The following is a 57,671-nucleotide window of genomic DNA, read 5'->3' as shown; positions in this document are numbered from 1 at the left end:
CACCAGCAGCCAGGAGCGGTAGTGGCCGGTGGTGCGCGCCGGGGACCAGCGGTCCAGCAACGGGGCCCACAGGAACTTCAGGGGCCACACGAGGGCCAGCAGCTGCAGCATCCCCAGGGTCCCGAGGTCCGTCCCGCCGTCCCGCAGGATGCCCACGAGCCCGGTCGAGAGGAACGAGGCCCCGATGAACTGCGTGGTGTACAGCGCCCACAGCAGCACCCAGAACGGGCGGGTGGCGCGGGCGGGGACCTCCGTGGGTTCCACCGCGGTGACGGTGCTCATGCGTTCCTCCAGTACGCCGTGGCGTCGATGTTCGTGCGCGGGACGCCGTAGCGGGTCCGCAGGGTGGAGCTGAGCCGACGGTTCTCCTGCGCCTCCACGGCGATCCAGAACCGGTCCGACTCGGTGGGCCGGCGGGAGTCCCAGTCCGCGAGCACGGCGTCCGCCATGCTGGCGTGCTCGCCGCGGTGGGGCACGCGGCGCACGGTGTGGTGAGCGCACGCCGCGACCGGCAGGGACTCGTCCGCCGCGTTGCGGTAGCCGAACCAGACCTCCACGTCCTGGGAGCTCAGCTCGGGCAGCATCGCATTCATCGCGGGCAGGCTCGCGGGGTCGGCCACGATTACGGTGCGCCCCGGGAAGTCCGAGCCCAGCACCGGCGCGGGAGCGTCCCCGGAGGCGTGGCGAGGGCTGCGCTTGGGCTGCCACGGCGGGGTGCTGCCCAGCAGGGACGCCCGGATGCTGTCACCGGGCTCGCACGTGCGCGCCCAGTCGGACGCCGCTCCCTCGTGCAGGGCGAACTCGAGGTCGAACAGACCCTGCTCGGGGCGCGGGTTGGTCACCGTGAACGCCCGCTGGTGGTCCTTGCCCCCGGACGTGAACCACAGCCGCAGCCACAGGGTGGGGAACGGCGTGTGCCGGGCCAGGAAGCCCTCGTCACGCACGGTGATCCGGGTGTAGGTCTCGCTCACCGGCTCGCGGCCCACCACGGTGAGCACCGTCTCGGATGCTCCCAGGGCGCGGACGGCCAGTCGTTCCCAGTGGGGCATGGGAGTCTCTCCTCGGTGGTCTGCTGGATCGCGGGGTGCATCACACGTGGTTCCGCGATGTCAGGTGCTTAGGTTAGCCTAACCTCTCGGCCAATAAGATACCGATTCGTATCCTATTGCCTTCTCCGCGTGTCTCCAACGGAAAGCGATCACCGCTCCATGAGCTCTTCCCTGCTGCACCAGGACACCGTGACCGACCTCGTGAGGGACGTCACCGCGGCGTCCGCCGCCGGGGCGGCCCGTATGGCCGCCGCACGTCAGCCCCACGAGCCCTCGGTCCACGAGGACCTCACGGGCGCCGTGTCCCGTATCGACCTCGACGCGCCACTGGGCGACTTCGACGCGACGCTCGACGAGCTGGACTCCACCTGGCTGCGCCACGCCGTGTGGTTCCACCACCCGCGCACGCTCGCCCACCTCAACTGCCCCGTGGCCGTGCCCGCGGTGGCCGCCGAGACCCTGGCCGCGGCGGTCAACGTGTCCCTGGACACGTGGGACCAGTCCACGGCGGCCACCGCGATGGAGCGCTCGCTGCTCGCGTGGACCGCCGGGCGCATCGGCTTCCCGGACGCCGCAGACGGGATGTTCACCCCGGGCGGCACCACCTCCAACCTGCAGGCCCTGATGCTGGCCCGGGACGAGTGCCTCGAACGCTCCGCCCAGACCCCGGGCGCCCCACCCCGGCCTGTGCGGGCCGCCCGGCTGCGCATCCTGGCCGGCGCGGAGGGCCACTTCTCCGTGGTCACCGCCGCCCGCATCCTGGGCCTCGACGACGACTGCGTGATCCCCGTGCCGGTGGACTCCCGGGGTGCCCTGTCCGTGCCCGCCCTGGAACGGGTGCTCGCGGACCTGGACTCCCAGTCCCTGGAGCCCATGGCCGTGGTGGCGACCGCCGGGACCACGGACCGAGGGGTGGTGGACCCCCTGGAGCAGATCGGACGGGTGTGCGGTGAGCGCGGGATCTGGCTGCACGTGGACGCCGCCTACGGGGGTGGCCTGCTGGTCTCCCCCGCCCACCGGTCCATGCTGGACGGCATCGAGCGGGCCGACTCCGTGACCGTGGACTTCCACAAGACGTGGTTCCAGCCGGTCGCGTGCTCCGCCGTGGTGGTGCGCGACGGGCGCACGCTGCGCCACTGCACGCACCACGCGGCGTACCTCAATCCCGCGGACACCCCCGAGCCCAACCAGGTGGACCGCTCCCTGCAGACCACCCGCCGCTTCGACGCCCTCAAGCTCTGGGTCACCCTGCGCACCCTCGGCCCGGACGCGATCGGTGAGATGTTCGACACGGTGATCGACCTCGCGGCCCGTGTGGCGGAGGAGCTGCGCGAGGACCCGCGCTTCGAGCTCGTGTGCGATCCGAGCCTGAGCACGGTGCTGTTCCGCTGGCTGCCCCCGCAGGACTGCGCCGATCCCCGCCCGGACCCGTGGGTGCGGGCGGTCCGCCGCGCCGTGTGGGACTCCGGGCAGGCCACCGTGGCCGAGACGGAGATCGCCGGGCGCCCGTGCCTCAAGCTCACGCTGCTCAACCCGCAGACCACCGTGGAGGACGTCCGCGAGGTCCTGGGCCTGGTCCACACCACCGCCCTGCACCTGACCACCCGCGAGCACACCGGAAAGGCTGTCGCATGACCCCCCGTGAATCCGCCCCGTTCCCGACCGACGACGCCGCGCCATCCCGCGCGGCCCACGCCGCTCCGGACCGCAGCACCCTGGACCGCGGCACGCCGGAGGACCCCCTGGACCTGCTGTGCGTGGGTGTGGGCCCCTTCGGCCTGGGTCTGGCGTGTCTCGCCGACCCCCTGACGGACGTGCGCGCCGCCTTCCTGGACGCCGCGGACGGCTTCGACTGGCACCCCGGGCTACTCTTCGAGGACGCCACCCTGCAGGTGCCGTTCCTGGCGGACCTCGTGACCATGGCGGACCCCACGTCCCGGTTCTCGTTCCTGCAGTGGCTCAAGGAGACGGGCCAGCTCTACCCGTTCTACGTGCGGGAATCCTTCTACCCGTTGCGGCGGGACTACAACGCGTACTGCCGCTGGGCCGCCGAGCGCGTGCGCGGGGTGCACTGGGGCCACCGGGTCGTGGGGGTCACCCGGCCCGCCGGTGAGGGCCCGTGGTGCGTGGAGGTCGACGCGCACGGCGAGCGCCACGTGTGGTGGGCCCGCCACCTGGTGGTGGGCACCGGCACCGTCGCGCAGCTGCCCGCGCAGCTCTCGGAGGTCTCCGGGGCCACGGTGCACGCGGGTGAGTACCTCACGCGGCGCGAGGACCTCGTGAGCCGGGAGCACGTGAGCGTGGTGGGCTCGGGGCAGTCCGCGGCCGAGGTGTTCCTGGACCTGGTCACTGCCCCGGACGGTCCCGCGGTGGACTGGATCACACGCTCGCCGCGCTTCTACCCCATGGAGTACTCCAAGCTCTCCCTGGAGCTGACCTCCCCGGACTACCTGGACCACTTCCGGTCCCTGCCGGAGGCGGAGCGGGACCGGCTCAACGCGTCCCAGCCGCAGCTGCACCGCGGGATCTCGGACGACACGGTGGACGCGATCCACGAGGCGCTCTACGTGCGCCGCGGGGACGCCCACGCGGCTCCGGTCCGTCTCGTGGCGGCCACCGAGCTGACCGGTGCGTGGCACGAGGCCGGGCGCACGGTGCTGCAGTGGCGCCACACGGAGAACCACCGGGTGCGCGAGACGGTCACGGACGCCGTGGTCGCCGCCACCGGCTATCGCCCGGCGGCCCTGGACTGGCTCGAGCCGGTCCGCGAGCAGCTCACCCTGGACTCGGCGGGGCGGCTGAGCCCCGAGCGCCACCACCGGGCGAGTGCGGACGGCACCGTGCACGTGCTCAACCACGGGGAGCACACCCATGCCCTCACCGCACCGGATCTGGGCATGGGCGCGCTGCGCAACGCCCACGTCCTGGCGCACGTCACCGGACGCACCCCCTACGCCACCGAGGCGCACACCACGTTCCAGAGCTTCGGGATGATCCCGCAGGCCGCCTCCGTGCCCCGGGTGGACCCCTCCCAGTGGCACGACGGCGCTGTAAGCCTCCGAGCGCAGGGCCGCTCGTTCTCGCTGCGGCCCGTGGACGTGGACGCCGATCTGCCGCTGCTCCACGCGTGGCTCAGCGCCCCGCGCGCCCACGCGTGGGAGCTCGTGGGCGCGTCCCCGGAAGACGTTGCGCGCGAGTACCGCCGGATGGCCGAGGCCCCCGGTGAGGACGCGTGGCTCGTGAGCGAGAACGGTGAACCCCTGGCCCTGCTCGAGACCTACGACCCCGCCCGCAGCCCGCTCGCCGCGGTGTGGCCCGTGCGCGACGGGGACGCCGGTCTGCACCTGTTCGTGGCTCCGTCCACCCGTCCCGTGCCCGGCACCACGCGCGCGGTGATGGCCGCGTCCCTTCGGTTCCTGTTCGCGGACCCGGCGGTGCGGCGGGTGCTCGTGGAACCGGACGTGCGCAACGAGAAGATCCGCGCGATCAACCGGTGGGCCGGGTTCCGCGAGGTCGGCGAGTGCCGGCTGCCGGGCAAGACTGCGTGCGTGAGCGTGGTCGACCGCGCGGACCCCGCCCCCTGGAAGGACGGGGAGGACGACGCCGCCCCCGAGCGCCGCAGTGTCCCCTCCTCCCCGGGCGACGACGTCAGGAACTCGCCCGCTCCCGGCGGCCCGCGCCCCGCGGCCGCAGACAGCCGCGAGCGACGCCCTGCACCGCACTCCCCGGGCGTCGGAAGCCATGGCGCCGAGGATGCGCCCGCACCCAGCGGTCCCCGTCCCCCGGCCGCCACCGCCCGGGACGGTTCGGCACCAAGCCCGCAGGAGCGGACCGCGCCCTCCACGGCAACCACCCGGCTGGCCGCCGGGCACGGCAGCACGGAGGTGACCCGATGACGGACCTCGGTCAGCGGCAGCACCCGACCGACGGCGCCCGGCGCACCGCACCGCACCCCACGCGGGCGCCCGGCCTGAACCGGCAGGCGGCGCGTGCACTGCAGCGGGACGTGCTGGCCAAGATGTTCTCCGAGTTCAGCCACGAGCGGCTGCTCAGCCCCGTGCGGCACGGCGCCGGGTGGACGGTGGCGGACGCCTCCGGTGCCCCGCGCTGGTACTTCGAGGCCACCCGGCACCCGCTCGAGCACTGGGAGGTGGACCCGGACTCGGTGCGCCGCATCGACCCCGAGCACGCACCGGACGGCTGCCCCGGCGACAGCGATGCTGCGTCATCGGCCGCGCCGGGACCGGGCGTCGTCGTGCCCGCGAGCACGGACGGCCGGGAGACGGGCGGCACCGCGCCGGACGCCCAGCAGGCCGTGCTGGATCTCAGGGACGTGCTGGGGCTCAGTGACGAGATGCTGCCGCTGTACCTGGAGGACCTCTCCGCCACCATGTACTCGATGGCGCGGCGGCGTGCGGCTCCCGCGCCCACCGCGGCGGAGCTGGCCCACAGCGAGCTGCCCGAGGTGGAGCGTTTCCTGGACCGCGGACACCCCGGGTTCGTCGCGAGCTCTGGGCGCGTGGGCCTGGGCGCCGCGGAGGCCGAGGCCTGGGCGCCGGAGGCCGCCGAGCCCACCCCGCTGACGTGGCTGGCCGCGCGCCGGTCCCTGTGCACCGTGTCCCTGGGCGTGGAGCTGGACAACGAGGAGCACGTGCGGCGTCACCTCACGATCGGCGAGCGCGAGCGCTTCCGCGAGGTGCTCCGCGACGCCGGTGAGAACCCGGACGACTACACCGTGATCCCCGTGCACCCGTGGCAGTGGGAGCACCGCATCCTGCCGGGGATGCTCCCGGACGTGCTGCGCCGGGACCTGGTCCTGCTGGGAGAGGGTGACCACCTCTGGCGGGCCCAGCAGTCCCTGCGCACGTTCCTGGACGTCACCGACCCGCACCGGGACTACGCCAAGACCGCCATGGGCGTGCACAGCATGGGTTTCCTGCGGGGACTCTCCCCCGCGTACATGCGCGCGATGCCCGCCATCAGCGACTGGCTGCACACGATTACCGAGCAGGACGAGTTCCTCCGTGAGCGCGGCATCCGGGTGCTGCGGGAGCACGCCTCGGTGGGCTACACCGGGGACGCGCACCACCGCAGCGGGGTGCGCTCGGACCACACGAAGCAGCTGGCCGCCCTGTGGCGCGAGTCCCCGCTGCCCCTGCTGGCACCGGGTGAGCACGCCGCGAGCCTCGCCGGCGTGCTGCACACGGACCGGGCCGGGCGCCCGCTGGCCGGGGCGTGGATCGAGCGCTCGGGAGTCCCTGCGGAAGACTGGGTCCGGGCGCTGCTGGACGTGTACCTCGTGCCGGTGGCCCACCTGCTGCTGTCCCAGGACACGACGATGATGCCCCACAGCGAGAACGTGATCCTGCGGCTGCGCGACGGCTTCCCCGTGGGGGCGTTCTGGAAAGACCTCGGCGAGGAGGTCGCCGTGCTCAGCAACCGTCCGCTGCCCGCAGAGATCGAGCGCCTCCGGGCCGTCACGGACCCGGAGGAGCGCGAACTCGCGGTCCACACGGACGTGCTCGACGGCGTGCTGCGCCACCTGGCCGTGCTGCTGCACACCACCGGGATCCTGGACGAGACGCGGTTCTGGCGGATCGCCGCCCAGTCCCTGGACGAGCACCGCGAGCGGTTCCCCGAGCACTGGCGGGAGCTAAACCTATTCCGGGAGAGCTTCGCGCACTCGTGCCTGAACCGGCTGCAGCTGCGCAACCCCCAGCGCATGGTGGACCTCGCGAACCAGTCGGAGTCCCTGACCTACGCGGGCCGGCTGGAGAATCCGCTCGCCGCGTTCCGCGACCACACCCGAGGAGGAGTTCGATGATCGAGGGACAGGGATGGCGGGTCTTTCGTGATCCCGCCAGCGTGCCGCACGTCCAGGCCGAGGACCTCACCGCGCTGGCCCACGGCCACGGGTACGTCACCGGTCTGGACCGCGCGTGGTACGCGGAGGTGCTGCGCCGCCGGGCCGAGTCCCGGTCCGCCGAGCTGCTGGGCCCGGACGCGTTCGAGGCGGACGCGCTGAGTCTCGCCGCGGACGTCGTGGGCACCGCGCGGCGCTGGTGGGAGGCGGCGTCGTGGCCGGACCGGGAGTTCTTCGCGGCGTACGCCCGGGGGATCTCGGAGGCGCTCGCGCGGGTCTGGGCCGAGACCCCCGATGTGCGCGAGGCGGGCCTCGCGCAGGAGCCCCCGCGCCCGTGGGACCCGTGGACCCCGATCGCGGTGCACCTGGACGCCCACCTGCTCACCGGCAGCCTCCCCGAGCAGCTCTGGCGACGCCGCGTGCGCCGCGTGCTCGGTGAGGCGTGGGTTCCCGTGCTGGACGCGGAGTCCCCCGCGGGCGCCGGCTCCAACGCGTGGCTCGTCCCCGGGGAGCTCTCCGTGAGCGGCGCGCCGCTGCTCGCGGCGGACCCGCACCGGATCGTCGAGGAGTCCGGGCCCTACCAGCCCGTGTGCCTCTCCGCTCCGGGGCTCCGCGTGCGCGGTCTGGCCCTCGTGGGCCTGCCCGGCGTGGCGCACTTCGGGCGCACCGAGACCGCGGCGTGGGCCATCACCGCGGCCATGACCGCGACCGAAACGCTCACCGAGCTGCCCGTCGAGGCGCGGGATGGAACGTGGCACGTCACGGGCACGGGCGAGCCGCTCGCGGTCCGCCACGCCGTGCTGCGGGCCCGCGACGGTGTGGAGCGGCCCGTCACCGTCCGTTGCTGCGGGGCCGGCTTCGTGCTGCCCGGCACCGAGGCGGAGCAGGCCCTGCTCGACGACGCCGCCCCCGGTGCCACCGCGACCGTCACCGTGGTCTCCCCCGCCCCCGTGCCGGAGCCCTCCCGAGCGCTCGCCGCGTGCCGGGAGCTGCTCGGTGCCCGGACGGCGGAGGACGTGGTGGCCGCGCAGTCCGGGTGGGCCGTGCCGTGCAACGACGTGCTCGCCGCGGACTCCGAGGGGCGGTGCCGCCACACGGTGGCCGGGGCGTTCCACGGGACCGCCGAACCACCCCGTGAACCGCGCGGGATCACGGTGCGGGCCAACCAGCGCCCCTCGGACGCCGAGGGCTCCGCGGCGCGACTCGCGTGTGCCTCCCCGCACCGGGCGCACCGGGCGGCCGCCCTGCTCGACGCCGCCGTGGCCGAGCACGGGGTCGTGCGCCACGAGGACCTGCTGGCCGCGCAGCTCGACACCGCGGCACCCCACTGGCCCCGGCTGCTGCGGAGTCTCTTCGCCGAGCCGGTACGCGCCGCCGGGGGCGCGTCCGCCGAGGGCGCGCCCGAGGACGACGCACCCGTGGCGGGTCGCCCCGCCGCGCCCGGGCGACGGCTCTCCCACACCGCCTCCTGGGTGCGGGCCCGGCTGCTCGCGTGGGACGGGGACATGGCCACCGGGTCCACCGTGGCGTCCTGGTTCGCGGTGTGGCGCGACGCGTTCGTGCGCGAACTCGTGGACCGCACCGAGCTGCGCGCGCTGGTCGGACCCACGGGCATGCCCGCACTGTGGGACCCGTTCCTGGACGGCACCGGACGGGTGGGTCTCGCGGTGGAGAACATCGTCCGCCGCGGACCGGGCCTGGGAGTGGACGTCACCGGGTGCGCCCTGGAGGCCCTGGAACGGGTGGCTGAGCAGCACCTGGGACCGTCCGGGTCCTTGCTGCCCCCGTGGGGGACCCTGCACGCGTTCGCCCCGTGGCGCGCGGACCCCGCCATGACACCTGCCACGCCGGTGGCCGTGGGCGGGGACACCGACTGCCTGCTCGCCGCAGGCACCCTGCCCGGCTCGGGGCCCGCGTGCCTGCGGGTGCCCGCGGCCCGGGTGCTGTGGGACCTCGCCGACCCCGCGGCGTCGTGGTGGATCACCCCCGATCCCGTGGACCGCGGCGGGCTAGACGAGGCCCCCGTGCACCGCTGGGCGCGCGGCGAGATGGACCAGGCGCTGCCGTTCGTGCCCGCGGGAGCGGTGGGCACCCCGGGCAGCGTGATCGACCTCGGCACGATCCCGGCAGACGCGGCGGACGCCGGAGCGCACGCTCGGCTGCGCGCCGTGGATCCCGCGCACGACGCCGCCGTGATCCACGAGTGGGTCAGTGCACCCCGCGCGCGCTTCTGGGGCATGACCGGGCTCACCCGCGAGCAGGTCGCGGAGGTCTACGGGTATCTGGCCGACTCCCCCACCCACCACGCGTGGCTGCTGGAGCTCGACGGGACCCCCGCCGGAATCTTCCAGACCTACGAGCCGCACGCCGATCCCGTGGGTGCCGCGTACCGGGTGGAGCCCGGGGACCTGGGGGTCCACGTGCTGCTCGCGCCCACGCGGCAACGCGCGCCGGGATTCACCGGAGCGTTCGGGCGCGCGGTGCTCAAGCAGATCGCCCGCCACGGCACCGCGCGGCGCATCGTGGCCGAACCGGACGTGTCCAACGACCGCGCCCTCGCCCGGCTGGAGGCCATCGGCTTCGAGCTCGGCCCCGCCATCGAGCTGCCGGGCAAGACCGGGCGGCTCGCGTTCCTGCGCCTCGACGGATCAGCCGCCCACGCCCAGGGCTGACGACGCCCGCTGCCCACAGGCGCTGGAGGGTGTGAGCCCACCCCGGTCATCGTTTGTCGAAGGGTGACCGGGGTGGTGCTGCCGCGGTGGCCGCCCACGCCCCGGGAGCACCGGGCATCGTCGCGACCGGGGACAATGTCGCGATGACCGGACCGTCGTCGTGACGGGGACCAGCCTCGTGCTGGCCGGCCGGGCTGCCCCGGGGCACGAATCCTGGGAGAGGCTCTTTCCGTGCCGCGCCGAGGCTGCCGCTCGCCCGATCGACGTCCGGGGCCGGCCCCCGGACTCACTCCCCGGTGGCCGCCGACCGTGCACGGAACCTCGCAGCCCACCGGGCCCGACATGAACGCCACGTGCATCTCATCCGACGACACGATCCCCGCAGCTCCTTGACATTCAAGGGTGCCGCGGGGATCGCTGGAACCTGCCCTGGTGCGGGCGGTGACCGGGGCGTCGTCGTGCGGCGGACCGGGCAGAGCCGTCAGTCGCGCGTGAGACGACGGTGCGTGAGGCGCTTGGGCCGAGCGGCGTCGGCGCCGAGTCGCTCCACCTTGTTCTCCTCGTACGCGTCGAAGTTGCCCTCGAACCAGTACCAGGTGTCCGGGTTCTCCTCGGTGCCCTCCCACGCGAGGATGTGGGTGGCCACGCGGTCCAGGAACCACCGGTCGTGGGAGACCACCACGGCGCAGCCCGGGAACTCGAGCAGCGCGTTCTCGAGCGAGCCGAGGGTCTCCACGTCGAGGTCGTTGGTGGGCTCGTCCAGCAGCAGCAGGTTGCCGCCCTGCTTCAGCGTCAGCGCCAGGTTCAGGCGGTTGCGCTCACCACCGGAGAGCACGCCGGCCTTCTTCTGCTGGTCCGGGCCCTTGAAGCCGAACGCGGAGACGTAGGCGCGGGACGGCATCTCCACCTTGCCCACGTTGATGTAGTCCAGCCCGTCCGAGACGACCTCCCACAGGGTCTTCTCCGGGTCCAGGTTCTCGCGGTTCTGGTCCACGTAGGAGATCTGCACGGAATCGCCGATCTTCAGCTCGCCGCCGTCGAGCGGTTCGAGACCCACGATGGTCTTGAACAGGGTGGACTTGCCCACGCCGTTGGGACCGATCACGCCCACGATGCCGTTGCGCGGCAGCGAGAACGAGAGCCCGTCGATCAGGGAGCGGTCCCCGAAGCCCTTCTTGAGGTCGCTGGCCTCGATGACCTGGTTGCCCAGGCGGGGCCCCGGTGGGATCTGGATCTCCTCGAAGTCCAGCTTCCGGGTCTTTTCGGCCTCGGCCGCCATCTCCTCGTAACGCGCCAGACGGGACTTGGACTTGGTCTGGCGGCCCTTGGCGTTGGAACGGACCCATTCGAGTTCGTCCTTGAGACGCTTGGCCTGCTTGGCGTCCTTCTTGCCCTGGATCTCCATGCGCTTGGCCTTGGTGTCCAGGTAGGTGGAGTAGTTGCCCTCGTACGGGTAGAGGCGACCGCGGTCCACCTCACAGATCCACTCCGCCACGTGGTCCAGGAAGTACCGGTCGTGGGTCACGGCCAGCACCGCACCGGGGTAGCTCGCGAGGTGCTGCTCGAGCCACAGCACGGACTCGGCGTCCAGGTGGTTGGTGGGCTCGTCCAGCAGCAGCAGGTCTGGCTTCTCCAGCAGCAGCTTGCACAGTGCCACGCGGCGGCGCTCACCACCGGAGAGGACCTTCACGTCCGCGTCCGGCGGGGGGCAGCGCAGGGCGTCCATCGCCTGCTCGAGCTGGGAGTCGAGATCCCACGCGTTGGCGGAGTCGATCTCCTCCTGCAGCTTGCCCATCTCCTCCATGAGGGCGTCGAAGTCGGCGTCCGGCTCGGCCATCTCCGCGGAGATCTCGTTGAAGCGGTCGAGCTTGGCCTTGATCTCGCCCACGCCCTCCTCCACGTTGCCGAGGACCGTCTTGTCCTCGTTCAACGGGGGTTCCTGCAGCAGGATGCCCACGGAGTAGCCGGGGCTCAGCCGGGCCTCACCGTTGGAGGGCTGGTCCAGCCCCGCCATGATCTTCAGGATGGTCGACTTGCCCGCGCCGTTCGGGCCCACGACGCCGATCTTGGCGCCCGGGAAGAACGACATGGTGACGTCGTCCAGGATGACCTTGTCGCCCACTTTCTTGCGGGCCTTGTTCATGGTGTAGATAAATTCCGCCATGCCCTCCAGGCTACCGCGCCGCCGTGCCCCCGCGAGCCACGATCCCGGTGGGCACCGCGGTGGTGTGGCCGGTGCCACCGTGGGCGGGGAGGCATTCCGGCCGGACCCGGAACACCCCCGTGTGTGCGGCGGCCCCGCAGGCTCGCACGCGCCCCGCGAACGGTGCACCCGCTAAAGCCCCCGCCCACCCGGAACGCGTCTGGGCGCTCGGCCGCGGGCCACTCACGAGGCGGCCGCTGCCGGCTCCCTGTCCTCGGACGTGGAGCTCTCCCCCGCGGTGTCCTCGTCGTCCCCACCGGCGTCCCGGGTCCCACCGGTCTCGTCAGTGCCATCGCCGTGGGCTCCCAGACCGTCGAACGTGTGGTCGTCCGCGTCCACGGCGATCACCGCGCCAGAGGTCACGTCCACGTACCCGTCCTCGCCCAGGCCCAGGGACTGCGCGTCCCGGTACCGGGCTCCGGTTCCCGCCTCGTCCTCGCCCCGGACGACGCCGCTCGCGCCGTCCGCGGAACCGTCACCGGTGTCCTCCCGGGCCTGTGCGCCCTCGGCGTTGCCGGAGCGCTGGGCCCGCCCACCCGAACGGGAGAAGTTGGCCGTGCCGAAGCTGAGGTCGTGGCCCACGGCGGCGGCGTCCACCTGGACCACCGTGCGGGGTCCGGTCTCCGACTGCCACTCGTTGATGCCCAGCTTGCCGGTGACCACCACGGGGTGCCCGCAGCGCACGCTGGCCATCACGTGCATCGCCAGGGTGCGGAAGCAGCGCACCGTGTACCAGTTGGTGGACCCGTCCTGCCACGTGTTGCTGGCGGCGTCGAAGCGCCGGGTGGTGGTGGCCAGGCGGAACCTGGCCACCATGGTGCCGTCCTCGAACAGCCGTGACTCCGGGTCCTTGCCCACGAATCCGCGCAGGGTGACGTGCTCGCTCATGAGGTGCTCCTCGTCTCGTGACCTCCCGGGGCGTCCCGGTGCGGTCGGTGAACCCCGGTACGGGGTGCTCCCACTGTCCGGCGCACCGGGGCCGCCGCGAGCGCCGCGCACCGGATCTGGGGAGACCGCCCGGCCGGGCGGCGGCGTCGTCGGGGCTGTGCAGGACGCTCCGCACGGGCACGCGCGGCGGGCAGTCGACGCGTTGCTAAACTGGGTGATTGCTGCGCGCCACGCCCCAGTAGCTCAGTGGATAGAGCAGGAGCCTTCTAATCTCTTGGTCGGGGGTTCGACTCCCTCCTGGGGCACCACCACGTGCTCGGCGAGCTGGCCTGGAGAACGGCCTCGTCCGTGCGGGACCGTTCTCCCACGGCTCCCGCGCCGTGGCCATGGCTGGATGACGCCGGGGCGGGAGCCACGACAAGTGATGAAGGATCCGCACCGCATCTGCAGGGGTGTTCGCCGAGCCGCGACGGTGCGAAAATGACCTCACACTGTCAGCGACGAGAGGCACCCACCATGACCACGTCCCAGCACGTCCACACCTCCACCACCCCCGAGAGTTTGCTGACCCCGCCTATGCGGGCGCTCGAGAATGCGGGTGCCCTGGATCCCGCGGTCACCGCGGCCAACGCGCTCTCCTCCGTGATCACCGGCAACGAGAGCATTCGCGATCTGCTGCGCGGCAAGCGGCTGGGGCACGCCCTGCACCCCCTGATCATCGAGGTCCCCATGGGTACCTGGATGAGCGCCCTCGTGCTGGACACCCTGGGCGGCAGTGACGGCCGCCGGGCCGCGCGTTTGCTCACGGGCGTCGGTGTGCTCTCGGCCGTGCCCTCCGCTCTCACCGGCTGGGCCGAGTACTCGGGGCTGCAGCAGCGCGACAAGCGCGTGACCGTGGTGCACGCGGGGGCGAACGGTGCGGCCGCCGCACTGCAGGCTGGTTCGTGGTTCGCCCGCCGTGCGGGCCGCCACGGTCTGGGCCGCGTGCTGGCACTGGGCGGCATGTCCGCGGCCGGTCTCGGCGGGTACCTCGGCGGACACCTGTCGGTGTCCCGTCAGGTGGGTTCGCGCGACGCCGCCTACGACGACGGCACCAACGGGCGCGAGCACTGAGGCCGCGGGGGGGGGGGGGCTTCCGCGGCCGGCGGTGCACCACCGAACTGCCCGTCCATGGTGACCGAGCGGCGAACGAAGCCCACGCGGACGGGAGGCGCGACGGCGCCGTCGCACCCGTGCGCCCCGTGGGGGCGGCTCAGCGGCCGTAGAACAGCCGCTCAAAGACTGAGCGCGACTGCCGCGTGATCCGCAGGTAGTCCTCTTCGAGCTGGGTCGCGGAACCGGGTTCGTACCCGATCCACCGTGCGACGGCCTCGAGATCCGCCCGCCGGGACGGCACAGAGTCGGAGGCGCGCCCGGAGCGCAGCACGTTGCCGTTGCGGATGTCGGTGGCGAGCTTCCACGCGTGCTCCAGGACGGAGGCGTCTTCAGGCCCCACGAGCTCCGCGGCCACCGCCGCGTGCAGCGCCGGCAGCGTGGACGTGGTGCGCAGCTCGGGAACCTCATGGGCATGCTGCAGCTGCAGCAGCTGCACGAGCCACTCGACGTCCGAGAGACCGCCACGCCCCAGCTTGACCTGCCGCAGCGGATCCGCCCCGCGCGGCATGCGTTCGTTCTCCACGCGCGCCTTCATGCGGCGGATGTCCACGAGCTGACGGTCCGTGAACTCGGCCGGGTACCGGTGGCGGTCCGCCACGCGGAAGAACGCGTGGGCGACCTCCTCCGAGCCAGCCATGTAGCGGGCCCGGGTCAGGGCCTGGGCCTCCCACGTCTCCGCCCAGCGCTCGTAGTACTCCGCGTAGGACGCCACGGAGCGCACCTTCGCACCCGAGCGGCCCTCGGGCCGCAGGTCGTTGTCGATCTCCAGCACGCGCTCGGCCACGATCGGCGGGGTGCACGGCTGCTTGAGCAGCTTGACCATCCGGGCCAGCACGCTCTCGGCGGCAGCCTGGGCGGCCCCCGGCTCCGCGCCCTCCGCGGGTTCGTAGGCGTACATGACGTCCGCGTCCGAGCCGAAGCCGATCTCCCGACCGCCCTGCCTGCCCATGGCGATCACCAGCACGTGCGCCGGCGCCGGCTCGCCGTTCTCGGTCTCCCACTCCTTCTGGGCCAGGTGCAGCGCGGCCATCACGGTGGCCTGGTCCACGTCCGACAGGCCCCGGACGGTGGCCTCGACGTCGGCGACGCCGCTCGTGTCTGCGAGCGCGATGCGCAGCTGCTCGCGGCGTCGGATCTGGCGGACGGCGCGGATCGCGTCCGCGGGCTCCCGGTGCCGGGAGAGCTGGGAGCGCATCTCCGTCCCGAGGTCCTCGAGGCTGCGCGTGGCCAGGGTCGAGTCGTCCCCCAGCCACGCGGTGGCCTCGGGCGAGACCTCCAGCAGGTCCGAGACGTAGCGGGAGCTGGAGAGAATGTGGCACAGCCGCTCGGCCGCCGCGTTGGAGTCCCGCAGCAGCCGCAGGAACCACGGTGTGGTGCCCAGGGACTCGCACACGCGCCGCAGGTTGAGCAGCCCGGCGTCCGGGTCCACACCCTCCGCGAGCCAGTCCAGCAGCACGGGGAGCAGCGTGCGCAGGATCTCCGCACGGCGGCTGACGCCGCGGGAGAGCGCTTCGATGTGGCGCATTGCCGCCCTGGTGTCCTGGTAGCCGAGGGCCGCCAGGCGGTCCCGTGCCGAGTCCGTGGTGAGGGTGGTGTCCGCCGGGGCGTTGGCCAGGGCGGCGAGCATGGGCCGGTAGAAGATCCGTTCGTGCATCGAGCGCACGCTGCGCTTGAGCGCGCTCCACTGCTCCACGAGCCGTGCGGCGGTGGGGTGGGAGCCCTCCCGGGCGCCGTCCACCGAGCGGGCGATCACCGCCAGCTCGCGTTCGTCGCGCGGCATCAGGTGCGTGCGGCGCAGCCGGAACAGCTGGATCCGGTGCTCCAGCAGCCGCAGCCACCGGTAGTTGCGTCCGAACTCCTCGGCGTCCTTGCGGCCGATGTAGCCGCCCGAGGACAGCGCGGTGAGTGAATCCGTGGTGGCGCGGGTCCGCACGGTCTCGTCCCCGCGCCCGTGGACCAGCTGCAGCAGCTGCACGGTGAACTCGACGTCCCGCAGCCCGCCCGGGCCGAGCTTGATCTGACGGTCCCGGTCCGCCTCCGGGATGTTCTCGGTGACACGACGGCGCATGGCCTGGACCGACTCCACGAACCCCTCGCGCTCGGCGGAGGACCAGATGAACGGGGCGATGGCGTCCTCGTAGCGCTCCCCCAGCTCGCGGTCCCCCGCCACGCAGCGGGCCTTGAGCAGCGCCTGGAACTCCCAGGACTTCGCCCAGCGCTTGTAGTAGCGCACGTGCGAGTCCAGGGTGCGCACCAGGGGCCCATCCTTGCCCTCGGGGCGCAGGTTCGCGTCCACCTCCCACAGGGCCGGTTCGGGGCCCGTGGCCATCACGGTGTGGGCGAGCACGTGGGCCAGCTCCGTGGCGATCTCGGTGGCCGTGCTCACGTCCGGGACCTCCCCGGACTCCGCCGGGCGGGTCTCCACGACGTACACGACGTCCACGTCCGAGATGTAGTTCAGCTCGCGCGCGCCGCACTTGCCCATGCCGATCACGGCAAGGCGCACCTGCTCCACCAGCGCCTCGTCCCAGCGCTCGTGCGCCTGGGCCCGGGCGACGGCGAGCGCCGCCTCGAGTGCCGCTCCCGCGAGGTCGGCGAGCTGGCGGCCCACCGCAGGCATGTGCTCCACGGGGTCCAGGGCGCCGACGTCGCGCACGGCCACACGCGTGAGCCCGCGCCGGTAGGCGGTGCGCAGGGCCTTCTGAGCCTCCGCGCCCGTGAGCCGTGCCACGGGGGTGTCGGCCTCGGGGTCCGCCCCCACGGACTCCAGCAGCGCGCGCCGCAAGGCCTCGGGCTGCTCCGCGCCCGGGCGGTCCTGCGGGCGGATGTCCAGCAGGTCGAGGTTCTCCGGTGCCCGCAGCAGGAACTCCCCGAGGGCCTCCGAGGCACCGAGCAGCCGGTACATGGTCTCGGCATCCGCGGGATCGCCGTTGATGCGCTCCGCGATCTGCGGGTGCTGCTCGATGAGCCGCACGATCAGCTGCAGCGCGACGTCCGGCGACGCCGCGTGGCTCAGTCCCGTGAGCAGCGCGGCGAGGTCCACGGCGTCGAGCTCTCCGAAGCCCAGCCAGCGGCGCGCGTTGGTGACGTCCGCGAACCCGATGGCGATCAGGTCCTTCGCGGAGATCCTCTCGGCCCGCTCCCGCGCGGTGCCCGCCGTGTCGCTCACCGGGCGCCTACAGGATGCCCAGGTTGGTGCGCAGCTCGTACGGGGAGACCTCCTGGCGGTACTGGTCCCAGTCGCGTCGCTTGTTCCGCAGGAAGTACTCGAAGACCTGCTCCCCGAGCAGCTCCGCCATGAACTCCGACTCCTCGGTGAGCCCGATGGCGTCGTGCAGGCTCGACGGCAGGGGCTTGTGTCCCACAGCGCGGCGTTCAGCGCTGCTCATGGAGAAGACGTCGTCCATCTCCACGGGCGGCAGCTCGTACTCGTTCTCGATGCCCTTGAGCCCCGCTCCCAGCAGCGCCGCGTAGGACAGGTAGGGGTTGGTTGCGGAGTCGATGCCGCGGTACTCGATGCGCGAGGACTGCACCTTGTCCGGCTTGTAGAGGGGCACGCGCACGAGCGCGGAACGGTTGTTGTGCCCCCAGGACATGTAGGAGGGGGCCTCGTCCCCGGCCCACAGCCGCTTGTACGAGTTCACGAACTGGTTGGTCACGGACGTGAACTCCGGGGCGTGGCGCAGCAGCCCGGCAATGAAGTGCCGTCCGGTGTCCGAGAGCCGGAACTCCGCCCCGGCCTCGTAGAACGCGTTGGTGTCCCCCTCGAACAGGGAGAAGTGGGTGTGCATCCCGGAACCGGGGTGGCGGGAGAACGGCTTGGGCATGAACGTGGCGTAGATGCCCTGGGACAGTGCCACCTCACGGATCACGGTGCGGAACGTCATGATGTTGTCCGCGGTCTGCAGCGCGTCCGCGTAGCGCAGGTCGATCTCGTTCTGCCCCGGCCCGGCCTCGTGGTGGGAGAACTCCACGGAGATCCCCACGGCCTCGAGCATGCTCACCGCGCGGCGCCGGAAGTCCTGGACCACCCCGCCCGGGACATGGTCGAAGTAGCCCTCGTAGTCCACCGGCACGGGTTCACCGGTGCCCGGGTCCAGCTCCGGGGAGCGCAGCAGGTAGAACTCGATCTCGGGCGCCGTGTAGCACGTGAACCCCATGTCCGAGGCCTTGGCGAGCACGCGCTTGAGCACACCGCGCGGATCCGCCGCAGAGGGCTCACCGTCCGGGGTCTTGAGGTCGCAGAACATGCGCGAGGTGGGCTCGTCCTCACCGCGCCACGGCAGCAACTGGAAGGTCGAGGGGTCCGGCTGCAGCAGCATGTCCGACTCGAACACGCGGGACAGGCCCTCGATCGAGGAGCCGTCGAAGCCGAGCCCCTCCTCGAACGCGGCCTCCACCTCCGCCGGGGCCAGCGCGATGGACTTGAGGGTCCCCACCACGTCCGTGAACCACAGCCGCACGAAGCGCACGTCCCGGTCCTCGATGGTGCGGAGGACGAATTCCTGCTGACGGTCCATGGGTCCACCTCGGATGGGGTCGGGGGTGCTGCACAGCGTTACTCGGCTCCGGCCCGGACGCGACGCCCGGGTGGAACCACCAGGCCACTGTATCCGGCCGCGCCGTCATGCTGGAGGCGCGTGCGCGGGGCGACCGTGCGGCGTCGTCCCCGGCGGCGAGGGCCGTGCGGCGGCCGGTACGCTGGGACGATGAGCGACACCCAGCCCGCAGCCCCCTCCCTCCCGGACGTGAAGCGCGTGCGGACCGTGCACCTGCAGCGCGCCAAGGACACCGGGGAGAAGTTCTCGATGCTCACGAGCTACGACGTGCTCACCGCCGGGATCTTCGACCGCGCGGGCGTGGACGTGCTGCTGGTCGGGGACTCGCTGGGCAACACGGTGCTCGGCCACGCGTCCACGCTGCCGGTCACGGTGGACGACATGGTCACGTTCGCCGCGGCGGTGGTGCGCGGAGTGCGGCGCGCGCTCGTGGTCGTGGACCTGCCCTTCGGCAGCTACGAGGAGTCCCCGGCGCAGGCGGTGCGCAGCGCCGCGCGGATCATGAAGGACACCGGCGCCCACGCCGTGAAGATCGAGGCCGGCCAGGACCTGGCCGAGCACATGGCCGCGGTCGTGCGCGCGGGCATCCCCGTGATGGGCCACGTGGGCTTCACCCCGCAGTCCGAGCACGCGCTCGGCGGCTTCCGGATCCAGGGCCGGGGTGCGGCGGCGGAGCAGCTGCTGCGCGATGCCCGGTCCGCGCAGGACGCCGGATGCTTCGCCGTGGTGCTGGAGATGGTCTCCGCGGACGCCGCCGGGCAGGTGGAGTCCGCCCTGCACATCCCCACCGTGGGCATCGGCGCGGGCGGCGTGACCACGGGCCAGGTGCTCGTGTGGCAGGACATGCTGGGGCTGCGCACGGGCACCATGCCGCGCTTCGTCAAGCAGTACGCGGACCTCGCGGGCACCGCGCAGGACGCCGTGGCCCGCTACGTCGCGGATGTGCGCTCCGGCGCCTTCCCCGCGGAGGAGCACACCTACCGGGGCTGAGCCCGTGCGCGGGCGCCTCCCCCGGCGAGCGGGCGCCCGGGCGAACCAGCGCTGCCGCGGGCCCGGGCGCCGTCGTGGACGGCCAGCGCCCGCAGGACCCTGCGCGGGCCGCACGCCCCGGGCCACGACGCCGCCCGCGGGCTCCCCGCGTCAGTCGCCGTTGAAGGCGGCGTCCTCGTCGTCCCACCGCTTGGTGTTCTCCGCGGCGTGCTCCAGTGCCCGCGCGGCCTCCTCACGGGTGCCGTAGGGCCCCATCAGCTGGCGGTAGTCGTCCTTGGGGCCTTCCTCGACCTGCTTGGTGTAGAGGTTGTACCAGTACTCGGCCATGTCCGTCCTCTCTCTCCGCCGCGCCGCGGCGTCTGCCCGCCGGAAGCGGCGGGTGGTGGTCCGCCCGGGCGGAACGAGCCCGGGACCCAAGGTTTAGGCTAGTTGGTGGACCAGGTGTTCGGCGCGCCGCCGCGCAGCCGCAGCACGTCATCGCGTGACCGCCCCAGGAGGCATCGACCCATCGTGACCAGCCACAACCTCGCTCCCGCCCCCGGTTCCACCGCCCCGATCGGTGCACTGAGCGCCGGTTCCCTCTCGCCCCTGCGGCCCGTGCCGCGCGGCATCGAGCGACCGGAGTACGTGGGGCGCACCGAGCCGGACGAGGGCAGCGCGTCCAACGTGTACTCCCCCGAGGAGATCGAGCTGGTGCGCGAGGCCGGCCGGATCGCCGCGCGCGCGCTGCAGGCCGCCGGTGCGGAGGCGAAGCCGGGCGTCACCACGGACGAGCTGGACCGGATCGCCCACGAGTACATGTGCGACCACGGGGCCTACCCCTCGTGCCTCGACTACCGAGGGTTCCCCAAGTCCATCTGCACGTCCCTCAATGAGGTCATCTGCCACGGCATCCCGGACTCCACGGTGCTCGAGGACGGGGACATCATCAACCTGGACGTCACCGCCTACAAGAACGGCATGCACGGGGACACCAACGCCATGTTCCTCGTGGGGGACGTGGACGAGGACTCCCGGCTGCTCGTGGAGCGCACGCTGGAGGCCACCAACCGCGCCATCAAGGCCGTGCGCCCGGGCCGGCAGATCAACGTGATCGGCCGGGTCATCGAGAAGTACGCCCAGCGCTTCGGCTACGGCGTGGTGCGGGACTTCACCGGCCACGGCGTGGGCCGCGAGTTCCACACCGGGCTGATCGTCCCGCACTACGACGCCGCCCCGTCCTACAGCACCGAGATGGTCCCCGGCATGATCTTCACCATCGAGCCCATGCTGACCCTGGGCTCCATCGCGTGGGACCAGTGGGAGGACGACTGGACCATCACCACCCACGACCGCATGCGCACCGCCCAGTACGAGCACACCATGGTGGTCACCGACGACGGCGTGGAGATCCTCACCCTCCCGTGATCGGGCACCCGCTCCCCGTAAACTCGGACGCAGGGGGTCTGCGGGGCGATCTCGCGGACCCGGCACAGCGTCAGACCGTGAACCGAAGGGACTGTCCATGAGCTCAGGTACTCCGCAGGGTGTCGTCTCGCAGTACGGCATTGGAATCGACATTGGTGGTACCGGCACCAAGGGCGGGATCGTGGATCTCACCACCGGCCAGCTCGTGGGCGAGCGCTTCCGCATCCCCACCCCGCAGCCCGCCACCCCGCAGGCCGTGGCCGGTGTGGTGCGCCAGATCGTGGACGAGCTGCAGTCCCGCCCGGAGGCCCCGGCCCCGGACAGCCACGTGGGCATCGTGTTCCCCGCCATCATCAAGAACGGTGTGGCACTGTCCGCGGCGAACGTGGACAAGTCCTGGATCAACACGGACGTGGACGCCCTGATGACCGAGACCCTGGGGCGCGAGGTCGAGGCCCTCAACGACGCCGACGGCGCCGGGCTCGCCGAGGCGCACTACGGTGCCGGTCGGGGCAAGGAGGGCCTGGTCATGGTGATCACGCTCGGCACCGGCATCGGCTCCGCGATGATCCTCAACGGCCAGCTCGTGCCCAACGCGGAGCTCGGCCACCTGGAGGTCGACGGCCACGACGCCGAGACCAGGGCGTCGGCCGCGGCCCGCGAGCGGGAGCAGCTGCCGTGGAAGAAGTGGGCCACCAAGCGGCTGCAGCGCTACTTCTCCCACGTGGAGTTCCTGTTCTCGCCGTCCCTGTTCGTGATCGGTGGCGGCGTGTCCAAGAACTCGGAGAAGTTCCTGCCGTACCTCGAGCTGCGCACCCCCGTGGAGATCGCCGCCCTGCGCAACAACGCCGGGATCGTGGGTGCCGCCCTGTGGGCACAGCAGTGCCGGGACGCACAGGCCGCCAAGCCCGTGATCGACCCCGTCGACTGAACCGAGCTGCCACGGCCCGATGCACGAGGCCCCGCATTCCGTGGAATGCGGGGCCTCGTGCATGGCGGGGCGCAGGCAGGGGATCCGAGATCCGGTGGGCACCCCGTGGGGAGTGTGACGGGGTGCAACGCCCCGGAATGACGCAAGACCCCGGTGGTGTCCGCGGCTTCCCCTCCGCAGACCCCCGGGGTCTCGCACTTGGAGTCTATGCGCTCGCCCTCCCCCGGGCAAGCACCTGATCACGCACGGGTCGGACCCCGCCGCATGGTCCTCACGCGCGGCGTCCGAGGGCCTGACGTCCCGCGTGCCGCGGGGCCCGGGGCGCCCCTCAGGGGCACAGCAGGGCGGCCAGCTCCGTGAGGAACTGCCCCACGGGCGCGTCGATCTTGAGCGCGGCGAGGTCGTCGGCACCGGTGACCCCGTGGTTGACGATCACCACGGGTGTGGCGTCCCGCGCCGCCTGCCGCACGAAGCGGCGTCCCGAATTCACGGTCAGGGAGCTGCCCGCCACGAGCAGCGCGTCCGCCCGCCCCACCATGCGCCGGGCGAGGGCCACGTTCAGGGCCGTGGCGTTCTCCCCGAAGAACACGACGTCCGGTTTCAGCACCCCCTGGCACACGGGACAGTCCCACACGCGGAACCCGCCCGTGTCCTCGATCGTGGCGTCCGCGTCCGGGGCGTACTCGATGTCGTCCGCGGAGGAGATGCCGTCGTAGAAGCCCGGGTTGAGCTCGTCCAGGTAGCGCGAGACCTGCTCGCGAGGGAACCGCGACCCGCAGGACGTGCACACGACCCACGCGTAGGTCCCGTGCAGGTCCACCACGGCCAGGGAACCCGCCTTCTGGTGCAGCCGGTCGATGTTCTGGGTGATGATCCCGTCCACCACCCCGGCGGCCTCCATGCCCGCCAGCGCCGTGTGCGCGGCGGAGGGGCGGGCCTGGGCCACAAAGTGCCAGCCGTACTGGTTGCGCGCCCAGTAGTGCCGCCGGTTGGCCACGCTGCCCATGAACTCCTGGTACGTCATGGGTGTGCGCGGCTTGGCCCCGGGGCCCCGGTAGTCGGGGATGCCGGACGGGGTGCTGACCCCGGCGCCCGTGAGCACCGCGATCCGCCGGCCCACCAGCAGCTCGTGCGCGGGCTGCAGACCGGCGCGGGCGTCCAGGGCGTGAGGGTCCGGAAAGAGGCTCTCGTCCACCGGCGCCCCGTAGCCGGCACGGATCACGCGCAGGGGCATCTCAGGACCGGGTGAGGTCCGCGAGGACGTCGTGCAGCCGGTCCCACTCGCGGGGCTCGGTCATCTCCGCACGGCTCACGTCGCGGATCACGCCCTCGGCGTCCACCGTGACGGTGTGGCGCAGGGAGCAGCCCTCCCGCTCGTCGAACACGCCGTAGGCGCGGGAGACCTCCGCTTGGGGCCACCGGTCGGAGAGCAGCTCGAAGTCGTAGGACTCCTGGCGGGCGAAGGCGTCCAGGCAGTAGTGGCTGTCCGCGGAGATGCACACCACGGAGGCACCGAACTGCTCGAACGTGTCCGTGTGGTCCTGCAGGTGGCACAGCTCGTCGGTGCAGACCGGCGAGAACGCGAACGGGAAGAACACGATCACCAGGGGCGCTCCCCTGTACTCGGCGAGCGACCTGGTCCCACCGTCCTTGGTGGTCAGCGTGAACTCGGGTGCCGGTGTTCCGATGGCGCTCATCTCGCCCTTTCCCGCGGCGCGCTCGGCGCGGCGCACGGTCAGAAGTTGCGTTTGGGGACCAGCCGCGACACGGACCAGTCCGAGGACACGCGGGCCGCGCTCGTGACGTGCAGCCCGGCGGTGGAGGCGGCCTCCTGGATGTCCGCGGGGGACACGTGGTCGTCGCGTCCTGCCTTGGGAGTCAGCAGCCAGACGACGCCGCCGTCGTCGAGGGTGGTCTGGACGTCCACGAGCTCGTCCACGAGGTCGCCGTCTCCGTCGCGCCACCACAGCACCACGGCGTCCACGACCTCCTGCGCGTCCTCGTCGAAGAGCTCCGAGCCGATGGCTGCCTCGATCCGCTCCCGCAGGTCCGCATCGACGTCGTCGTCGTAACCGAACTCCTGGACGTAGTCGCCGTCCTTGAGCTCCAGTTGCTCCGCAATGCTCTCCTCGGGGGCTTTCGCCTCGCTCACCGTGTCTCTCCTTCTCAGCCAAGTCGCGCGGGTTCCGCGGGTCCGCCGGGCGGCGGAGCGGCCACGCGCTCACCGCGGCGGGACCGCCGACGGTGCGTAATAAAGACAACACTGCTTTAGCCCCACGTTCAAGCCACCGCACGGCCAGCGTGGCAATTCGACCCCCTCCGCGCCCGCGTGTGACGCGCGGCGCGCGCGCAGGTGTGACGTGGAAGACCCTGTTGCCGCGGCCCCCCGGGCCGTAGCCTGTGACACCATGAAAGGACGACGGGAGCGCACTTGTTTCCGCCTACCCGACGCCTGACACACCGCTCCGCCACCGGGGAACCCGAGCACACGGAGCTGACGATAGAGAGGTTCTCGTGTCTTCTGACAGCAATCACCACATTTTGAGCGGGTTGACGAACAATCTCCAGGACGCGGACGCGCAGGAGACCCAGGAGTGGATCGAGTCCTTCGACGCGTTGATCCAGGCGCAGGGAACCGAGCGGGCGCAGTACATCATGCGGGCGCTGCTCCAGCACGCCGGCACCCACTCGGTGGGCGTGCCCATGGTGACCACCTCCGACTACGTCAACACCATCCCTGTGGACCAGGAGCCCGAGTTCCCCGGCAACGAGGAGATCGAACGCCGCTACCGTGCGTTCCTGCGCTGGAACGCGGCGGTGATGGTCCACCGCGCACAGCGCCCCGGTGTGGGCGTGGGCGGGCACATCTCCTCGTACGCCGGTGTGGCCACTCTCTACGAAGTGGGTCTGAACCACTTCTTCCGCGGCCCCGAGCACCCGGGCGGTGGCGACCAGGTGTTCTTCCAGGGCCACTCCTCCCCGGGCAACTACGCCCGTGCCTTCCTCGAGGGGCGTCTCACGGAGGAGCAGCTGGACGGGTTCCGCCAGGAGAAGACCAAGGCCCCCAACGGGCTGCCCTCCTACCCGCATCCGCGCAGCCTGCCGGACTTCTGGCAGTTCCCCACCGTCTCCATGGGCATCGGGCCCATGAACGCGGTCTACCAGGCGCAGTACAACCGCTACCTGCACAACCGCGGCATCAAGGACACCTCCGAGCAGCACGTGTGGGCGTTCCTGGGCGATGGCGAGATGGACGAGCCCGAGTCGCGCGGCGTCCTGCAGCTGGCCGCCAACGACAAGCTGGACAACCTCACCTTCGTGGTCAACTGCAACCTGCAGCGCCTCGACGGCCCGGTGCGCGGCAACGGCAAGATCATCCAGGAGCTCGAGGCGTTCTTCCGCGGCGCCGGGTGGAACGTCATCAAGGTGGTGTGGGGCCGTGAGTGGGACGCCCTGCTCGAGGCCGACCACACCGGCGAGCTCGTGCGCATCATGAACGAAACCCTGGACGGGGACTACCAGACGTTCAAGGCGGAGTCCGGCGGGTTCGTCCGCGACCACTTCTTCGCCCGCTCCGCGGCCACCAAGGAGCTCGTCGCCGACTACACGGACGAGCAGATCTGGAACCTCAAGCGCGGTGCGCACGACTACCACAAGGTCTACGCGGCCTACAAGGCGGCTCTCGAGCACAAGGGTCAGCCCACGGTGATCCTCGCGCAGGGCGTCAAGGGCTACGGCCTGGGCCCGCACTTCGAGGCCCGCAACGCCACCCACCAGATGAAGAAGCTGACCCTGGAGGACCTCAAGGCCTTCCGGGACCACCTGCGGATCCCCATCACGGACGAGCAGCTGGAGGCGGACCTCTACAACGCCCCGTACTACCACCCGGGCCCCGACTCCCCCGAGATCAAGTACCTGCTGGAGCGGCGCAAGGAGCTGGGCGGCTTCCTCCCGGACCGGCCGCACGCGCAGCCGGAGATCACCCTGCCCTCGGACCGTGCGTACGCGTCCGGCAAGAAGGGTTCGGGCAAGCAGATGGCCGCCACCACCATGGCGTTCGTGCGCATCCTCAAGGACCTGATGCGCGAGAAGGACTTCGGCCACCGCATCGTGCCGATCGTCCCGGACGAGGCCCGCACCTTCGGCATGGACTCGTTCTTCCCGACCTCCAAGATCTACAACCCCAACGGGCAGAACTACCTCTCCGTGGACCGCGAACTGATGCTCGCCTACAAGGAGTCCGCCCAGGGCGTGATCCTGCACCCCGGGATCAACGAGGCCGGCGCCACCGCCGCCTTCACCGCCGCAGGCACGTCCTACGCGACCCACGGCGAGACCATGATCCCGGTGTACATCTTCTACTCGATGTTCGGCTTCCAGCGCACCGGGGACGAGTTCTGGGCCGCCGCGGACCAGATGGCCCGAGGGTTCATCATCGGTGCCACCGCCGGGCGCACCACGCTCACCGGTGAGGGGCTGCAGCACGCGGACGGGCACTCCCCGATCCTCGCCTCCACCAACCCCGCGGTGATCCACTACGACCCCGCCTACGGCTACGAGATCGCGCACATCGTCAAGCGCGGCATCGAGCACATGTACGGCACGGGCGACGAGGACCACAACGTCATGTACTACCTCACGGTGTACAACGAGCCGATCCACCAGCCCGCGGAGCCGGAGAACGTGGACGTGGACGGGATCGTCAACGGCATCTACCTGCTCAAGCCCGCCGAGACCGAGGGCCCGCGTGCGCAGCTGCTGGCCTCCGGTGTGGGTGTGCCGTGGGCGCTCGAGGCGCAGCAGATCCTCGCCGACGAGTGGGGCGTCTCCGCGGACGTCTGGTCCGTGACCTCGTGGACCAACCTGCGCCGCGACGCCATGGCTGCCGAGCAGGAGGCGTTCATGGATCCCGAGGCCGGGGCCCGCACCCCCTACATCGCCCAGGCCCTGGCCGGGGCCACGGGACCCGTGGTGGCCACGAGCGACTACGCCTCCCAGCTGCCCGACTCGGTCCGGCAGTACGTGCCGAACGACTGGGCCTCCCTGGGAGCGGACGGCTTCGGCTTCGCCGACACCCGCGCGGGTGCCCGCCGGTTCTTCACCATCGACGCCCACTCGATGGTGGTGCGCACGCTGGAGATGCTCGCCAAGCGCGGTGAGATCGACTGGTCCGCTCCGGCCGAGGCGCTGACCCGCTACCAGCTCGCCAACCCCGAGGCCGGCACGTCCGGCAACACGGGCGGCGACGCCTGAGCCAGCCGCACCACGACGCCGCGTCCGCACCTGCTGCGGGCGCGGCGTCGTCGTCCGTGCGGCAGCCCGCGGAGGGTCCGGGCGCGATCGACTACCCTCGACTCATGCCCACCGAGTCCGCCGGGTCCGCTCCCCGCAAGTCCCGTTCCTCCCGTCGCGTGACCTGGCCGCTGCGCAGCCGGCAGCAGGGGGCACCGCACCCGCGGACCCTGGAGAACCTCAAGGCCAGCACGGGGCAGGTCTCCACCGTGGCGGTGCAGCGGCTGGGGTCCTCGTTGCCCTGGTTCGCGCAGCTGCGCGCGGACGAGCGCTCCGAGCTGGGACTGCTGGCCCAGCGCGGCATCGCCTCCTTCGTACGCTGGTACGAGAACCCCCAGGAACCCGTGTGGGTGCTCACCGAGATCTTCAAGCAGGCTCCCACGGAGCTCACGCGCTCGATCACGCTGCAGAACGCGCTGCAGGTGCTGCGCATTGTGGTGGACGTGGTCGAGGAGAAGGTCCCCGAGCTCGCCCAGCACAATGACGAGGTGGCCCTGCGCGAGGCCGTCCTGCGGTTCTCCCGCGAGGTCGCGTTCGCCGCGGCGGACGTCTACGCCAAGGCGGCCGAGAACCGCGGGTCGTGGGACGCCCGGCTGGAGTCGCTCGTGGTGGACGGCATCCTGCGCGGGGACCACTCGGACTCACTGCGATCCCGGGTCTCGGCCCTCGGGTGGACGGACCAGGGGGACGTCACGGTGATGGTCGGGCGGGCCCCGTCGACCACCGGGCCGGCGGGCGTGGAACGGATCCGCCGCGTGGTGGAGCGTCACGCGGACGAGTGCCTCGTGACCATCCAGACGGACCGGCTCGTGCTGGTGCTGGGCGGGCTCAAGGACCGGGTGCGCTCCCTCACCAAGCTCGCGAGCGTGTTCGGGGACGGGCCCGTGGTCCACGGGCCGCCGGTCGGGTCCGTGTTCGAGGCCAAGCACTCGGCGGACCGCGCGAACGCCGGGCTGCGGGCGGCGTCGGCGTGGCCCCAAGCACCGCGGCCCACCCCCTCGGAGGACCTGTGGCCCGAGCGCGCGCTCAACGGGGACCCTCTGGCGCTGCAGGCCATGGTCGACGCCGTGTGGGCGCCGCTCGCGGCGTCCTCCACCGGGCTCGTGGACACCCTCACCACCTACCTCAGCGTGGGCCACTCCCTGGAGGCCTCCGCCCGGGAGCTGTTCGTGCACGCCAACACGGTGCGCTACCGGCTCCGGCGCGTCAGCGACATCACCGGGTGGGACCCCCTGCTGCCCCGGGACGCGTTCGTGCTGCACTGCGCGGTGCTGGCCGGGCGGCTCAACAGCCGCGCATGACATGGTCTTGTAGAAAAGCCACAAATCCCCTCCCTCGGCTTCGTGCGCCCGGCCAGCCCCCACGAGCCCCGCTCCTTGGTGGAATGAACGGGTGATTGCAGTCGTCTGCCCCGGTCAGGGGTCACAGAAACCAGGATTCCTCAGCGAGTGGCTGTCCGCCCCGGGCGCCACGGAGCACCTCGCGCGGCTCTCCGACGCCGCCGGTCTGGACCTCGCCCACTACGGCACCGAGGCCGACGAGGAGACCATCAAGGACACTGCCGTGGCCCAGCCGCTCATCGTGGCCGCCGGACTGCTGGCCGGCCGCATGCTCGCGCCGCAGCTCGAGGGCCGCGACGACGTTGTGCTCGCGGGCCACTCCGTGGGTGAGATCACGGCGGCGGCGCTGGCCGGTGTGCTCAGCGAGGCGGACGCCATGCGCTTCGTGCGCGTGCGCGCCACGGCGATGGCCGAGGCCGCGGCGGCAACCCCCACGGGCATGGCTGCCGTGCTGGGCGGCACCCCGGACGGGGTGGCCGAGTCAATTGCCGCGGTGGGTGCCACAGTCGCGAACGCCAACGGCGGCGGTCAGGTGGTGGCCGCGGGAACGGTCGAGCAGCTCGACGCCCTCGCCGCGAACCCCCCGGCACGTGCCAAAGTGGTGCGCCTGAAGGTGGCCGGAGCGTTCCACACGGAGCACATGGCCCCGGCACTCGAGCCGCTGCGGGAGCTCGTGCCCGAGCTGAGCGTGCAGGACCCCGCCCACACCCTGCTCAGCAACCACCGCGGCACCCGGGTCGAGGACGGCCGCGCTTTCCTGGACTCCCTCGTGGAGCAGGTGTGCCGCCCGGTGCGCTGGGACGCGTGCATGGACACCATGGCGGAGCTGGGCGTGTCCCGGATCGTGGAGCTGCCGCCGGCAGGCACCCTGGTGGGTCTGGCCAAGCGCGGGCTCAAGGGCGTGCCGGCCCAGGCCGTGAACACCCCCGAGGACCTCGAGAGCGTGCGGAGTACGCTGGCCTGAGAAGGGTGTGATCCACCCGCACCACTCGCTGAGATCTGCACCAGGTTAGGAGTCGGCCTCCCGTGGCGACCATCAAACAGAACATTCCCCACGCCCACACCCGCATCCTGGGCATCGGCGCGTACCGACCGTCCGAGATCGTCACCAACGACGACGTCTGCCAGTGGATCGAGTCCTCGGACGAGTGGATCGTCAAGCGCACCGGCATCCACACCCGCCACCGCGCCCCCGAGGACGTCTCCGTGCTGGACATGGCGGAGCACGCGGCCCGGGAGGCGCTGGAGAACTCCGGACTGACCGGGGAGCAGCTGAGCACCATCATCGTCTCCACGGTGTCCTTCCCGTATCTCACTCCCTCCCTCGCGGCCAACCTGGCCGACCGTCTGGGGGCCACCCCGGCGGCGGCCTACGACATCTCCGCCGCGTGCGCCGGGTACTGCTACGGGGTGGCCCAGGCGGACTCGCTCGTGCGCTCCGGGGACTCCACCAACGTGCTCGTGATCGGTGTGGAGAAGCTCTCGGACGTCATCGACAACCACGAGCGCTCCATCTCCTTCCTGCTCGGCGACGGCGCCGGCGCCGTGGTGATCGGCCCGTCCGAGGTCCCCGGCATCGGTCCCTCCGTATGGGGCTCGGACGGCTCCAAGTGGGACGCCATCCGCATGACGCACCCGCTCACCGACATCCGCACGGTCGAGCGCGGCGGTCAGCGCACCTTCGCCAAGGACCTCGTGGACCCGGAGACCGGTGAGATGGACCCGGACGCCACCCTGTGGCCCACGCTGCGCCAGGACGGCCAGACCGTCTTCCGCTGGGCGTCCTGGGAGGGTGCCCGGGTGGCCCAGGAAGCGCTCGACGCCGCCGGGCTGGCCCCGGAGGACCTCGCGGCCTTCGTTCCGCACCAGGCGAACATGCGCATCATCGACCAGATGGCCAAGGTGCTCAAGCTGCCCGAGTCCGTGATCATCGCGCGCGACATCGCCGAGGCCGGCAACACCTCCGCCGCGTCCATCCCCCTGGCCACCCACCGGCTGCTCGCGGAGCACCCGGAGCTCTCCGGGAAGCCCTCCCTGCAGATCGGCTTCGGAGCCGGTCTGGTGTACGGCGCCCAGGTGGTCCTGCTGCCCTGATCCTCCCCTCCGGGTGTCGTAGGGTTAGACCGCACACCTCTTGTCCAAGGACCGGCCCGAGCGATCGGGCGGCCCGCGCGGGGGTTCTCCCGAAACCCCGCGGTCACCAGTACGGTTGCACTGCGCGACCTCAACGAAAGGAAGCCGACATGGCGAGCAAAGACGAGATCCTGGCCGGCCTGGCAGAAATCGTGAACGAAGAGACCGGCCTCGAGACCGAAGCCGTGCAGCTCGAGAAGTCCTTCACCGAGGACCTGGACATCGACTCCATCTCCATGATGACCATCGTGGTCAACGCGGAGGAGAAGTTCGACGTGACCATCCCCGACGAAGAGGTCAAGAACCTGAAGACCGTCGAGGACGCCGTCAACTTCATCGACAACGCCCAGGCCTGATGCCCCGGCGCACGGTGGCGGGCCCCTGACCGGGGGCACGCCACCGTCGCCACACCAGGTGGCTGGTTAGCAGCAGCTCCTGGAACACCTGCGATTTCGGACACGAGGAAGTGCAGAACATGTCCCGCAAAGTAGTGGTCACCGGACTGGGCGCCATCACGCCCATCGGTGAGAACGTCCAGGAGACCTGGAAGAGCGCCCTCGCGGGCGTCTCGGGCGTTCACGCCCTCGAACAGGACTGGGTGGAGAAGTACGACCTGCCCGTGCGCATCGGCGCACTGTCCCCCAAGCCGTCCGAGGACGTCGTGTCCCGGGTGCAAGCCAAGCGGCTGGACCCCTCGGGGCAGCTCTCCGTCGCGGCCGCGCGCGAGGCGTGGACCGACGCCGGGTTCTCCGGCACGGACGCCGACACCAGCGACGAGGTGGACCCCACCCGCCTGGGAGTGGCCTTCGGCACCGGCATCGGCGGGGTCTGGACCCTGCTCGACGCGTGGGACACCCTCCTGGAGAAGGGTCCGCGGCGTGTCAAGCCGATGACCGTTCCCATGCTCATGCCCAACGGCAACGCCTCCTCCGTCAGCATGGAGTTCAAGGCCCGCGCGTGCGCCATCACCCCCGTGTCCGCGTGCGCGTCCGGCACCGAGGCCTTCTACCAGGGCTTGCACCTGATCCGCTCCGGCAAGGCGGACGTGGTGATCGTCGGTGGCGCCGAGAGCGCCGTCCACCCCATGACGATCGCGGCGTTCAACTCCATGCAGGCGCTCTCGCGCCGCAACGACGAGCCCGAGCGCGCCTCCCGACCCTTCGACGTGGACCGGGACGGCTTCGTGATGGGTGAGGGTGCCGGTGCCGTGATCCTCGAGTCCGAGGAGCATGCCAGGGCCCGCGGTGCCCGCATCTACGCCGAGCTGGCCGGTGCCGGTCTCAGCGCGGATGCCCACCACATCACCGCGCCCGCCACGGGCGAGGACGGCGGCCCGGCCCGCGCGCTGCGCGAGGCCATGGAGTCCGGGGACATCGCCCCCGCCGACATCAAGCACGTCAACGCCCACGCCACGTCCACCCCGGTGGGCGACGTCCCCGAGGCCGGTGCCCTGCGCGCTGCGTTCGGGGACGCCGTGGACGAAATGGCCGTCTCCGCGACCAAGTCCATGACCGGGCACCTGCTGGGCGGTTCCGGAGCAGTGGAGGGTGTGCTGGCCGTGCTGGCCCTCACCGAGCGCACCGCGCCCTGCACCATCAACCTGGAGAACCAGGATCCGCGCATCGACCTGGACGTGGTGACGACCGCCCGCGAACTGCCCTCAGGGGACATGGTGGCCATCTCCAACTCGTTCGGCTTCGGCGGGCACAACTCCGTGGCCGCGTTCCGCTCCGTGTGAGGCGTGGCGGCCCGGGAGCCGATCTCGCGGGGCCCACGGCCCCGGCCTGAGTATTTGCCCCGAGCCGCAGCCCGTGGACGACCGAACCCCGGTGCTCTCCTCAGAGAGCACCGGGGTTCTGCTGTCCTGACGTTGCTCACGGACACCGCCCATGGCGGCGTCGCGGCGGGGTGCCTCCGGATCTCAGCACCGACAGCAGACCCACGACGCCGCGCCGGTCGCGCCCCTGGACGGAGTGGGGGTCTGGCCACACGAACGGTGCAGGGTCGGCTCAGGAGGGCGAGCCCGCGGGGTCTGCTCGGAGTGACGGAGAGGGGCGGAACGGGAAGTCGACCGCGGCCCGAGTGCTCCCCTCGTGCTCGGCGACGGACCGTGCACCAGAGTGCTCGCGGGCCTACCCGCGCGGCAGAGCGTCAGCCGACGCGGTGCAGCCAGCGGACGGGAGCTCCCTCAGCAGCGTGACGGAACGGTTCGAGCTCCTCGTCCCACGCCTCACCCAGGGCGAGCGAGAGCTCACTGACCACGGCGGAGGGGTCGCCCCCGGCGGCCTCGAACGCGTAGCGGATGCGGTCCTCGCTCACGCAGATGTTGCCGGCCACGTCCGTGGTGGCGTGGAAGATCCCGAGGTCGGGGGTGAAGGACCAGCGAGAGCCGTCACTGCCATGGCTCGCATTCTCGGTGACCTCGAAGCGCACGCGGCCCAGCGTGCGCAGCGCCGACGCCAGCAGTGCACCGGTACCGGCCCGCCCGGACCACTCCAGCTCCGTCCGCACGCAACCGGGCTCGGCGTTCTGCGGGGTCCACTGCAGATCCGTCCGCCGGTGCGACACGGATTCCAGGGCCCACTGGATGTGGGGGCAGAGCGCCTGGGGCGCGGAGTGCACGTACAGCACACCGCGCGTGGTGGGTGAAGACATAGCCTGTTCCTCCGTCGTGTAGGTACGTCTTCCCCAACGTCCTGCTCGGAGGCCCAGTGCTTGTTCTCCTGGCGCCCGTATGAAGTTGATGGCAGTGCTGGACCGTGCGCCCGGCATGGATTCGAGGCCGTGAGGACGTGCGGTCGGTCTCATTGTCCAGCAGGGGTCTCCGAGGGTCAACCCGGAGATCACGTCCGCGCTGAATGTCAAGCGCGGGGATGGGCCTGGGAGTACGCACGCTTGATCCGTTCCACGGACACGTGCGTGTAGATCTGGGTGGTGGCCACGGTGGCGTGGCCCAGCAGCTCCTGCACGGTGCGCAGGTCCGCTCCCCCGTCCAGGAGGTGGGTGGCCGCGCTGTGGCGCAAACTGTGCGGACCTCGTGCGGAGGTGTCGGGGACATCGTTGAGCGCGTCGGCCACCACGCGGCGGGCCACCCGGGGGTCGATCCGCCCCCCGCGCGCCCCGACGAACACGGCGTCCCCGGCCCGCTCGGTGGCCAGGGCCGGGCGACGGTGCTCCCACACGGCCAGGGCGTCCCCGGCACGTTCTCCGTAGGGCACCCGGCGCTGCTTGTCCCCCTTGCCGGTGATCGTGAGGACGTGCTGGGCGCGGTCCACGTGGGCGCGATCGAGACCCACGAGTTCGCTGATGCGGGCCCCCGTGGCGTAGAGCAGCTCCAGCAGCGCCCAGTCCCGGGCCGCGAGCGCAGCGTCGCTCTCCTCCTCGTGCGGGCCCAGGGCGACGTCCCCGAGTGCGTCCAGCATCTCGGCGAGCGCGGTGGCGCCGACGACGTCGGGCAGGTGCCGGGCGGGTCGGGGCCCCCGCAGCCCCGCGGCGGGATCGTGGCGCAGCCCCTGCGTGTCCACGGCCCAGCGGAAGAAGGTGTGCACGGCGGCGATCCCCCGGGACACGGAGCTGCGGGCGAGCCCGCGCTGGTGGCGCTGGGCCAGCCATCCGCGCAGGGCGTCACGGTCCAGCAGGTCCGCGCCGTCGATGCCGTGCTCGAGCATCCACCGGGAGAGGTCCGCGACGTCGGAGGTGTAGGAGCGCACGGTGTTCTCGCTGCGCGAGCGTTCGAGGCTGAGGTGGGCGCGGAACTCGGGGAGGTACGGGGCAAGTGGCCCGACGGGCGGGGTTGAGGAACCGGTGTCCTCGGAGGTTCGTGCCGGGGGACGGTGTTGCGCGGCGTGCTGTGCAGTGCGTGCAGGTCCTGCGGGTCGCTCTGCGGACGGGGCCGGTTCCGTGGGGTGCGGCGCGCCGGTTCCGGAGTCCAGGGGTTGCCACGTCGTGGTCCCGTGGGGGACGTTGCGTTCAGCGCTGATCTGCCCCGGCTCGTCCATGGTGTGAGCCTACCCGCCGCCATCCCAGCAGCGAATCCGTGGCCAGCCCGGCGTCCCGCAGGGTGACGAGTCCGGAGAGCACTTCCGCTGGGCTCAGGCCGGAGACCGCGCAGAGGTGGGACGGGTCGGCGTCCCGGTGCAGGGGCAGCGCGTCGAACAGGCGCAGCAGCACCGGGTCCAACGTGTCCTCCGGGCGGCGGTGCCCGAGCCGAGCCTCGCGCGCGAAATCCTCGGCGGCGTCGTTGCCCAGGGGCTCCACCAGCTCCAGCACCTCCGCGCCGTTGCTCACGAGCACGGCGTGGTCCTCCCGGATCAACCGGTGGCACCCGGCGGAGCCACCCACGATCACGTCCCCGGGCACGGCGGCGACGTCGCGGGAAAGACCGGCCGCGTGCCGTGCGGTGTTGAGCGCCCCGGAACGCCATGCGGCCTCCGTGACCACCGTGGCGCACGTCAGGGCGGCGATGAGCCGGTTGCGCTGCAGGAAGCGGTACCTGGTGGGCGCACATCCGAGGGGCACCTCGCTCAGCACCAGGCCCCGCTGCCGGATCCGTTCGAGCAGCTCGGCGTTCGCCGCGGGATAGGCACGGTCCACGCCGCAGGCCAGGACCGCCACGGTGGCCCCGGATGCTGGACCGGTCTCGAGCGCGGCGGAGTGCGCCACGGCGTCGATCCCGAAGGCCCCGCCGGAGACCACGCAGCGGTCCGCCGCCACGAGACCACGGGCGATTTCCCGGGTCACAGCGCCCCCGTACGCGCTGGCACTGCGGGAGCCCACCACGGCCACGCTGCCACGCAGGCACCCCAGCAGGGAGCGGTCTCCCCGGCCCCACAGCAGGATGGGCTGCTGCAGACCGAGGTCCGTGAGCTGGGCGGGCCAGTCCGGGTCCTCGGGGATCACGGTCCAGGCCCCGAGCTGCGCGGTGTGACGCTCCTCCACCCCGGCTTCGGGAACCGGCAGCCGCCCACGCCATGCGGCGAACCGCGCGCCCAAATCAGGAACCCTGCTGCCGGGAAGCTGGTCCTGCGCGGCCGTGGCCAGGACGGAGCGCAGTGCCGGTGTGGGGTGCTCGAGTTCGCAGATGCTGCGCCACAGGACCTCGGGTCCCAGCGCGTGCAGCAGGAGCAGACCGGCCGTGTCGCTGGGCTCGATGAGCCGCGCGAGAGCCATGCGGCACCCGCGGACGTCCCGGACCGTCTCCCGGTGCGGCGTGCGCCCCCGATGCGGGGCGCTGCGCGGGCAGGACACGGGAGGGTCCGTGAACTCGTGGCGGTCCGGCGCGGAGTGCGAGGGGGTCATGACGTCACCGTGGTCTTGAAGTAGAGGGCCAGTTGCACGTGCTCGGGACTCGGAGCCGTGGCTCCGGCGAGGTCCGCGAGCGTCCACGCCACGCGAAGCACCTTCACGAAACCCCTGGCGGTGAGGGTCCGACGGTCCATGGCGGCACGCAGCGGCTGCACCGCGCGCATCCCCGGGGACAGCGTGCGGTGCAGGAGGGCCCCGGGAACGGACGAGTTCAGGCGGCAGCCCAGTGGCCCCAGCCGTTCCTGCTGTGCCGCCCTGGCCTCGGCGACCCGGCGGGCCACGGTGGCGCTGCCCTCCGGGGGCTGCCCCGAGACCGCGCTGAGCTCTTGGTAGGTGACGGCGGGCACGCGCAGCTGCAGGTCCACCCGGTCCAGCAGGGGGCCCGAGAGCTTGGTGAAGTAGCGCCGGCGCTGCACCGCGCTGCACGTGCACGCCTGGCCCGTGCCGCCGGCGTTGCCGCACGCGCACGGATTCGCGGCCAGCACCAGCTGGAAGCGGGCGGGATAGTGGGCGACGGACTGCGCCCTGGCAATCGTGACCGTGCCCGATTCCAGGGGTTGGCGCAGCGCATCCAGGACACGGCGCTCGAACTCGGGGGCCTCGTCCAGGAACAGCACTCCCCGGTGCGCCAGGGAGATGGCGCCGGGTCTCGGCATGCCGCTGCCCCCACCGCACAGCGCGGGCATGGTCACACTGTGGTGCGGTGCCTGGAACGGCGGTCGCCGCAGCAGCTGCGAGCACGGGCCGTCACCGCGCAGCGAGTGCACCGAGGTGACCTCGAGCGAGTCCTCGTCCGGCAGGTCCGGCAGGATCCCCGGAAGCCGTTCCGCGAGCATGGTCTTGCCCGCCCCGGGCGGTCCCACCATGAGCAGGTGGTGACCGCCCGCCGCCGCGATCTCCAGAGCTTGCCGACCCTCCACCTGCCCGACGACGTCCCGCAGGTCACGAACCGGGGTCTCCGCGGTGCCCGTGCTCCCGGTCGCCTCCGCAGGGGGCTCCGCGCAGGACGCGGGCGACGTCGCCCGGGACAGGATCTCGGGGTCCGCACCGAAGTCCACGAGCAGCTGTGCCAGGTGGCCCGCGGACGACACCGAGGCCCCGGAGACCAGCTCTGCCTCGGCCCGGTTCCCCTCGGCCACGACCACCCGGGGGAAGCCCGCGCGCACCGCCGCGAGAACGGCGGGCAGGACACCCCGCACGGGACGCAGGGAGCCGTCCAGCCCGAGCTCCGCGAAGAACACCGTGTCCAGGGGCACGCGCACGACCCCCTGTGCCGCGAGCACGGCCATCACCACTGCGGCATCGAAGTGGGACCCCCGTTTCGGCAGCGTGGCGGGCGAGAGGTTCACGGTGATCTTGCGGGGTGACAGCGGAACCCCCGCGTGGCGCGCGGCGGAGCGGATGCGCTCCTTGGACTCGTTGACCGCCTGGTCCGGCAGCCCGATGATCGTGAAGCCTGGCAGGGACTGCCCGATGTCCGCCTCCACGTCCACCACGTGGCCCTCGAGGCCCACCAGGGCCACACTGCGGGAGCGGGCGAAGCCGTTCACGGGGTGCCCTCCGAGAGGGCGGCGGGCGTGGCGCGGAAGGAAGAAGTCATGCCCCCAGACTGTCTCCCGGGGCCTTCTCCCTGCTATGGCCCGGGGGCACTGTGCAGGCCGCTCGCCGCGGGCCCGCCCGCCGAGCCCGGTGTGGGGTGGCGCAGACAGCCTCGCGTGGTGCGGGGCCGCCGACCACGGCACCGAGTCCGACCCAGGGGCGGCGCCCGGCCCGTTGTCAGGCCCCGCGCCGGACCCAGCCGCAGACATTGCCCCGGGTCGAGGACGAGCCACGTCCCCGGAACGCGCGCAGGCGATGGCGTCGGCCCCCGGTCGGCGACGGGTGAGGGTGTTTCCCAACGTCAGGCGGCAGGCACCGTGCTGGACTCGGGATCGGCAACGGGCGAGCAGGACGCCCAGCGTGCCGACCGGGGATCATCCCCTGAGGTGCGCCCGGCATCTGAGGGTGACGTCAGCTCGAGGTCCGAGAGCTCAGGCCCGCTCACCACGTCCGGAGACCCGGGCGGCCGAGGGATCGTGGGTGTCCGGAGCACCACGGCGGCATCCGGGACCGCGCGGGCCGGAGCGCTGCGGGGCTCAGGGCCGCTCGGCGCCAGCGGAGACGCGGGGGTGCCGGGAACCGGGGTTCCCGGATCGGGGGTGCTCGGCTGAGACGCCCCTGCGCCGGGCACCACGGGGTCCTCGGGCCCCGGGGTCGGAACCACCGGGTCCGGCACTACGGGGCCGGGCCCGCCGGGATCGGGAACCACCGGCCCGGGAACCACCGGATCCGGAAGGACCGGGCCGGGCACCACAGGCCCGGGCAGCACGGGCCCGGGCGGCACGGGATCAGGCTCGACCGGAGCGGGCACCACCGGTTCCCCCGGTGAGGGCCCCGACGAGGGCTTCCGACCTGCCGTGTCCGGGTCACCGGAGTCGTCGCCGCCCGTGCCGCGTCCTCCGGGGTCAGGGGAGAGGTCGTTGCCCCACGTCGTCCGGCCGTCTGCCCGGTCGTCGGTGGGGTCGCCGCTCGCGTGCCCGGCCCGCACCCGGACGGGCGCGACCTCCCGGTCCCCGATCACCGGGACCAGTTCGAGGCTCGTGAAGTGGTCGGACACCGCGGCGAGGTCACCCATGAGCAGCGCGCGACCGCGGGCCCCCGCGGCCACGTCGCCCTCAGCGTCGTGCTCGGCGCGCTGGATGCGCAAGCGGAGGTTTTCGGCGGTCTGCGCGGAGAGCAGCGTCCCGTCGGGTGCGCGGTCCTCGCCATCGGAGGTACGGGGCCTCCAGGCCCGCACGGCACGCGCGACGTTCTCGAGCCGGTAAGTCCCGCCGTCGCGGGCGGTGAGGACCAGGCGGCTCACGGTCACCGGTGAGGATCCTCGGGTGTTGTCGATCTCCACGCTCGCGTACGTGGCGCGGGTCACCCCGGCCTCCCGGCGCAGCCGCTCGAGCTCGTGGCCCGGCGGAAGGACCGCGGGCACGGTGATTTTCGCCGTGGCCCCGTTGGGCAGGCCGGTACGGAAGACACCGGGGTGCAGGTCCCCGTCCGCGGCCACCTCGGATGTGGTGACGGTGGGGTCCGTGCCCGGCAACGGACCGGGCTGGGCACAGGAGGTGAGAAGCGCGACCGCCAGGACCGGGACAGCGGCGGAGGGCAGCGTCGCGCGCCACCACGTCCCCGCCCTCATCCGATCCCCCGTCCACCGCCGGACACACTCTGCTGGAACAGTACGGTGGCACGAGACACAGTGAACTGCCTAATGCTTCGTCCACGACCTGAAACATCACGGCCGGAGTGACGGCGCCCGGAGCACCGCCGGGACGGGCCCGGACAGGGCGGTCACTCCCCCGCCGGAGCACGTTGGCCCCGGGGCGGGCGCGCCGCGCACCCGGGTGGGCTCACAGCCAGCCGATGGACCCCACGTGCTCGACCCGCGGGGAGGCGTCGCGGGGCCAGTGGACGGCCACCACGTCCACCGTGGGGACACGCGGATCCCGGTGCTCCCTGGCCCACGCGCGGGCCAGCACGTGCAGCCGGCGCAGCTTCTCGGCCCCCACGGCCTCGCACGGGTGGCCGAAGTCGGCGCCAGAGCGGGTCTTGACCTCGAACACGGTCACGACGCCGCCGCGCTCGGCCACGATGTCGAGCTCACCGCGCGGGCGCCCCGGCCCCGGGGCAGGTCTCCAGTTGCGGTCCCTAACGGACCATCCCGAGCGGGCGAGCAGGTCGGCGATGAGGTCCTCCCCCGCCCGCCCGACGTCCAGAGCGGTGGGTGCGTCGGGGGTCGGAACCGCCGAGGAGCGGGAGTCGGTGGAGGCAGTAAAAGCGGTCATGGCTCCACGGTGGCGGCCCCCCGCCGGTGGTGCAGCTCTGGGCCGGGAGTGTGGAGGACGGATGGCGTGCCCCGCCGCCCCGTCGAGATCGCCCGAATGCCGCCCTCCCGCGTCTCCGGGCCGTCCCTATCCGGACGATCCCCGCTCCGCCGGGTTCCGGACGATCCCCGGTGCGCCGGGTTCCGGACGATCGCCGGTGCCTCCCCTCGCCGAGCCGCGCCAGAGCGACGTCGAAGCGGTGCCAGAATGAGGCCAGAACGGGGCCAGAACCGCGCCAGAAAGGCGCCGGAGCGCTGCCGGAGCAGTGCCGGTGCATCCCCGGGACCGTTACGAGACGCCCAGGTTCCAGCTGCGCCGGTGGTGCCGCGTGGTGCCGTGCGTGACGAGCGCCGCCCGGTGGGCCGCACTGCCGTAGCCTTTGTTGGCTCCCCACTCGTAGGCGGGGTGCTCCTGCCCGAGCTCGACCATGATCGCGTCGCGCTCGACCTTCGCCACGATCGACGCCGCGGCCACACTCACGCACCGGGCGTCCGCCTTCACGAGGGTCCGCACGACCGGCGGCAGCGCCACAGGGTCCTCCTCCTGGCCGAGCACGGCGGGGGCCTCCAGCCAGTTGTGGGACCCGTCGAGGATGAGTGCATCGACCGGGGTTCCACCGGAGGTCACGGCGGCCAGCGCCCGCAGCCCCGCCAGCCGCAGGGCCGCAGTGATGCCCAGGGCGTCGATCTCGTGCGGCTGCGCGTGGCCCACCGCAGTGCCCGCGGCCCAGGTGGCCACCCGTGGCGCCAGGACGGCACGCCGCGCAGCGCTGAGCGCCTTGGAGTCACGCACCCCGTCCCACGCCGGCACGGAAACCGGCGCGGGGTCCGGGGCGGCGGCGTCGTGCCCGGAACCGGCGAGCAGGCGGGGGACATCGAGGACCACGAGGCCCACGCTGGCGGGTCCCGCGAGGGCGCCGCGACCCACCTCGTCCATTCCGGCGACGAACCGGGCACCCGAGCTGGCCAGCTCGGTCTCGAGGTCCAGTCCGGGCCGCGGACGCGCGGGGCTCACCGGCTGCCGGGCGCGGGGACGTCCTCGAACGTCTCCTCGGGGTTGTGCAGGAACTGGAAGCGGTCCAGCGGCCATGCGATCACGAAGGCCGTGCCCACGATGTCCTCCTCGCTCACGAACTGCGTGTTCGTCTCGATGTGGAACCGCGAGTCCGCGGACGCGTTGCGGTGGTCGCCCAGCACGAACACCTTGCCCTCGGGCACGGTGACGTCGAAGGGGAAGTCGGACGGCGCGGCTCCGGGGTAGAGGTAGGGCTCGTCGAGGGCCTTGCCGTTCACGGAAACCTTCCCGGACGCGTCGCAGCACGTCACGTGATCCCCGCCCACGCCGATCACGCGCTTGACCAGCGCCTGCTGGCTGCTGTCCGGGAGCAGGCCCACGAACTCCATGCCCTGGCGCACCGGGTTCGTGCGCGCGGCCGGGGCCTCGGGCAGCCAGCCCTGGGTGTCGTCGAAGACCACGATGTCACCACGGTCCACGTGCCCGGTGCGCGCACCCAGCACGTTGACGAAGATGCGGTCGTCCAGCTCCAGGGTCTGCTCCATGGAGCCGGACGGGATGTAGTAGCCGCGCACGAGGAACGTCTTGGCCACGAACGCGATCACCACCGCCAGCACGGCGACGATGAGCACCTCCTTGACGGCACCCCACGCGGAGCCGGGCTCGGAGCCCACCCCACGACCGCGACGCCGCGCGGCGCGGGAGCCCTCGGAGCGTGCGGACCCCGCGGGGTCGGGGGTGCCGGCGATGCCTGGATCCTGCTGCTCAGCCACTGCGCATTCCTTCTGTCGGTTCTCCCGGTCCGTGACCGGGGAGGTCGGGCCCGCGGTCGTGGGCGCCCGGTGGGCTCAGTGCTCGAGCGGGCGTGCCCGGTCCAGCGGCCACACCACGCGCTCGGCGGTGCCGACGATGCGCTCGGCGCGGATCAGTCCCCCGCCGGGGGCGCCCAGCAGGGAGCGGGAGTCCACGGACACGCTGCGGTGGTCGCCCATGAGCCACACGCGCCCCGGGGGCACGTGCACCGTGAACGGGATGTCCGACGGCGCATCCCCAGGGTAGACGTAGTCCTCGTGCTGGGGCTGGCCGTTGACAGTGAGCAGCCCGTCCGGGCTGCAGCACGCCACGGTGTCGCCGGCCACGGCCATCACGCGTTTGACGTACACGGTGTCCGAGCCGCGCAGCCCGAGCCACTGCCCGAGGGTGTCCACGGCCTGGCGGTGCCAGGGGTCGGAGGAGTGCAGGGGGTCCAGGGAGCCGCGGCCGTCGAAGACCACGAGGTCACCGCGCCGGGCGTCCTGCCCCGAGCTGAGCTTGTCCACGAGCACCCGGTCCCCGCCCTCGAGCGTGGGCTCCATGGACCCCGAGCCCACCCAGTAGACGTCCAGCACAAAGCCGCGCACGAGGGCGGCCACCACGAGGGCCGTGACGAGTGCCGCGGCCACCACGCGCAGCCACCAGCGGCGCGCGGAAACGGGCCTGCTCACGGCAGAGGACCCGGCAGCTGCCGGGCCCTCCGCGTGTTCCGTGTGCTGCGGCACCCGGTTGAGTCCTACTTGCTCGAGGCGCTCGACTCGCGCTTCTCGCGGATGCGAGCAGCCTTGCCGTGACGGTCGCGCATGTAGTACAGCTTGGCGCGGCGGACGTCGCCGCGGCTCACGAGCTCGATCTTGTCGATGATCGGGGAGTGCACCGGGAAGGTGCGCTCCACGCCCACACCGAAGCTGACCTTGCGGACCGTGAAGGTCTCGCGCACGCCGGAGCCCTGACGGCCCATGACGAAGCCCTTGAACACCTGGACACGGGAGCGGTTGCCCTCCACGATGTTCACGTGCACGTTCAGGGTGTCGCCGGGACGGAAGTCGGGGACGTCGTCGCGCAGGGACTTGGCATCAAGCTGATCAAGAATGTTCATGATGTGACTCCTCGTGATCGCCGCAGGTCTCTCACGTGTGGTTCGCGCGCCGCCCCGCGGGGTGGCAACGCTCCAGGTTCCGGGACAGGACGTGAAGTGGCCGTCCCGGGTGGTGCGCCGTTGGTCGCTCTCCCCCCTGCGGCAGGGGCGTGCCCGACGCACACACAGCCGCCCATTATGCCATATCGCGTGCGCCCTCCGGAGCCTGTTCCGACGGCGCGGGTGAGCACCGCTGCCACTGCCCGTCGCGCAGGGTGAAGCCCTCCGCGGCCAGCACGGCGAGGTCGGCGCGGTCCAGGGTGGCGGGGTCCAGGGCGAGGACCATGTCCGGGCGACGCCGCGCGGTGCGCTCGAGCTGCTGGTCCCGCCGCCAGCGCGCGATCCGCCCGTGGTGCCCGGACAGCAGCGTGTCCGGCACCGTGCGCTCGCGCCACTGCGCGGGCTTGGTGTACACCGGGTACTCCAGCAGCCCGCCCGTGTGCGACTCCTCGTCCAGGGACTCCGGGTTGCCGATCACCCCGGGGACCAGCCGGGTCACAGCCTCGACCATCGCCAGCACCGCGACCTCTCCCCCGTTGAGCACGTAGTCCCCCAGGCTCAGGGGGCGCACGCGCACCTCGTCCCGCGCCCACTCGATGAAGCGCTCGTCGATGCCCTCGTAGCGCCCGCACGCGAACACGAGGTGCTCCTCCTCGGCCAGCTCGTAGGCCACCTCCTGGGTGAACACCTCCCCCGCCGGGGACGGGACCACCAGCACGGGCCGCGACGACGCCGCACGGCCGGCTCCCGGGGTCCCACCGGTCCGCGCGTAGTCCGGGGCGGCGGTGCCCTGGCCCGCATCCCCCGGCTGCGCGGCGTCGTCGTCGGGGCCGAGGCGGGTGGCCTGCTGTGCGGAGGCGGACGTGGCCGCCGTGCTGCCCGAGCGGGCGGTGGTGTCCGAACCCGCCCGGAGCACCGACTCCAGTGCCCGCGCCCACGGCTCGGGCTTCATGACCATGCCCGCGCCGCCACCATAGGGAGTGTCGTCCACCGTGCGGTGGCGGTCCGTGGCGAACTCGCGCGGATCGGTGACCTGCAGCTGCAGCAGGCCGTCCGTGACGGCCTTGCCGATCAGGGAGAGCTTCAGGGGCTCGAGGTACTCGGGGAAGATGCTCAGGACGTCGATGCGCATGCTCACTCGCCCTCGCCGAGCTCGAGCAGTCCGGGGGGCGGGCTCACGAGCACGAGACCGCGGTCCAGGTCCACCTCCGGGACGATCTCCTCGACGAACGGGACCAGCACCGTGCGCCCGCCGCCCTGCGGGGTGATCTCCAGCAGGTCCTGCGCGCTGCCCTGGATGAGCGCCTTGACGGTGCCGATCCGGGCCTCGCCGCGGGTGAGGTCCACGGCCACGAGGCCCAGGAGGTCATCCTGGTGCCACTCGTCGTCCTCGAGCGGGAGGTCCGCGACCTCCGCGAAGAGTTCGAGACCGCGGGCGGCCTCGGCGGCGTTGCGGTCCGAGATCTCCTCGAAGCGCGCCACGAGGACGTCCTTGTTCCACCGGTGGCCCGTGACGGTGAGGCTCTGCACGGCGAGCGGCTCGCGAGCGTCCGCCGCGGACCCCTGGCCCCGCCGACCGCCCCGCGCGTGCTGGATGCTGAGCACCGAGCCCGGCGCGAAGCGCGCCTGCGGATCGTCCGTGAACAGCTCCACGGTCACTTCACCCCGCACACCGTGCGGCTTCCCGATCCGGGCGACCCGAACGCTCATGTCTTCTCCTCGAGGGACGTCCTGCTGACTGCTGCGCGGTCCGTGACCGGGGACCGCTGCCGGTATGCACGCGGCCCCCGTTCTCCTGCGAAGGGAGAACGGGGGCCGTGAGGGGTGCCGCGTCCGCTCAGCGGCGGCGGTCGGTGTCGACCACGTCCACGCGGACGCTCTCGCCGGAAGCCAGTGCCGAGACGACGGTGCGCAGGGCCTTGGCCGTGCGTCCCGAGCGTCCGATCACGCGACCCAGGTCATCCGGGTGCACGCGCACTTCGAGCGTCTCCCCGCGACGGTTCTCGCGCGAGCGCACGGAGACGTCCTCGGGGTTGTCCACGATGCCGCGGACCAGGTGCTCGAGAGCTTCGGCGAGCATGCTCACTCGGCCTTCTCGGCGTCGTCCTCTGCGGGAGCGGCGTCCTCGGCGGGTGCCTCCTCGGCCTTCTCGGCCTTGGGGGTGATGGCCTCGGGGATGATCACGGAGCCGTTGTCCGGGGCCACGAACGGGGTCTTGCCCTCGGGCTGCCTCAGCGTGCCCTCGGCACCCGGCAGGCCCTTGAACTTCTGCCAGTCGCCGGTGATCTTCATGAGAGCGAGCACGGCCTCGGAAGGCTGCGCGCCCACACCGAGCCAGTACTGCACGCGATCGGACACCAGGTTGATGTACGAGGGGTTCTCGGTCGGCTGGTACACGCCGACCTCCTCGATCACGCGACCGTCGCGCTTCTTGCGGGAGTCGACGACCACCACGCGGTAGCGGGGATCGCGGATCTTGCCCATACGCTTGAGACGAATCTTGACTGCCACTTGTGTGGTTACTCCTGTTTCGAATGGAATCGGTCACCGCACACGCCGGCCCGTGGGGCGGGCAGCACGTGGGTGTCCTGTGGACACGAAGACACGCGCGGTGAGAGGGTCCGCACGGTTCGAGTACCCGTCCATTGTGCCACAGGTGTCAAACCGCACCGACCGGACCGTGAGCCGTCGCCGCGGGGTGGGTCAGCGCTTCTTGCGCCCGCGCACCGATGCCCACAGGGCGGTCTGCAGGGCGGCGTCGGAGAACATCAGGGCCGATGCCGAGCCGAGGGCCCTCGAGCCGCGTCCACCGCGCGCGGCCAGCGCCGCGAGTCCGGTGCCGAGCGCCAGCTCGACCCCACCCAGGGCGAGCAGCAGCGCGGGGCGGCGCACGTAGGCGCGCTGGATGCGGGAGAGCACGTCCGCACCGCTCGGTTCCACGCTCGCGGAATCCAGCAGGGACAGCCCCGCGCGGCGCGGCTCGTACACGGCCACACCGGTGACCTCGTCGAGCTCGCGCTGACCCTCCACGATCTTCGCCGCGATCACGGGCAGGCCCAGCAGCTGCAGCACGGACTCCAGCAGCAGCGCGGAGCTGGGCGTGCGCGCGTAGTTCTCGAGCCGGGCCGTGGCCGCGGGATCCAGGTCGCACAGGGACGCGATGGAGGCAACCGACCGTGCAGCCACCCTGAGGTCCGTCGCCCCGGGATCCGTGGCGTCGGGGTCCACTGCACCGGTGGTCTCGGGCTCGTCGCCGGACCACGTGATGGTGGTGCCCCGGGTCAGCTCGGCGAGCTGGGAGCCCCAGTCCCGGTGCGCGTCGAGGGCCGTGACGGGCGGGTGGACGCGCAGCCGACGCTGCGCGCCGTCGGAGAAGACCTCCACCGCGATCCGCGAGGGGTCCCCGGCGGCGGCCACCGCAGCGGCGTCGATGCCGGGCGGCAGCACGACCGCGGACCACCCGTCCCGGGAAACCGCGGTGAGCGGGGTCCCGAGCGCGGAGGCCACGAACGGCAGTCGCGGTGCGTCCGCGCGCACCAGCACCACGGTGCGGGGGGCGGGCCGCTCGGTCATGAGCGGGAGCCCCCGTCCATCACGCGCTCCACCACGGTCCCGGACTCGAGGGCCTCGATGGCGGCCCGCAGGTGGGCGGCCATGCCCGGGCTCATCACGGTTTCCAGGTCCTCGGGAGCCACCCAGCGGTAGGACAGCAGCTCCTCCTCCTGGACGGTGATGGGGGTGTCCGAGGGCACGCGGCCGCCGTCGTAGAGGAACGAGACGGAGTCCCCCCACATGCCCATGGACACGCCGTGGGTCACCGCGATCAGACGGCCCTCGGGGAGGTGGAGGCCGACCTCTTCGACCACCTCCCGGAAGCACCCGGTGCGGGGGTCCTCCCCCGCCTCCACCGTGCCGCCGGGCAGGGTCCAGCCGTCCTTGTAGTTGGGTTCCACCGCGAGCACCCGCCCGTTCTCGTCACGGATGACCGCGGCCGAGGCCAGCCGCCGGGTGGGCAGCGTGGCGATGAACTCGCGCAGCTCGTCGTCGGGGAGGTACGAACCCATGGATGCCTACTTTCCGAGGAACTTCTCGAAGCCCTTGGGCAGGTTGAGCGACTCGGCATCCAGGTCCTTGCCCTGGGCGCCGAACGCGCTGCCCTTCGCGGCGGGCTTCTGCCCGGACGCCAGGGCCGCCTGCTCCTGGGCGCGCTTGGCGGGGTTGCCCGATCGCGAGCCCTTCTTCTTGGCCTTGCCCTTCTTGGCGGCGCCGCCGCGGCCCATGCCGGGGATCCCCCCGGGCATGCCCGGGACGCCCTGCCCAGAGGCCAGGCGCTTCATCATCTTCTGGGCCTGCGCGAAGCGCTCCATGAGCTGGTTGACCTCGGAGACCGTGACGCCGGAGCCGCGGGCGATGCGAGCGCGGCGGGAGCCGTTGATGATCTTGGGGGCCACACGCTCGTGCGGGGTCATGGAGCGCACGATGGCCTCCACGCGGTCGATCTCGCGCTCGTCGAAGTTCTCCAGCTGCTCCCGCATGCCGGCGGCGCCGGGCATCATGGCGAGCATCTTCTTCATCGAGCCCATCTTGCGCAGCTGCTGCATCTGCGCCAGGAAGTCCTCGAACGTGAAGTCCTCCTGGTCGGTGAACTTCTTGGCCATCCGCTCGGCCTCGGTCTTGTCCCACTGCCGCTCGGCCTGCTCGATGAGCGTGAGGACGTCACCCATGTCCAGGATGCGGGAGGCCATGCGGTCCGGGTGGAACTGCTCGAAGTCGCTGACGCCCTCGCCCGTTGAGGCGAACATGATGGGCTTGCCGGTCACCGCGCGCACGGACAGGGCCGCACCGCCGCGGGCGTCGCCGTCGAGCTTGGAGAGCACCACGCCCGTGAAGTCCACGCCCTCGTCGAAGGCCTTGGCGGTGTTCACGGCGTCCTGGCCGATCATCGCGTCGATCACGAACAGGACCTCGTCCGGGTCCACGGCGTCGCGGATGTCCCGGGCCTGGTTCATCAGGGCCTGGTCGATGCCCAGGCGTCCGGCGGTGTCCACGATCACCACGTCGTAGAGCTTGGAGCGCGCGAAGTCCACACCGTCCCGGGCGACCTTGACGGGGTCCCCCGTGGGGTCGTCGGACTCCGAGGTGGCACCGGGCTCCGGCGCGAACACGGACACGCCCGCGCGCTCGCCCACCACCTTGAGCTGGGTCACGGCGTTGGGGCGCTGCAGGTCGGAGGCCACCAGCACGGGCTTGTGGCCCTGGTCCGTGAGCCACTTGCCCAGCTTGCCCGCCAGGGTGGTCTTGCCGGCACCCTGCAGACCCGCGAGCATGATCACGGTGGGTCCGGTCTTGGCCAGGTTGATCCGCCGGGTCTCACCGCCGAGGACGTTCTGCAGCTCCTCGTTGACGATCTTCACGACCTGCTGGCCGGGGTTCAGCGCCTCGGAGACCTCCGCGCCCAGCGCGCGCTCCTTGACGATCGCGGTGAACTCCCGCACCACGGGAACGGCCACGTCCGCCTCGAGCAGGGCACGGCGGATCTCCCGCACGGTGGCGTCGACGTCCGCCTCCGAGAGCCTGCCCTTGCCGCGCAGGTTCTTGAAGGTCGCTGTGAGCCGGTCGGACAGTGAATTGAACACGGGGTGGTCGCTGCTTTCGTCTGACAACGGATGAATTCAGTGTCCCAGGTTAGCAAGCGGGCGCGGGCCCGCGCGCACCGAACGGCGGCCCCCGGTGCGGGGGCCGCCGTGGGCTTCCCGTGGCCGCGGCACGGGCGGAGCGGTCGTGGGTGGCCGGGGCACGGGGCCGCCGACCGCACGGGGGCTCAGAGGGCGACGTCGCCCAGTTCCCCGGTGCTCACACGCACCGTGTGCTCCACGGGGGTGACCCACACCTTGCCGTCGCCCGGTTCACCGGTGCGCGCGGCGCTGACGACCACGGTGACGATGTCCTGGGCGGCGTCGTCCTCCACCACGGTCTCGATGCGCACCTTCTCGAGCAGGTCCACGGTGTACTCCGCGCCCCGGTAGACCTCCCGGTGCCCGCGCTGCCGGCCGTAGCCGTGCACCGTGAGCACCGTCATTCCCTGCACCCCGTAGGCCTCCAGCGCGTCCTTGACGTCGCTGAACTTCTCGGGGCGCACCACTGCGGTGACGAGTTTCACTGGTTGCTTCCTTTCGTGGTGGGCACGGGGGCTTCGGCGGTGCCGGGCAGCGCCCGGTGCGGGGCCTGGCCCGCGAAGTAGCCGGTGGCCTCGTCCTTGAGCGAGTAGGCGGACTCGGCGTGCTGCGTGAGGTCCACCCCGATGACCTCGTCCCGGCGCGTGATGCGCAGACCCATGGTGGCCTTGAGCGCCAGGGCGATCACCAGCGTGAGCAGCCCGGTGTAGAGGGCAACGAACGCCGTGGCCGCCAGCTGCGTGCCCATGAGTCCCCAACCGCCGCCGTAGAACAGGCCGGGGCGGCCCTCGGACGGGATCGCGAGGAACCCGAGGGCCACGGTGCCCACGATGCCCGAGACCAGGTGCACGCCGCACACGTCCAGCGAGTCGTCCAGCCCGATCCGGTACTTGAGGCCCACCGCGAGCGCGGAGCACACCCCGGCCACGGCCGAGAGGGCGATCGCGCCCAGCGGCGTGACGTTCGCGCACGCCGGGGTGATGGCCACCAGACCGGCGACGACGCCGGAGGCCGCCCCGAGCGACGTCGCGTGCCCGTCCCGGATCCGTTCGGTGAGCAGCCACGCGAGCATGGCGGCGGCCGGGGCCACCAGCGTGTTCGCCCAGATAAGCGCCGCCTGCTCCGCGGTGGTGGCGGCCCCGGCGTTGAAGCCGAACCAGCCGAACCACAGGATGGCCGAGCCGAGCATCACGAGCGGGAGGTTGTGGGGGCGCTGGCCGGAGTCCCGCCCGAAGCCGCGGCGGGCACCGATCAGCAGGATGAGCACCAGGGCCGCGACGCCCGCGTTGATGTGCACGGCCAGCCCGCCCGCGAAGTCGATGGGCTCACCGAAGATCCTCCCCAGCGCCCCCGTCTCGGAGAACAGCCCGTCACCCCACACCATGTAGGCCAGCGGGAAGTACACCAGGGTGACCCACACCAGGGTGAACACCACCCACGTGCCGAAGCGCGTGCGGTCCGCGATCGCACCCGAGATCAGCGCCACCGTGATGATCGCGAACGTCACGGAGAAGTTCGAGCCCAGCAGGTCCTCCGAGCCGATCAGCCCGGCCAGCCCGGCGTGCGTGAACGGGTTGGCAGTGAGCCCTCCCAGCACGGGGTCCCCGCTGAGCATCGAGGCGCCCCACAGAACCCACACGATGCTCACCACGCCGAGCGCCGCGAAGCTCATCATCATCATGTTCAGCACACCCTTGGCCCGGGTCATGCCCCCGTAGAACAGTGCGAGCCCCGGGGTCATGAAGAACACCAGTCCCGCGGCCACCACCATCCACACGTGTCCGGCGGTCAGTTCCATCCGGATCACCTCGTCCCTGTCTCGTGCGGGCACATCGTTTGCGCCCCTGGGAACAGTCAAGGCACCCGGTGTTACCGGTGAGTTGGCCAGGGTGTAACGAGCGTGTTTCGAATGCGTCGATCGTGTGACGCACACGTTAAACCGGGGTGCCGCATCTCACATGGTGGGCACGGGCGGCCCCCGGGGAACGGTCCGCACAGTATGACGGCGCCCGCCCCCGGATAGGGAGCGGGCGCCGTCGTGGTCCGTGCGTGGCGGCTGCGCGTCAGTCGATGATCGCGTCCACGAACTGCTCCGCGTTGAACGGGGCGAGGTCGTCCGGGCCCTCCCCCAGGCCGATGAGCTTGACGGGCACGCCGAGTCCGCGCTGGATGGCCACCACGATGCCGCCCTTGGCGGTGCCGTCCAGCTTGGTCAGCACGATGCCGGTGATGTCCACGGCCTCGGCGAAGACCCGCGCCTGGGTCATTCCGTTCTGCCCGGTGGTCGCGTCGATCACGAGCAGCACCTCGTCCACCGCGGCGGCCTTCTCGATCACGCGCTTGACCTTGCCGAGCTGGTCCATCAGACCAGCCTTGTTCTGCAGCCGGCCGGCGGTGTCCACGAGCACGACGTCGGACTCCTGCTCGATCCCGGCCCTGACGGCGTCGTAGGCCACCGAGGCAGGGTCCGCGCCCTCCTGCTCGGAGCGCACCGTGGGCACGCCCACGCGGGCGCCCCACGTCTCGAGCTGGTCCGCGGCCGCGGCGCGGAACGTGTCCGCGGCACCGAGCATGACGTCCTTGTCCTCGGCCACGAGCACGCGGGCGAGCTTGCCCACCGTGGTGGTCTTGCCCACGCCGTTGACGCCCACCACGAGCACCACAGCGGGCTTGCCGGGAGCGGACTCCGTGCGCAGCGAACGGTCCAGGGTGGGGTCCACGAGCGCGAGCATCTCCTCGCGCAGCATGGCCTTCAGCTGCGAAGGGTCCTTGGTGCCGTCCACGCGCACGCGCTTCTTGAGGTTCTCCACGAGCTCCAGGGAGGCGTCCGTGCCGAGGTCCGCCATGAGCAGCGTGTCCTCGATCTCGTCCCACGTGTCCTGGTCGATGCGCTCGCGCGAGAGCAGCACGAGCAGGCCCTTGCCGAGAACGTTGTTGGACTTCGCGAGCCGACCGCGCAGCCGCGCCAGGCGACCACGGGCGGACTCGGGGCGCTCCAGGGTGCTGACGGGGCGGTCCTCGACCACCTCGCCCTCGTCGAGGCCCGGGACGTCGTCGATGTCCCGGGTGTCCTGGTACCCGCCCTTCGGGGCCTTGGGCCTGCGCAGCAGCAGCACGCCGAACACCACGAGCAGCACCACCACCGCGGCGGCTATCACGATCCACATCAGTTCAGGAGTCATCACCCGTCTAATCTCCCATAAACTGCCAGGCGTGTCCCACCCCTCCCCGCGCGCTCCCGGCTCCGCCGACGACGACGCCGCACGGCCCGTCCCGGCCTCCTCTCCCCCTCCGTACGCCCCAGGTTCCACGGCCCCGGCACCCGACCGTGGCGCACCTGCCGCGCAGAAGGTCCCCGAGCCCATCAAGGTCCTGATCGCGGCGGCCTTCGTGATCGCCCTGGGCTACGGCCTCGTGGCCCCGGTGCTGCCCCAGTTCGCCGCGAGCTTCGGCGTGGGCGTGGCCGCGTCCTCCGCGGTGATCAGCGCGTTCGCCCTGTGCCGGCTCGTGTTCGCGCCCGCGAGCGGTGCGGTGGTCAACCGCATCGGCGAGCGCCCCACGTATTTGATCGGGCTGATCGTGGTGGCGCTGTCATCCGCGGCCACCGCGTTCGCGCAGACCTACTGGCAGCTGCTCGTGTTCCGCGGCCTCGGCGGGATCGGCTCCACCATGTTCACGGTGTCGGCGATGGGGCTGATCGTGCGGCTCGCCCCGCGCACGATGCGCGGACGGGTCTCCGGCTACTACGCCACGGCGTTCCTGCTGGGCGGGATCCTGGGTCCGGTGCTCGGCGGCTTCCTGGCCGGGCTGGGCATGCACGCACCGTTCCTGATCTACGCGGGCGCCCTGGTCGTCGCGGTGCTCGTGGTGTGGCTGCGGCTCAAGGACGAGACCCTCGGGGCCAAGCGGACCGGTGCTGCCCAGCCGCCCATGCGGGTCCGCGAGGCGCTCGACGCCGGCGCGTACCGTGCCGCGCTCGCTTCCAGCTTCTCCACGGGGTGGACGGCCATGGGAGTGCGCGTGGCCCTGGTGCCGCTGCTCGCCGCCCAGGTGGTGGGCGAGGGGCCCGCCGTCGCCGGTCTCGCGCTGGCGCTGTTCGCGGTGGGCAACGCCGCCGCTCTCACGGTCACCGGGCGCCTGACGGACCGGCTCGGCCGCAAGCCCCTGGTGCTCACGGGTCTGGTGGTGTGCGGGCTCGCGACCATCGGCGTGGGGTTCAGCACCTCCGTGGTGGCCTTCGCGGTGCTGTCCCTGCTCTCGGGCGTCGGTTCCGGAACGCTGAACCCCGGCCAGCAGGCGGCAGTGGCGGACGTGATCGGCCCGGACCGCGCGGGCGGCAAGGTGCTCTCCCGGTACCAGATGTGCGCGGACGCCGGTCAGATCGCGGGCCCGGTGATTGCCGGGGCGCTGGCGGACGCCGCGGGCTTCGGCTGGGCCTTCGGGGTGTCCGGGGCGCTCATGCTGCTCGCCGCGCTCGCGTGGCTGCCGGTGCGGGAGACGCTGCCGGAGGCAGCACGCACGGGCACCGGCACGAGAGGGTGAGGACATGACGAGGACGAGGCCTTCACGGTCGAGACGAACGGTGTACTGGCTGGCGGCGTGATTCATCGGCTACATCGTGCTCACCCCCCTCATGATCTTGGTGTTCCGGAGCCTGGACTTCCCGCTGCTCGTGGAGCTGCTGATCCTCGCCACCATGGTGCTGCTGGTCTTCGTGGCGCTGCGCTGGGTGATCCTTCCCCGGCTCGCCCGCAAACCCTCGCGGTATGCCAGGACCGCGCGGACCGACGAGTGGTCGTCCCCCCAGGCACCTGCGGCGGCACTCGCACTCATCGAGGAGTCGCTGCGTGAGCACGATCCGAAGGTGCGGACGCAGATCGACGAGCCCGTTGGCGAGCTCCGCACATCCTTCGGCTCGGACGCTGTGTTCCGCTTCAAGGGCTCGGGCTCGCGGAAGGGCTGGGCCGCCCTGCCGCTCGCCGTGACGTTCCGTGTGGCACCGGACGGGGCGGGGTCGCGGGTCATCGGTGAGATCCGTGACGACTTCGGCTGGAGCGTCGTCGAGCCCCCGCAGTTCGTGGCCACCGAGGTGAAACACCGCGCGGCCACTGTGCTGCGTCGCGCCCGCGAGGTCACCACCGAGACGGAGACCACGGCCGGGACCGGGGCCAGCACGGAGACCCCGGACCCCCCGCCGCTGAGGACCGAGTCTCTCGGGTGACACCCGGACGAGGCGTCGTCGCCCTCGGCCCGTGCCCCTAGCGCAGCTCCGAGAGCTGCTGGCCCACCACCAGGCTCACCCCGTCCCCGCGCATCGACACCCCGTAGAGGGCGTCCGCGATCTCCATCGTGCGCTTCTGGTGGGTCACGATGATCAGCTGCGAGCTCTCCTTGAGCTGCTCGAAGATGGTGAGCAGCCGGCCCAGGTTGCGGTCGTCCAGGGCGGCCTCCACCTCGTCCATCACGTAGAACGGGGACGGGCGGGCCTTGAAGATGGCCACCAGCAGCGCCAGGGCGGTCAGCGAGCGCTCACCGCCGGAAAGCAGGGAGAGCCGCTTGATCTTCTTGCCCGCGGGGCGCGCCTCCACCTCCACGCCGGAGTTGAGCAGGTCGTCCGGGTCCGTGAGCCGCAGCCGCCCCTCGCCCCCTGGGAACAGCGTGGCGAACACGGACACGAACTGCTCGGCGGTGTCCCGGTAGGCCTCCGCGAACACCTCCTCCACGTGCTGGTCCACCTGGCGGATGATGTTGCGCAGGTCCGTGCGCGAGTTCTTGACGTCCTCCAGCTGGGTGACCAGGAACCTGTGCCGCTCCTCGAGGGCCGCGAACTCCTCAAGTGCGAGCGGGTTCACCTTTCCGAGGGCCTTGAGCTGCTTCTGGGCCCGCTGCAGCCGGGTCTCCTGCTCCTCCCGGCGGAACGGGGTGCCGGGATCGGTCATGCTCGGCAGGGCGAGCTGCGCGGAGCCACCGGACTCCTCCGCGGTCTGGGCGGCCTCGATCGCGGCGTCCGCGTCCGGCACCGGCAGGTGGGGACCGTAGTGGTCCACCAGGAAGTCCGGGGTCATCCCGAGCTCCTCGAGCGACGTGGCCTCCAGCCCCTCCAGCCTGGCGCGGCGCTGCGCGAGGTCCAGCTCCGCGCGGTGCAGCTTCTCCGTGAGCTCGGCGAGCTCCGCGCCAACGCGGTCACGCTCGGTGCGCAGCCGCTGGGCGGCCTCGTCCAGTCCGGCGCGGCGCGTCTCGATCTCGTCCCGCTCGGCAGCGGCCTCCCTGGCCGACGCCTCCGCGGACTCTCGCAGGTGCGCGGCAGCGGTCTCGACGGCGCGCGCCACGGCGGCCTGCACCCGGCGCCGTTCGGCACGCCGGGCCGCCTCCGCGCGTGCCGCTCGCTCGGACCGCGCCGCCCGTGCCTGGGCCTCCGCGCGGGACACGATGTGCCGGTGCTGCTCCTCGAGCCCGCGCAGCGCGAGCCGCGCCTGCGTCTCGGCCTCCCGGGCCGCCTTGGCGCGCCCCTCGGCGCGGTTGCGCTCGGCGGTGGCCTCGAGCTGCTCCCGTTCGAGGCTCTCCTCGTCCCCGGTCTCCACGGCCTCCGAGCGCCGCAGCGCCTCGTCCAGCTCGGCGGCACGCCGCGCGAGCCGTTCCTCGGCGGTCGTGAGCACCTCCCGGCGCCGTGCCAGCTCGGAGTCCGCCGACGACGCCGTGGCCTCCGCCCTGCTCGACGCCGCACCTGCCGCGGCGGCCTCCTTCTGCGCACGCTGCAGGTCCCGGGTGGCCTCACGCGCCTCCTGGACGGCGGCCGTGCTCTCCTGCTCGGCGCTCCGGGCGGCCTCTGCGGCGCCCTGCGCCGCCGTCTCCAGCGCCGCGGTCTCCGCCTCGGCCTGGTCGAGCAGCGCCATGATCTCGAGGTTGCCCGCCGCCTCCGTGGCCCCGCCCTGCACTCGGTGCCCGCCGTAGACGTCCCCGTCCCGGGTGACCGCGCGCACGCCGTGACCCGCGCTGCCGAGGGCGCGAGCGGCGTCGAGCACGGTGAGCGCGGCGGAGGCGTCCGGGACCAGGACGGTGGTGGCCAGCTCGGCACGCACGGCGGCCAACACGCGGTCCGCGGCCGCGGCGTCGTCCGTCACCGCGGCAGACAGCACGTCCCGCGCGAGAACGCAACCCTCCGGCAGCGCGAGCTCCGGGAGCCCCGACGCCTCCGCCGCGTCCGCGACCAGCAGGTGCACCCGCCCGGAACCGGCATCGGCGAGGTGCGCGAGGATCCGTGCGGCGCCCGTGTGGGAGGCCACCGCGAGCGCGTCGGACCACGGCCCCAGTGCGGCGGCCACCGCGCGCTCCCATCCGGGGGCCACGCGCACGGAGCGGGGGACGTCCCCGAGGACGGGCACCACATCCGCCACGGAGGCGGAGCCGTCCGGCTGGCGCAGGGACTGCCGCAGGGTGTCCAGGCGGACGGTGTGGGTGTGCAGCTCGCTCGCGGTCTGCTGCCGCCGGCCATCCGCGGCGCGGGAGCGCGCGCGGGCGGCGTCGGCCCTCTCCTCGGCGTCACGGGCGCGCTCCGCGGCCTGCTCAGACCGGGCCGCCGAGCTCTCGGCTGCCTCCTGCAGGGACGAGGTCTCAAGGCGGGCCCGCTCCGCGCGCTCCACCACGTCCGAGATCTCCCGGCGCACGCGGTCCACGTCCGCCTCGGCCGAGCCCACCCCGGAGCGCGCCGCGGTCACGGCGGCCGCGAGCCGCGCCTGACCCGCGCGCCGGTCCGCGGCCTGCCGCACGAGCTCCGCCGAGCGCTTCTCGGCGGCCTGCGCCTCGTCCTCGGCCTCGGCGCGGGACTGCTGGGCGCGCTCCAGACCCTGCTGGGCCTCGGTGACCCGCTCGGCCAGCTGCCCGGCCTCCGCACGGGTGCGCGCGGCCTGCTCCTCCAGGGCGTCCGCGTCCCGCCCCTGGGCGGGGGCCTCCTCGGTGCTGCCCAGCAGTCGACGCCGCTCCTGGGCCAGCGCGGCCAGGGCGCGGAAGCTGTCCCGCACCGTGCTCAGCTCGTACCAGCTCGTGCGCGCCTCGTTCAGTGCCGGCGCGGTGCGGGCGGCGGCCGCCTCGATCTCCTGCAGACGACGGGCCAGCTCTGCCGTGGTCTTCTCCAGCTCGTCACGACGCCGCCGGGCCCCGGCACTGGCCTCCTGGTCCGTGTCCATGCCCGCACGCGCGGCCACGACGTCGTCCGCGAGCAGCCGGGCGCGGGCGTCCCGCACGTCGTACTGGATGCGCTGGGCCTTCCGGGCCGTGCGGGCCTGGCGCCCCAGCGGCGTGAGCTGGCGCTCGATCTCGCCGGTCAGGTCCTCCAGCCGGTCCAGGTTGGTCTGCACCGACTCCAGCTTGCGGAGGGTCTTCTCCTTGCGGCGGCGGTGCTTGAGGATCCCGGAGGCCTCCTCGATGAACCCGCGGCGGTCCTCCGGGGTGGCCTGCAGGATCCGGTCCAGCTGGCCCTGGCCCACGATCACGTGCATCTCGCGGCCCAGCCCCGAGTCCGAGAGCAGCTCCTGGATGTCCAGCAGGCGGCACGAACGGCCGTTGATCGCGTACTCGGAGCCGCCCGAGCGGAACAGGGTGCGCGAGATGGTGACCTCGGAGTACTCGATCGGCAGGGCGCCGTCGGCGTTGTCGATGGTCAGGGACACGTGCGCGCGGCCCAGAGCGGAGCGGGCGGAGGTGCCCGCGAAGATGACGTCCTCCATCTTGCCGCCGCGCAGGGACTTGGCCCCCTGCTCCCCCATGACCCACGCGAGGGCGTCCACCACGTTGGACTTGCCGGAGCCGTTGGGGCCCACCACGGCCGTGACACCCGGTTCGAAGTGGAACGTGGTGGCGGAGGCGAAGGACTTGAAACCACGCACGGTGAGGGTCTTCAAGTGCACGCGGGGGAACTCCTGTGGTCGGCGGGGGTGACCCCTGAGTCTACCCGGCGACCGGTCCGCGACCCCGGTCCGGAAACGGGTGGCGCGGTGCGGGTGGCGCACCGGCCCGGGAGCGCGGCGGCGGGCGCGGGGCGCTGATGGTGCTGTCAGATTGGGCCGCTAGACTGGGCCGGTCCAGCCCGCTTGTTCACCCGAGCGCCGAGGTCCATCACACGATCGATTCCTTGACGGTACGGGTGGCGTCTGATCGAAAGCGCCACATTGACCGGTAACTCCACCATCAGAAACCGAAACGCCGCCGTCCTGTCGGTGACCAGGACGGAAGCGGACGTGGTGATCCCCTCCACCCGGTTCGATGAGGAGTTGGCCCACACGTTCAAGCGGCTGCGGCTTCCCAAGGGGCTTCTGGAGCGCCTTGCGGGTATCAG

The 57,671-nt window shown here is 72.2% G+C and carries 48 protein-coding genes and 1 tRNA gene (2 of these 49 only partly in view); 18 read left to right on the top strand and 31 right to left on the bottom strand.

Going from position 1 to position 57,671, the window contains the following annotated elements:
* Both KRH_RS05345 and KRH_RS05340 read right to left on the bottom strand, forming a co-directional pair.
* On the bottom strand, nucleotides 1-282 hold the 5' end (the start) of the coding sequence (locus tag KRH_RS05345; RefSeq protein ID WP_012398167.1) for an MFS transporter. The gene continues 981 nt to the left of window position 1, outside the view; 282 of the gene's 1,263 nt are visible here — the first part of the coding sequence; it begins with the start codon at nucleotides 280-282; its stop codon lies off the left edge, out of view.
* Nucleotides 279-1,049 carry a siderophore-interacting protein gene (locus KRH_RS05340; RefSeq protein WP_012398166.1) on the bottom strand — a complete coding sequence of 257 codons (771 nt, stop codon included), beginning with the start codon at nucleotides 1,047-1,049 and terminating at the stop codon, nucleotides 279-281. Before KRH_RS05340 ends, KRH_RS05345 begins: the two co-directional genes overlap by 4 nt.
* Nucleotides 1,050-1,208: 159 nt before the next feature.
* On the opposite strand from KRH_RS05340, the gene KRH_RS05335 reads away from it, so the two are divergent.
* Genes KRH_RS05335 through KRH_RS05320 form a run of 4 tightly spaced genes read left to right on the top strand, consistent with a single transcriptional unit; the run spans nucleotide 1,209 to nucleotide 9,584 of the window.
* Complete coding sequence (locus KRH_RS05335; protein WP_041297345.1) at nucleotides 1,209-2,684, top strand: pyridoxal phosphate-dependent decarboxylase family protein; 1,476 nt, start codon at nucleotides 1,209-1,211, stop codon at nucleotides 2,682-2,684.
* A complete protein-coding gene (locus KRH_RS05330) occupies nucleotides 2,681-4,945 on the top strand; it encodes a GNAT family N-acetyltransferase (protein WP_012398164.1) in 2,265 nt (754 codons plus the stop codon). Before KRH_RS05335 ends, KRH_RS05330 begins: the two co-directional genes overlap by 4 nt.
* On the top strand, nucleotides 4,942-6,873 hold the full coding sequence (locus tag KRH_RS05325; RefSeq protein ID WP_012398163.1) for an IucA/IucC family protein: 1,932 nt from the start codon (nucleotides 4,942-4,944) through the stop codon (nucleotides 6,871-6,873). Before KRH_RS05330 ends, KRH_RS05325 begins: the two co-directional genes overlap by 4 nt.
* A complete protein-coding gene (locus KRH_RS05320) occupies nucleotides 6,870-9,584 on the top strand; it encodes a GNAT family N-acetyltransferase (RefSeq protein ID WP_041297344.1) in 2,715 nt (904 codons plus the stop codon). The genes KRH_RS05325 and KRH_RS05320 overlap by 4 nt, the downstream gene beginning before the upstream one ends.
* 481 nt (nucleotides 9,585-10,065) lie before the next feature.
* Here KRH_RS05320 and ettA read toward each other — a convergent pair whose 3' ends face one another.
* Both ettA and ssb read right to left on the bottom strand, forming a co-directional pair.
* Entirely contained in the window at nucleotides 10,066-11,748 is a 1,683-nt protein-coding gene (ettA, locus tag KRH_RS05315; RefSeq protein WP_012398161.1) for an energy-dependent translational throttle protein EttA, read from the bottom strand.
* A gap of 222 nt (nucleotides 11,749-11,970) precedes the next feature.
* Nucleotides 11,971-12,675 carry a single-stranded DNA-binding protein gene (ssb, locus tag KRH_RS05310; protein WP_012398160.1) on the bottom strand — a complete coding sequence of 235 codons (705 nt, stop codon included), beginning with the start codon at nucleotides 12,673-12,675 and terminating at the stop codon, nucleotides 11,971-11,973.
* Between the two features lie 232 nt (nucleotides 12,676-12,907).
* Here ssb and KRH_RS05305 point away from each other — a divergent pair.
* Both KRH_RS05305 and KRH_RS05300 read left to right on the top strand, forming a co-directional pair.
* Nucleotides 12,908-12,983, top strand: a tRNA-Arg gene (locus KRH_RS05305).
* Between the two features lie 208 nt (nucleotides 12,984-13,191).
* Nucleotides 13,192-13,788 carry a DUF2231 domain-containing protein gene (locus KRH_RS05300; protein WP_041297343.1) on the top strand — a complete coding sequence of 199 codons (597 nt, stop codon included), beginning with the start codon at nucleotides 13,192-13,194 and terminating at the stop codon, nucleotides 13,786-13,788.
* Between the two features lie 139 nt (nucleotides 13,789-13,927).
* Here the strand turns inward: KRH_RS05300 and KRH_RS05295 are convergent, their stop codons facing one another.
* Both KRH_RS05295 and KRH_RS05290 read right to left on the bottom strand, forming a co-directional pair.
* Nucleotides 13,928-16,999 (bottom strand): bifunctional [glutamine synthetase] adenylyltransferase/[glutamine synthetase]-adenylyl-L-tyrosine phosphorylase, encoded by a 3,072-nt coding sequence (locus tag KRH_RS05295; protein WP_012398158.1) that lies wholly within the window; start codon nucleotides 16,997-16,999, stop codon nucleotides 13,928-13,930.
* A 7-nt stretch (nucleotides 17,000-17,006) separates the two neighbouring features.
* On the bottom strand, nucleotides 17,007-18,350 hold the full coding sequence (locus tag KRH_RS05290) for a glutamine synthetase family protein (protein ID WP_012398157.1): 1,344 nt from the start codon (nucleotides 18,348-18,350) through the stop codon (nucleotides 17,007-17,009).
* A 189-nt stretch (nucleotides 18,351-18,539) separates the two neighbouring features.
* Between KRH_RS05290 and panB the strand changes: the two genes are divergently transcribed.
* Nucleotides 18,540-19,379 carry a 3-methyl-2-oxobutanoate hydroxymethyltransferase gene (gene panB / locus KRH_RS05285; RefSeq protein ID WP_012398156.1) on the top strand — a complete coding sequence of 280 codons (840 nt, stop codon included), beginning with the start codon at nucleotides 18,540-18,542 and terminating at the stop codon, nucleotides 19,377-19,379.
* Between the two features lie 150 nt (nucleotides 19,380-19,529).
* On the opposite strand, the gene KRH_RS12250 is transcribed toward panB, so the two are convergent.
* Nucleotides 19,530-19,706: an SPOR domain-containing protein gene (locus KRH_RS12250; protein ID WP_112234981.1), complete on the bottom strand. Its 177-nt coding sequence runs from the start codon at nucleotides 19,704-19,706 to the stop codon at nucleotides 19,530-19,532.
* Between the two features lie 183 nt (nucleotides 19,707-19,889).
* Here KRH_RS12250 and map point away from each other — a divergent pair, with 183 nt between their 5' ends.
* Both map and ppgK read left to right on the top strand, forming a co-directional pair.
* Nucleotides 19,890-20,786, top strand: coding sequence for a type I methionyl aminopeptidase (map, locus tag KRH_RS05280; RefSeq protein WP_012398154.1), 897 nt, complete (start codon nucleotides 19,890-19,892; stop codon nucleotides 20,784-20,786).
* A gap of 97 nt (nucleotides 20,787-20,883) precedes the next feature.
* The gene (gene ppgK / locus KRH_RS05275; RefSeq protein ID WP_012398153.1) at nucleotides 20,884-21,717 is read left to right on the top strand and encodes a polyphosphate--glucose phosphotransferase; all 834 of its coding nucleotides are present in this window, start codon (nucleotides 20,884-20,886) and stop codon (nucleotides 21,715-21,717) included.
* Nucleotides 21,718-22,045: 328 nt separating this feature from the next.
* On the opposite strand, the gene KRH_RS05270 is transcribed toward ppgK, so the two are convergent.
* From KRH_RS05270 to KRH_RS05260, 3 genes are read right to left on the bottom strand one after another with little or no spacing between them, the layout of a single operon-like run.
* Nucleotides 22,046-22,951 (bottom strand): Sir2 family NAD-dependent protein deacetylase, encoded by a 906-nt coding sequence (locus KRH_RS05270; protein WP_012398152.1) that lies wholly within the window; start codon nucleotides 22,949-22,951, stop codon nucleotides 22,046-22,048.
* Nucleotide 22,952: 1 nt separating this feature from the next.
* Nucleotides 22,953-23,414, bottom strand: coding sequence for a redoxin domain-containing protein (locus KRH_RS05265; protein ID WP_012398151.1), 462 nt, complete (start codon nucleotides 23,412-23,414; stop codon nucleotides 22,953-22,955).
* A 38-nt stretch (nucleotides 23,415-23,452) separates the two neighbouring features.
* Nucleotides 23,453-23,869: a DUF3052 domain-containing protein gene (locus KRH_RS05260; protein WP_012398150.1), complete on the bottom strand. Its 417-nt coding sequence runs from the start codon at nucleotides 23,867-23,869 to the stop codon at nucleotides 23,453-23,455.
* A gap of 362 nt (nucleotides 23,870-24,231) precedes the next feature.
* Between KRH_RS05260 and aceE the strand changes: the two genes are divergently transcribed.
* The 6 genes from aceE to KRH_RS05230 all read left to right on the top strand — a co-directional run bounded on the left by aceE (nucleotide 24,232) and on the right by KRH_RS05230 (nucleotide 32,220).
* Entirely contained in the window at nucleotides 24,232-26,970 is a 2,739-nt protein-coding gene (gene aceE / locus KRH_RS05255; RefSeq protein WP_012398149.1) for a pyruvate dehydrogenase (acetyl-transferring), homodimeric type, read from the top strand.
* A 104-nt stretch (nucleotides 26,971-27,074) separates the two neighbouring features.
* Complete coding sequence (locus KRH_RS05250; protein ID WP_012398148.1) at nucleotides 27,075-28,310, top strand: PucR family transcriptional regulator; 1,236 nt, start codon at nucleotides 27,075-27,077, stop codon at nucleotides 28,308-28,310.
* A gap of 91 nt (nucleotides 28,311-28,401) precedes the next feature.
* Nucleotides 28,402-29,313, top strand: coding sequence for an ACP S-malonyltransferase (locus KRH_RS05245; RefSeq protein ID WP_012398147.1), 912 nt, complete (start codon nucleotides 28,402-28,404; stop codon nucleotides 29,311-29,313).
* A gap of 62 nt (nucleotides 29,314-29,375) precedes the next feature.
* Nucleotides 29,376-30,443 (top strand): beta-ketoacyl-ACP synthase III, encoded by a 1,068-nt coding sequence (locus tag KRH_RS05240; protein ID WP_012398146.1) that lies wholly within the window; start codon nucleotides 29,376-29,378, stop codon nucleotides 30,441-30,443.
* 149 nt (nucleotides 30,444-30,592) lie between these two features.
* Nucleotides 30,593-30,838, top strand: coding sequence for an acyl carrier protein (locus KRH_RS05235; protein WP_012398145.1), 246 nt, complete (start codon nucleotides 30,593-30,595; stop codon nucleotides 30,836-30,838).
* A gap of 119 nt (nucleotides 30,839-30,957) precedes the next feature.
* Nucleotides 30,958-32,220 (top strand): beta-ketoacyl-[acyl-carrier-protein] synthase family protein, encoded by a 1,263-nt coding sequence (locus KRH_RS05230; RefSeq protein ID WP_041297342.1) that lies wholly within the window; start codon nucleotides 30,958-30,960, stop codon nucleotides 32,218-32,220.
* Nucleotides 32,221-32,633: 413 nt separating this feature from the next.
* Here KRH_RS05230 and KRH_RS05225 read toward each other — a convergent pair whose 3' ends face one another.
* The 20 genes from KRH_RS05225 to ftsY form a co-directional block, all read right to left on the bottom strand.
* On the bottom strand, nucleotides 32,634-33,137 hold the full coding sequence (locus KRH_RS05225; RefSeq protein ID WP_012398143.1) for a DUF3145 domain-containing protein: 504 nt from the start codon (nucleotides 33,135-33,137) through the stop codon (nucleotides 32,634-32,636).
* Between the two features lie 206 nt (nucleotides 33,138-33,343).
* A complete protein-coding gene (locus tag KRH_RS12780; protein WP_319016449.1) occupies nucleotides 33,344-34,192 on the bottom strand; it encodes a tyrosine recombinase XerC in 849 nt (282 codons plus the stop codon).
* Between the two features lie 259 nt (nucleotides 34,193-34,451).
* The gene (locus tag KRH_RS05215) at nucleotides 34,452-35,780 is read right to left on the bottom strand and encodes a DNA-processing protein DprA (RefSeq protein WP_012398141.1); all 1,329 of its coding nucleotides are present in this window, start codon (nucleotides 35,778-35,780) and stop codon (nucleotides 34,452-34,454) included.
* Nucleotides 35,777-37,336: a YifB family Mg chelatase-like AAA ATPase gene (locus KRH_RS05210; RefSeq protein WP_012398140.1), complete on the bottom strand. Its 1,560-nt coding sequence runs from the start codon at nucleotides 37,334-37,336 to the stop codon at nucleotides 35,777-35,779. Before KRH_RS05210 ends, KRH_RS05215 begins: the two co-directional genes overlap by 4 nt.
* Before the next feature lie 350 nt (nucleotides 37,337-37,686).
* Entirely contained in the window at nucleotides 37,687-38,919 is a 1,233-nt protein-coding gene (locus tag KRH_RS11755; protein WP_148202430.1) for a hypothetical protein, read from the bottom strand.
* 307 nt (nucleotides 38,920-39,226) lie between these two features.
* The gene (locus tag KRH_RS05200) at nucleotides 39,227-39,661 is read right to left on the bottom strand and encodes a YraN family protein (protein ID WP_012398138.1); all 435 of its coding nucleotides are present in this window, start codon (nucleotides 39,659-39,661) and stop codon (nucleotides 39,227-39,229) included.
* A 327-nt stretch (nucleotides 39,662-39,988) separates the two neighbouring features.
* Entirely contained in the window at nucleotides 39,989-40,714 is a 726-nt protein-coding gene (locus KRH_RS05195) for a ribonuclease HII (protein ID WP_041297341.1), read from the bottom strand.
* Nucleotides 40,711-41,487 carry a signal peptidase I gene (gene lepB, locus KRH_RS05190; protein ID WP_012398136.1) on the bottom strand — a complete coding sequence of 259 codons (777 nt, stop codon included), beginning with the start codon at nucleotides 41,485-41,487 and terminating at the stop codon, nucleotides 40,711-40,713. Before lepB (KRH_RS05190) ends, KRH_RS05195 begins: the two co-directional genes overlap by 4 nt.
* A gap of 75 nt (nucleotides 41,488-41,562) precedes the next feature.
* Nucleotides 41,563-42,198, bottom strand: coding sequence for a signal peptidase I (gene lepB / locus KRH_RS05185; RefSeq protein WP_226905890.1), 636 nt, complete (start codon nucleotides 42,196-42,198; stop codon nucleotides 41,563-41,565).
* Between the two features lie 65 nt (nucleotides 42,199-42,263).
* Nucleotides 42,264-42,626, bottom strand: a complete 363-nt coding sequence (gene rplS, locus KRH_RS05180) for a 50S ribosomal protein L19 (protein ID WP_012398134.1) — start codon at nucleotides 42,624-42,626, stop codon at nucleotides 42,264-42,266.
* A 175-nt stretch (nucleotides 42,627-42,801) separates the two neighbouring features.
* A complete protein-coding gene (trmD, locus tag KRH_RS05175; RefSeq protein WP_012398133.1) occupies nucleotides 42,802-43,797 on the bottom strand; it encodes a tRNA (guanosine(37)-N1)-methyltransferase TrmD in 996 nt (331 codons plus the stop codon).
* A 2-nt stretch (nucleotides 43,798-43,799) separates the two neighbouring features.
* Nucleotides 43,800-44,375 carry a ribosome maturation factor RimM gene (rimM, locus tag KRH_RS05170; protein WP_012398132.1) on the bottom strand — a complete coding sequence of 192 codons (576 nt, stop codon included), beginning with the start codon at nucleotides 44,373-44,375 and terminating at the stop codon, nucleotides 43,800-43,802.
* Between the two features lie 127 nt (nucleotides 44,376-44,502).
* Complete coding sequence (locus KRH_RS05165; RefSeq protein WP_041297340.1) at nucleotides 44,503-44,745, bottom strand: RNA-binding protein; 243 nt, start codon at nucleotides 44,743-44,745, stop codon at nucleotides 44,503-44,505.
* A 2-nt stretch (nucleotides 44,746-44,747) separates the two neighbouring features.
* Nucleotides 44,748-45,176, bottom strand: coding sequence for a 30S ribosomal protein S16 (gene rpsP, locus KRH_RS05160; protein ID WP_012398130.1), 429 nt, complete (start codon nucleotides 45,174-45,176; stop codon nucleotides 44,748-44,750).
* 192 nt (nucleotides 45,177-45,368) lie between these two features.
* Complete coding sequence (locus KRH_RS05155) at nucleotides 45,369-46,238, bottom strand: hypothetical protein (protein WP_012398129.1); 870 nt, start codon at nucleotides 46,236-46,238, stop codon at nucleotides 45,369-45,371.
* Complete coding sequence (locus tag KRH_RS05150) at nucleotides 46,235-46,729, bottom strand: NUDIX domain-containing protein (protein ID WP_012398128.1); 495 nt, start codon at nucleotides 46,727-46,729, stop codon at nucleotides 46,235-46,237. The genes KRH_RS05155 and KRH_RS05150 overlap by 4 nt, the downstream gene beginning before the upstream one ends.
* Nucleotides 46,730-46,735: 6 nt before the next feature.
* Entirely contained in the window at nucleotides 46,736-48,301 is a 1,566-nt protein-coding gene (gene ffh, locus KRH_RS05145) for a signal recognition particle protein (RefSeq protein WP_012398127.1), read from the bottom strand.
* Nucleotides 48,302-48,486: 185 nt separating this feature from the next.
* Nucleotides 48,487-48,825: a P-II family nitrogen regulator gene (locus tag KRH_RS05140; protein ID WP_012398126.1), complete on the bottom strand. Its 339-nt coding sequence runs from the start codon at nucleotides 48,823-48,825 to the stop codon at nucleotides 48,487-48,489.
* Entirely contained in the window at nucleotides 48,822-50,138 is a 1,317-nt protein-coding gene (locus tag KRH_RS05135; protein WP_041297339.1) for an ammonium transporter, read from the bottom strand. Before KRH_RS05135 ends, KRH_RS05140 begins: the two co-directional genes overlap by 4 nt.
* A 265-nt stretch (nucleotides 50,139-50,403) precedes the next feature.
* The gene (ftsY, locus tag KRH_RS05130) at nucleotides 50,404-51,522 is read right to left on the bottom strand and encodes a signal recognition particle-docking protein FtsY (RefSeq protein WP_012398124.1); all 1,119 of its coding nucleotides are present in this window, start codon (nucleotides 51,520-51,522) and stop codon (nucleotides 50,404-50,406) included.
* A gap of 31 nt (nucleotides 51,523-51,553) precedes the next feature.
* Between ftsY and KRH_RS05125 the strand changes: the two genes are divergently transcribed.
* Both KRH_RS05125 and KRH_RS05120 read left to right on the top strand, forming a co-directional pair.
* Nucleotides 51,554-52,882, top strand: coding sequence for an MFS transporter (locus KRH_RS05125; protein WP_012398123.1), 1,329 nt, complete (start codon nucleotides 51,554-51,556; stop codon nucleotides 52,880-52,882).
* Nucleotides 52,883-52,973: 91 nt separating this feature from the next.
* Nucleotides 52,974-53,561, top strand: a complete 588-nt coding sequence (locus tag KRH_RS05120; RefSeq protein WP_126341215.1) for a hypothetical protein — start codon at nucleotides 52,974-52,976, stop codon at nucleotides 53,559-53,561.
* 37 nt (nucleotides 53,562-53,598) lie between these two features.
* On the opposite strand, the gene smc is transcribed toward KRH_RS05120, so the two are convergent.
* Complete coding sequence (gene smc / locus KRH_RS05115; protein ID WP_012398121.1) at nucleotides 53,599-57,243, bottom strand: chromosome segregation protein SMC; 3,645 nt, start codon at nucleotides 57,241-57,243, stop codon at nucleotides 53,599-53,601.
* Nucleotides 57,244-57,504: 261 nt separating this feature from the next.
* On the opposite strand from smc, the gene KRH_RS05110 reads away from it, so the two are divergent.
* Nucleotides 57,505-57,671 carry the 5' end (the start) of a 3-oxoacyl-ACP synthase III gene (locus KRH_RS05110; protein WP_012398120.1) on the top strand. 859 nt of this gene lie beyond the right edge of the window, so only the first 167 of its 1,026 coding nucleotides appear in the window; the start codon lies at nucleotides 57,505-57,507; its stop codon lies off the right edge, out of view.

This window comes from Kocuria rhizophila DC2201 (genome assembly GCF_000010285.1).
Lineage (GTDB): Bacteria > Actinomycetota > Actinomycetes > Actinomycetales > Micrococcaceae > Kocuria > Kocuria rhizophila_A.
Note: the sequence above shows the minus strand (reverse complement) of the source record. Positions and strands in the feature narration are given on the sequence as shown.

Bases quoted from the DNA above. Each gene is read 5' to 3' on its own strand.
- KRH_RS05225 (WP_012398143.1), bottom strand. From the start codon at position 33,137: ATGTCTTCACCCACCACGCGCGGTGTGCTGTACGTGCACTCCGCGCCC.
- KRH_RS12250 (WP_112234981.1), bottom strand. From the start codon at position 19,706: ATGGCCGAGTACTGGTACAACCTCTACACCAAGCAGGTCGAGGAAGGC.
- ettA (WP_012398161.1), bottom strand. From the start codon at position 11,748: ATGGCGGAATTTATCTACACCATGAACAAGGCCCGCAAGAAAGTGGGC.
- rimM (WP_012398132.1), bottom strand. From the start codon at position 44,375: ATGAGCGTTCGGGTCGCCCGGATCGGGAAGCCGCACGGTGTGCGGGGT.
- ppgK (WP_012398153.1), top strand. From the start codon at position 20,884: ATGAGCTCAGGTACTCCGCAGGGTGTCGTCTCGCAGTACGGCATTGGA.
- trmD (WP_012398133.1), bottom strand. From the start codon at position 43,797: ATGCGCATCGACGTCCTGAGCATCTTCCCCGAGTACCTCGAGCCCCTG.
- KRH_RS05325 (WP_012398163.1), top strand. From the start codon at position 4,942: ATGACGGACCTCGGTCAGCGGCAGCACCCGACCGACGGCGCCCGGCGC.
- KRH_RS05265 (WP_012398151.1), bottom strand. From the start codon at position 23,414: ATGAGCGCCATCGGAACACCGGCACCCGAGTTCACGCTGACCACCAAG.
- KRH_RS05155 (WP_012398129.1), bottom strand. From the start codon at position 46,238: ATGACCGAGCGGCCCGCCCCCCGCACCGTGGTGCTGGTGCGCGCGGAC.
- KRH_RS05335 (WP_041297345.1), top strand. From the start codon at position 1,209: ATGAGCTCTTCCCTGCTGCACCAGGACACCGTGACCGACCTCGTGAGG.
- KRH_RS05165 (WP_041297340.1), bottom strand. From the start codon at position 44,745: ATGCTCGCCGAAGCTCTCGAGCACCTGGTCCGCGGCATCGTGGACAAC.
- ftsY (WP_012398124.1), bottom strand. From the start codon at position 51,522: ATGACTCCTGAACTGATGTGGATCGTGATAGCCGCCGCGGTGGTGGTG.
- panB (WP_012398156.1), top strand. From the start codon at position 18,540: ATGAGCGACACCCAGCCCGCAGCCCCCTCCCTCCCGGACGTGAAGCGC.
- KRH_RS05320 (WP_041297344.1), top strand. From the start codon at position 6,870: ATGATCGAGGGACAGGGATGGCGGGTCTTTCGTGATCCCGCCAGCGTG.
- KRH_RS05270 (WP_012398152.1), bottom strand. From the start codon at position 22,951: ATGCCCCTGCGCGTGATCCGTGCCGGCTACGGGGCGCCGGTGGACGAG.
- KRH_RS05235 (WP_012398145.1), top strand. From the start codon at position 30,593: ATGGCGAGCAAAGACGAGATCCTGGCCGGCCTGGCAGAAATCGTGAAC.
- KRH_RS05230 (WP_041297342.1), top strand. From the start codon at position 30,958: ATGTCCCGCAAAGTAGTGGTCACCGGACTGGGCGCCATCACGCCCATC.
- KRH_RS05340 (WP_012398166.1), bottom strand. From the start codon at position 1,049: ATGCCCCACTGGGAACGACTGGCCGTCCGCGCCCTGGGAGCATCCGAG.
- KRH_RS05120 (WP_126341215.1), top strand. From the start codon at position 52,974: ATGATCTTGGTGTTCCGGAGCCTGGACTTCCCGCTGCTCGTGGAGCTG.
- ssb (WP_012398160.1), bottom strand. From the start codon at position 12,675: ATGAGCGAGCACGTCACCCTGCGCGGATTCGTGGGCAAGGACCCGGAG.
- KRH_RS05215 (WP_012398141.1), bottom strand. From the start codon at position 35,780: ATGACCCCCTCGCACTCCGCGCCGGACCGCCACGAGTTCACGGACCCT.
- KRH_RS05290 (WP_012398157.1), bottom strand. From the start codon at position 18,350: ATGGACCGTCAGCAGGAATTCGTCCTCCGCACCATCGAGGACCGGGAC.
- rplS (WP_012398134.1), bottom strand. From the start codon at position 42,626: ATGAACATTCTTGATCAGCTTGATGCCAAGTCCCTGCGCGACGACGTC.
- KRH_RS05300 (WP_041297343.1), top strand. From the start codon at position 13,192: ATGACCACGTCCCAGCACGTCCACACCTCCACCACCCCCGAGAGTTTG.
- KRH_RS05330 (WP_012398164.1), top strand. From the start codon at position 2,681: ATGACCCCCCGTGAATCCGCCCCGTTCCCGACCGACGACGCCGCGCCA.
- KRH_RS05250 (WP_012398148.1), top strand. From the start codon at position 27,075: ATGCCCACCGAGTCCGCCGGGTCCGCTCCCCGCAAGTCCCGTTCCTCC.
- KRH_RS05135 (WP_041297339.1), bottom strand. From the start codon at position 50,138: ATGGAACTGACCGCCGGACACGTGTGGATGGTGGTGGCCGCGGGACTG.
- KRH_RS05150 (WP_012398128.1), bottom strand. From the start codon at position 46,729: ATGGGTTCGTACCTCCCCGACGACGAGCTGCGCGAGTTCATCGCCACG.
- KRH_RS05200 (WP_012398138.1), bottom strand. From the start codon at position 39,661: ATGACCGCTTTTACTGCCTCCACCGACTCCCGCTCCTCGGCGGTTCCG.